Below are 57671 nucleotides of genomic sequence, written 5' to 3' on the forward strand. Positions count from 1 at the left end.
CACGAAGTTGCCGCCCGTCACGCCCATGTCGGCCGACATGAAATGCGGGCGCAGCACCTCGCGCGCCTCGCGCGTCATGTCCGGAATCTCGGTGAGCCGCTCGCGCCGGTGCGTGCGCGCGAACAGGTCGGCGATCTCGTCCTTGTCCTTGTGCACGACGGGCGCAATGATGTGGCTCGGCGGCTCGTTGTCGTTGATCTGCAGGATGTATTCGCCGAGGTCCGTCTCGATCGACTGCACGCCCATCTCGGCGAGCACCGCGTTCAGCCGCATTTCCTCGGACACCATCGACTTGGTCTTGATGACCTTCTTCACGTCGTGCCGGCGCGCGATGTCGGCCACGAGCCGCGCGGCGTCGGCGGTCGTTTCGGCGAACAGCACCGTCGTGCCGCGCCGCGTCGCCTCGCGCTCGAATGCCTCGAGCCACACGTCGAGATTCTCCAGCGCGCGGTTGCGGCGCGCCTTGAGCGCGGCGCGCGTGGCCGGGAAGTCGATCAGGGTCATCGCGTCGGCGCGGGCGGACACGAACTTCGTCGACAGTTTCTTCAGGTTCTGCTGCAGGCGCTGGTCGGCCAGCTTCTGGCCGGCGCGCGCCTTGAAATGCATCGATTGGACTTGCATCGCGGTATCGGGGAAAGTGAGCGGAACCGGGCGTCAGACGTCGCCCGCCAGCACCTGCGCGACGTGCAGCACGCGCGTGTCGCGGTCGCCGGTGCGGCGCAACCGCCCTTCGATGTTCAACATGCAGCCGAGATCGCCGAGCACGACCGTGCCCGCGCCCGACGCGCGCACGTTCGCGCATTTCTCGTCCGCGATGGCCGCCGAGATGTCGCCGTACTTGACCGCGAACGTGCCGCCGAAGCCGCAACAGTGCTCGCAATCCTTCATCTCGGTCACCGCGACGCCGCGCTGCGCGAGCAGCGCGCGCGGCTGCGCCTTCACGCCGAGCTCGCGCAGGCCCGAGCACGAATCGTGATAGGTGACCGGCCCGGCGAACTCGCCCGGCGCGAGCGACACCTTCGCGACGTTCGCGAGGAAGTCGGTCAGTTCGTGGACTTTCTGCTGGAACCGCGTGTAGCGCCCCATCAGTTCGGGATCGTCGCGAAACAGGTCGCCGTAGTGCGCGCGGATCATCCCGCCGCACGAACCCGACGGCGCGACGACGTAATCGAACTGCTCGAACTCGCGCAGGGTCTTTTCCGCGAGGTCGCGCGCCAGCGCGCGGTCGCCCGAGTTGTAGGCCGGCTGGCCGCAGCAGGTCTGCGCGGGCGGCACGATCACCTCGTAGCCGGCGTCGCGAATCAGCTTGAGCGCCGAAAAACCGATTTCGGGGCGCATCAGGTCGACCAGGCAGGTCACGAACAAACCGACTCGCATACGTGCTCCTTCGAGAAAACGGCTCTCATTATCCGACGTTTGACCGGCAAGACCAACGCCGGCCCGCGCGCAAGCCCGCGCCGCACGAAACGAGGACTTCCTCGAACGGCGTTCGCTTTTTTCACGATACGAGATACAATCGGTCCAACACCGCCTGACGCGTCAATCGATTCCTCCCCCCGACATGAGCCAACCCACCCCCGATTCAAAAACGTCGATCCAGGTGATCGAACGCATGATGCGGTTGCTGGACGCGCTCGCCGCGCACAGCGACCCCGTCAGCCTCAAGGAACTCGCGCAGCGTACGGAGCTGCACCCGTCGACCGCGCACCGCATCCTCAACGACATGGTGACCTGCCGCCTCGTCGACCGCTCCGATCCCGGCACCTACCGTCTCGGCATGCGGCTGCTCGAGCTCGGCAATCTCGTGAAGGCGCGCCTGTCGGTGCGCGACGCGGCGCTGATGCCGATGCGCGAGCTGCACCGCCTCACCGGGCAGACCGTGAACCTGTCGGTGCGCCAGGGCGACGAGATCGTCTATATCGAGCGCGCGTACTCCGAGCGCTCGGGAATGCAGGTCGTCCGCGCGATCGGCGGCCGCGCGCCGCTGCATCTCACGTCGGTCGGCAAGCTGTTCCTCGCGGCCGACGAGACGTCGCGCGTGCGTGCCTATGCGACGCGCACGGGGCTGTCCGGCCATACGCAGAACAGCATCACCGATATCGCGAAGCTCGAACGCGAGCTGACGATCGTCCGCCAGCAGTCGTGCGCGCGCGACAACGAGGAGCTCGAACTCGGCGTGCGCTGCATCGCGGCCGGCATCTACGACGATTCCGGGAAGCTCGTTGCCGGCCTGTCGCTGTCGGCGCCGGCCGACCGGCTGCAGGACGCATGGCTCGGCCAGTTGAGCCGGACGGCGCTCACCATCTCGGAATCGCTCGGCTACCGGCCGGCGCCCGAGAAAGACGTGGACGGGCTGCAGCGGCAGGCGTAAGCCTCGCCGTCGGCCCGGCACCGGCCCCGGCTCCCGATTCGTCGGACAAAAAAAGCCCCGCGATTGCGGGGCTTCTTCGTTGCGGCGATCGGCATGGCGGCGAACCGCCGTGGACGATCAGGTGCCGCCGTTCGGCGTATTGGCCGCCGTCAGGCGCTCGCCGCCGCCGGCATCGAGCCAGTTGCGCAGGCGCGAGGCGTCGGCGAAGCGCGAGTACTTGCCGAACGAATCGAGCAGCACCATCACCATCGGCCGGCCGTGGATCGTCGCCTGCATCACCAGGCATTCACCCGCTTCGTTGATGAAGCCCGTCTTCTGCAGGCCGATGTCCCACGAGCCGTTGCCGCGGATCAGCGCGTTGGTGCTGTTGTAGACCAGGTTGCGCTTGCCCGTGTACACCTCGTAGGTGCGATCGGTCGAGAACTGACGGATCATCGGGTACTGGTACGCCGCATTGACCATCTTCACGAGGTCGCGCGCACTCGACACGTTCGAGCTCGACAGGCCGGTGGAATTCTCGAAGTGCGTGTCGGTCATGCCGAGCGACTTCGCCTTCGCGTTCATCGCCGCGATGAACGCCGGACGGCCGCCCGGGTAGTAACGCGACAGCGCTGCCGCCGCGCGGTTTTCCGACGCCATCAGCGCGATGTGCAGCATGTCCTCGCGCGACAGCACCGAGCCGACCGACAGGCGCGAGCCCGTGCCCTTCTCGTAGTCGCGGTCTTCGTCGGTGACTTCGATCTGGTCGGCCATCGGCGCTTTCGAGTCGAGCACGACCATTGCCGTCATCAGCTTCGAGATCGACGCGATCGGCACGACCGCGTGCGAATTCTTGTCGAACAGCGGCTCGCCGGTATTCTGGTCGACGACGTACGCGACGCTCGAGCGCAGCGCGAGCGCGTCGGGCGTGTCGTGCAGGCCGAACGCCTGGCCGACCGTCGGGCGGCGCGGCTGGAACGCGACCTTGCGCACCGCGCCGCGATGGCCGCCGTGCACGCTGTTCGCCGCGAGCGTCACGCGCTTTCGCGACGCCTTCGCGCGCGGCGCATCGGCCGAGGCGACCTTGGCGGATTTGTCGGAGGTCGCCCCGGCCGACTTCTTCTTCGCGGACGAAGCAGGAGCGACGGCCTTTTTCTTGGCGGCTTGGGTCTTCGCAGTGGCGGCGAAGGCGTCAGCAGGCGTGACGGACGCGGTGGTCGCCAGCAACGCGACTGCGACCGACACAGCGGTGCCGAGCGTCATGCTCTGCAACAATCTGCGCGGTGAAAACGATTCGGCTTTCATTGGGGTCTGGACAAAGCGGGCGGGAGGTTTCCGCAAGTGTAGTTAAAGCTGAAAAAAAGAGCAATATTAGGCACTTACCGATCGTCTTTAAACCGGAATGTAAGAGTCGGCCAACCTCTGGCCAATCGACTCTCCCGCTCCCATCGAAAAAATCCATGGGACGCACTGCCCGACAGCGCCCGTCTCCCGATTACCGCACGGTTAATTGAGATAACGTCACTTTGGAGGCGATTTAAAGCGGGGAAACTACGTATCCGGGGCTCGGCGTGCCAAGGGCGCCGGTCTCGACCGTGGCGGCGGCACGTCGCCACGGCACGCGCATCGAAACGGCGCGTTTTTCGACAGGAACAGAAGGATAACGTTCCATGGGCCTGTCAGGTTTACCTGTGCATGATCATGGTGCGACGCGTTTGCCCCGCCGCCGTGCGCACCATGTGGGAACGCGCCTGAAACCGATTCCGAACGGGCGCGATAACTCGTTGTTTTATCGATAATTTGTCGCGATTGTGCAACGCACAAAAAATGCTTGACATCCGCTTTCTCTGCCCTAAAATAGGCCTCATTGCTGCGTTGCACAAAGCGCGCGGCGCCGAAGTTCCCCAGCGTAGTGCCCTTTATCTTGCGATCGACGCGATCGTTTTTCAGGAGCCTGACATGTCCTTGCTGACCCCCGAGCAAATCGCCGCCGCCCAAAAAGCCAACCTCGAAAGCCTGTTCGGTCTGACGACCAAGGCGTTCGAAGGCGTCGAGAAGCTGATCGAACTCAACCTGCAAGTCGTGAAGTCGACGCTGGCCGAAGGCCAGGAAAATGCACAGCGCCTGCTGTCGGTGAAGGACGCGCAGGAACTGATCGCGCTGCAGGCGAGCCTGTCGCAGCCGGTCGCGGAAAAGGTGCTGTCGTACGGCCGTCACCTGTACGAAATCGCATCGTCGACGCAAGCCGAATTCGCGAAGGTTGCCGAAGCGCAATTCGACGAGCAGAACAAGAAGGTCCAGGCGCTCGTCGACAACGTCGCGAAGAACGCCCCGGCCGGTTCGGAAACGGCCGTCGCCGCACTGAAGTCGGCACTGAACGCTGCGAACACCACGTACGAAACGGTTCAGAAGGCCACGAAGCAAGCAGTGGAAATCGCTGAAACGAACTTCAACGCCGCTGCCGCCGTCGCCACGAAGGCTGCCACCGCCGCTGCCGCACGTCGTTCGAGCAAGCCGGCCGCGTAAGCGTCCCCTGCTCCTGAAAGAGCCGCGCGCAGCGCGGCTTTTTCGTTTCCGGCGCCGGAGCGCGCGCGGGCGGCGAACTGCCCGCCACAACGAACCCGTCGCACGCCCCGCAAAAGAAAACGCCGTCGGCCGGATGACCCGGGCGACGGCGTTTTTTCACGGCCGGCGCGTGGCCGGCCGTACCGCTCGCGTTACTTCTTGCGCTGCGGCGGCAGGTCCGTACAGACGCCTTCGTACAGTTCGGCGGCCATGCCGACCGATTCGCCGAGCGTCGGGTGCGGATGGATCGTCTTGCCGATGTCTTCCGCGTCCGCGCCCATCTCGACCGCGAGGCACACTTCGCTGATCAGGTCGCCCGCGTTCAGGCCGACGATGCCGCCGCCGATCACGCGATGGGTTTCCTCGTCGAAGATCAGCTTCGTGAAGCCTTCGTCGCGGCCGTTCGCGATCGCGCGGCCCGACGCGGCCCACGGGAACACGGCCTTGCCGTACTTGATGCCTTCGGCCTTGCACTGGTCTTCCGTCTTGCCGGCCCACGCCACTTCCGGATCGGTGTACGCCACCGACGGGATCTGCAGTGCGTCGAAATACGCCTTCTCGCCGTGCGCGGCTTCCGCGGCGACGTGGCCTTCGTGCACGGCCTTGTGCGCGAGCATCGGCTGGCCGACGATATCGCCGATCGCGAAGATGTGCGGCACGTTCGTGCGCATCTGCTTGTCGACGTCGATGAAGCCGCGATCCGTGACCGCGACGCCGGCCTTGTCGGCGCCGATCTTCTTGCCGTTCGGGCTGCGGCCCACCGCGACGAGCACGAGGTCGTAGCGCTGCGCTTCCGCGGGCGCCTTCTCGCCCTCGAACTTCACGTAGATGCCGTCTTCCTTCGCTTCCGCGCCGACCGTCTTGGTCTTCAGCATCACGTTGCCGAAGCGCTTCGCGTTGTACTTTTCCCAGACCTTCACGAGATCGCGGTCGGCGCCCATCATCAGGCCGTCCATCATTTCGACGACGTCGATCTCCGCGCCGAGCGTCGCGTACACCGTGGCCATTTCGAGGCCGATGATGCCGCCGCCGATCACGAGCATGCGCTTGGGCAACTGGCGCAGTTCGAGCGCGCCCGTCGAATCGACGATGCGCGGGTCTTCCGGCATGAACGGCAGTTTCACCGCTTGCGAGCCGGCGGCGATGATCGCCTGCTTGAACTTGACGACCTTCTTGCCGTTTTCGCCCTGCACTTCCATGTGGAACGGATCGACGAACGCGCCGACGCCGGTGACCACTTCGACCTTGCGCGCCTTCGCCATGCCGGCGAGGCCCGTCGTCAGTTTCTTGACGACGCCGCCCTTGAAGTCGCGCAGTTTGTCGAGATCGACTTGCGGCTTGCCGAACGTGATGCCGTGCGACGCGAGCGCCGCGGCTTCGTCGATGACGAGTGCCGTGTGCAGCAGCGCCTTCGACGGGATGCAGCCGACGTTCAGGCACACGCCGCCGAGCGTCGAATAGCGTTCGACGAGCACGGTCTTCATGCCGAGATCGGCGGCGCGGAACGCGGCCGAGTAGCCGCCGGGGCCGGCGCCGAGCACGAGCATGTCGCACTCGATGTCGGCGGCACCTGCGTAGCTGCCGGCTTGCGGCGCGGGTGCCGGCGCGGCTGCGGCCGGCGCCGGTGCGGCGGCTGCGGGCTTCGGCGCTTCGGGTGCTTTCGCGGGAGCGGCTGCGCCTGCCGAGGCTTCGACGATGGCGATGATGGTGCCTTGCGAGACTTTCTCGCCGGCTTTGACCTTGACTTCCTTGACGGTGCCGGCGACGTCGCTGGGCACTTCCATGGAGGCTTTATCGGATTCGAGCGTGATGAGGGTTTGTTCTTTTTCGATCACGTCGCCGGGTTTGACGTTGACTTCGATGACATCGACGCCGCTGAAATCGCCGATATCCGGAACCTTGACTTCGATGAGACTCATGACTGTCCCCTTCTTGATTGACTGCGGAGAGAGAGGGAGGGGCTGGCGAAAAAGCGGAACCTGACGCCATGCGGCCTGACAAGAGCACGGGACGTTGGGCAGGACCACCTTTGCCGTCCGCCCAAGGACGCGCCTTTCTTTTGGTTACTTTTCTTTGGAAGACAAAGAAAAGTGACCGCCGCCCCGCGCAGGGGCGACGCTAGCAGACCGTTGGCAAAACAGGTTCAACGAAAGGGCGTGGAGCACCAAAAACAAACCCACGCCCTCGCGAGCCCCCTCCCCGCTCATCAAAGAATGATGCGACGGAAATCGGCGAGCAACGCCCCGAGATACGCATTGAACCGCGCGGCCTCGGCGCCATCGATCACGCGATGGTCATACGACAGCGACAGCGGCAGCGTGAGCCGCGGCACGAACTGCTTGCCGTCCCACACCGGCTTCATCTGGCCGCGCGACAACCCGAGGATGGCGACTTCCGGCGCATTGATGATCGGCGTGAAGTTCGTCCCGCCGATGCCGCCGAGCGACGAGATCGAGAAGCAGCCGCCCTGCATCTGGTCCGGCTTCAGCTTGCCGTCGCGCGCGGCCTTCGACAGCTCGGCCATTTCCTTCGCGATATCGACGAGCCCCTTCTTGTCCGCATCGCGGATCACCGGCACGACGAGACCGTTCGGCGTGTCGGCTGCAAACCCGATGTGGTAGTACTGCTTGAACACCAGGTTGTCGCCGTCGAGGCTCGCGTTGAAGGTCGGGAACTTCTTCAGCGCGGCGACGACTGCCTTGATCACGAACGCGAGCATCGTGAACTTCACGCCCGCCTTCTCGTGCTCCTTGTTCAACTGGACGCGCAGCGCTTCGAGCTCGGTGATGTCCGCTTCGTCGTTGTTCGTGACGTGCGGGATCATCACCCAGTTGCGATGCAGGTTCGCGCCCGAGATCTTCTTGATGCGCGACAGCGGCTTCGCCTCGAACGGGCCGAACTTCGAGAAGTCGACCTTCGGCCACGGCAGCAGGTTCAGCTCGCCGCCGCCTGCCGGCGCGGCTGCCGCGGCCGGGGCCGGGGCCGCGCGCTGGCCCGTCATCACGCCCTTCACGAAGCCCGTGATGTCTTCCTTCGTGATGCGGCCCTTCGGACCGCTACCCTGCACGCGCGCGACTTCGACGCCGAGTTCGCGTGCGAACTTGCGCACGGACGGCGACGCGTGGCTCGCGCGGTATTCACCCGACGGCGCAGCGGCCGGCGCGGCAGCAGCCGGTGCGGGCGCGGCCTGCGCGGGCGCCGGTGCGGCAGCAGGTGCGGGCGCCGGAGCAGCCGGAGCCGGCGCGCTGGCCTGCGGCGCGGCGGCAGCCGGTGCACCCGCGGTTTCGAGCAGCACGATCAGCGTGCCTTCCGACACCGAATCGCCCACCTTCACCTTGATGTCCTTCACGACGCCGGCGGCCGGGCTCGGCACGTCCATCGTCGCCTTGTCCGATTCGAGCGTGACGAGCGACTGTTCCTTCTCGACCGTGTCGCCGACCTTCACGCCGATCTCGATCACCGGAACGTCCTTGTAGTCGCCGATGTCGGGCACCTTCACCTCGAGCGTACCGCCGGAGGCTGCCGGGGCGGCGGCGGGCGCCGCGGCGGCCGGTGCCGGCGCTGCTGCCGGAGCCGGAGCCGCGGCCGGCGCGGCCGCGCCGTTCGCCTGGGCGCCTGCGCCGCCTTCGAGCAGCACGATCAGCGAACCTTCCGACACGGAATCGCCGACCTTGACCTTGATTTCCTTCACGACGCCGCCGACCGGGCTCGGCACGTCCATCGTCGCCTTGTCGGACTCGAGCGTGACGAGCGACTGCTCGGGCTCGACCGTATCGCCGACCTTCACGCCGATCTCGATGACCGGCACGTCCTTGTAATCGCCGATATCCGGCACCTTCACTTCGATCGCTTGACTCATCTGTTTCTGTCTCCATGGCCGCGCGCGCTCCTCGCGGGAGCGGCGCGCGGCATTACACGGCGTGTGCGTTTAAACGGTCATCGGGTTGGGCTTGGACGGATCGAGGTTGTACTTGGCGATCGCGTCCGCGACCACCTTGCGCTCGATCGTGCCTTCGTCGGCCAGCGCGTTGAGCGCGGCGACGGTGACCCAGTGACGGTCGACCTCGAAGAAGTGACGCAGCTTCTCGCGGGTGTCCGAACGACCGAAACCGTCGGTGCCCAGCACGACGAAGCGGCGGTCGATCTGGCCGCGGATCTGGTCGACCAGCGCACGGACGTAGTCGGTCGACGCGATGACCGGGCCCTGCGTGTCCTTCAGGCACTTCTGCACATGCGACAGGCGACGCTCCTCGGTCGGATGGAGCAGGTTCCAGCGCTCGACGTCGTGGCCTTCGCGCGCGAGCTCGGTGAAGCTCGGCACGCTCCACAGGTCGGCGGCGACACCCCAGTCGTTCTTCAGCAGGTCGGCGGCGGCGATCACTTCGTTGAAGATCGTGCCCGCGCCGAGCAGCTGGACGCGCGGCGCCTTCTTGTCGGCGTCGGCCTTCCTGAACGCGTACATGCCCTTGATGATGTCGGCCGCCACGTGCTCGCCCTGCGGAATCGCCGGGTGCTCGTAGTTCTCGTTCATCACCGTGATGTAGTAGTACACGTCTTCCTGGTCCTGCACCATGCGGCGCAGGCCGTCCTGGATGATCACCGCGAGTTCGTAGCCGAACGTCGGATCGTAGCTCACGCAGTTCGGCACCGATGCCGCCCACAGCAGCGAGTGGCCGTCTTCGTGCTGCAGGCCTTCGCCGTTCAGCGTCGTGCGGCCCGCGGTGCCGCCGAGCAGGAAGCCGCGCGAGCGCATGTCGCCCGCGGCCCAGGCGAGGTCGCCGATCCGCTGGAAGCCGAACATCGAGTAGAAGATGTAGAACGGCACCATGATCTCGCCGTGCGTCGAATACGACGTCGCCGCCGCGATCCAGTCGCACATGCCGCCCGCTTCGTTGATGCCTTCCTGCAGGATCTGGCCGGTCTGCGATTCCTTGTAGAACATCAGCTGGTCGGAATCTTCCGGCACGTACTTCTGGCCTTCCTGGTTCCAGATACCGATCTGGCGGAACAGGCCTTCCATGCCGAACGTACGCGATTCGTCCGGAACGATCGGCACGACGCGCTTGCCGAGCGCCTTGTCCTTCAGCAGGATGTTCAGGATCCGCACGAACGCCATCGTCGTCGAGATCTCGCGGCCTTCGCCCGTGCCCTTCAGGAGCGGCTCGAACGCGTCGAGCGCCGGCACCGGCAGCGACGTCGCCTTCTCGCGGCGGTGCGGCAGGTAGCCGCCGAGGTCCATGCGCTTCTGGCGCATGTATTCGAGTTCCTTCGAGCCTTCCTCGAACTTCAGGTACGGCACGTCGGCGATCTGCTCGTCGGTGATCGGCAGGCGGAACTGGTCGCGGAACTTCTTCAGTTGCTCGACCGGCAGCTTCTTCTGCTGGTGCGTGATGTTCATCGCCTGGCCCGACTCGCCCATCCCGTAGCCCTTGATGGTCTTCGCGAGGATGACGGTCGGCGCGCCCTTCGTGTTCGTGGCTTCGTGGAACGCCGCGTAGATCTTGTGCGGATCGTGGCCGCCGCGGTTCAGCGCCCAGATGTCGTCGTCCGACCAGTCGGCGACGAGCGCCTTCAGTTCAGGCGTGTTGAAGAAGTGCTCGCGAACGTACGCGCCCGACTCCGACTTGTACGTCTGGTATTCGCCGTCGACGCACTCCATCATGCGGCGCATCAGCGCGCCCGACTTGTCGCGCGCGAACAGCGCATCCCAGCGGCTGCCCCAGATGACCTTGATCACGTTCCAGCCGGCGCCGCGGAATTCCGATTCCAGTTCCTGGATGATCTTGCCGTTGCCGCGCACCGGGCCGTCGAGACGCTGCAGGTTGCAGTTGATCACGAACACGAGGTTGTCGAGCTTCTCGCGGCTCGCCATGCCGATCGCGCCGAGCGATTCCGGCTCGTCCGTCTCGCCGTCGCCGAGGAACGCCCACACCTTGCGGCCTTCCGTCTTCGCGATGCCGCGCGACTCGAGGTACTTCATGAAGCGTGCCTGGTAGATCGCCATGATCGGGCCGAGGCCCATCGACACGGTCGGGAACTGCCAGAAATCCGGCATCAGCCACGGGTGCGGGTACGACGAGATGCCCTTGCCGTCGACTTCCTGGCGGAAGTTGTCGAGCTGCTCTTCCGACAGGCGGCCGAGCAGGAACGCGCGCGAGTACACGCCCGGCGACGAGTGGCCCTGCACGAACACGAGATCGCCGCCGTGCTGGTCGGACGCCGCGTGCCAGAAGTGGTTGTAGCCGACGTCGTAGAGCGTCGCGGCCGATGCGAACGATGCGATGTGGCCGCCGACGTTCGTGTCCTTGCCTGCACGCAGCACCATCGCCAGCGCGTTCCAGCGCGTGTACGAACGGATGCGGTGCTCGATGTCCTGGTCGCCCGGAATCTTCGCCTGGGCTTCGACCGGAATCGTGTTGATATACGGGGTATTGGCGGAGAACGGCAGGTGTTCGCCGTGCATGCGGGCGAATTCGATCTGCTTTTCGATCAGGTAGTGCGCGCGGCCAGTGCCCACGGAGGAGATCACGCCATCGAGCGACTCGAGCCACTCGACGGTTTCTTGCGGGTCGTCGTCACGTTCGGCGGCGACATATTTCATCACTTCGTTCGGTACAGCGGACATTCTCGTCTCCTGGGTCCTGGAATGTGAGGATCGCTCTCGTGCAGACGACGCGACGCGACCGGCTGCGGGCAAGCTCCGACGGATTGTAATGAGCGTGGACGGGCCTGCGCAACAAAATTTTCGAATTGTGAGATCTTTTCTCGCCATGCGGAATATTGCTGCGCTGCACCCTTGTTTCGGGGCTCCCCGGGCCGTCTCGTCGGAACAAAACCGTTTCCGTTCAACATATCCGGTAGCGGTTTTCCATGTATTGCGCTGCGCTACAATCCTGCCATGTTGACCGATCGGCTTTTCGCACGCTCGGCGCGACCGCCGGGCCCGCCGGCGGAGTCGCAGCCGTCCCGTTGGCACCACGGACCGTGGTGGTCCAACTCCTATCTGCTGACGCCGCTGCTGTCGATCCTGGTGTTCCTCGTCGTGATGAGCCTCATCCTGTGGAGCCTCAACCGGCGCGAACAGCAGCAGCAGGAAGACACCCTCTTTCGCAACGTCGCGTGGGCCCAGCAGCAGATCCGCCTGTCGATGACGGGCGCGCAGGAACAGTTGCAGGCGCTGTCGCGCGACCTCGCATCCGGCCGGCTCGACCAGAACGCATTCCAGATGGCCGTCGCGGACGTCATGCAGACGCATCCGGAAATCCTCTACCTGAACTGGTACACCGCGCCCGGCGTGCAGCGCTGGCCGACCGTGCATCCGCCGCTGCTCGGCCAGCGGCTCGCGAAGCCCGGCGACGCGCAGATGCAGGAGGCCGTGCGCGGCGCGTACGACGAGGCGCGCAGCACGCGCCGCCAGGCCTATTCGCCGCTGATCTACGACGACTTCGGCAACGGCTTCATCACGTTGCAGACGCCCGTGATGCGCGGCGACCGCGAATATCTCGGCGCGATCGCCGCGGTGTTCTCGGTCGAAGGGATCCTGAAGCACGACATCCCGCAGGAATTGTCGTCGAAGTACAAGATCTCGATCACCGATTCGAACAACCGCGAGCTGTCGTCCACGTCGACGCGCCCGCGCCTGCCGCGCGACTCGCACTACGACCTGCCGCTCGACCCGCCCGGCCAGGGGCTGACGGTGCGCGTGTATGCGTTCCCGCAGCTCACGAACCTGACCAACAACACGCTCGTGTGGCTCGTCGCCGGCCTGTCGTGCTTCGTGCTGTGGAGCCTCTGGAGCCTGTGGAAGCACACGCGCCAGCGCTTCGAGGCGCAGCAGGCGCTGTACGCGGAGGCGTTCTTCCGCCGCGCGATGGAAAACTCGGTGCTGATCGGCATGCGCGTGCTCGACATGCACGGCCGCATCACGCACGTGAACCCCGCGTTCTGCCGGATGACGGGCTGGGACGAAACCGATCTCGTCGGCAAGGTCGCGCCGTTCCCGTACTGGCCGCGCGACGCGTACCCGGAAATGCAGCGCCAGCTCGACATGACGCTGCGCGGCAAGGCGCCGAGCTCGGGCTTCGAGCTGCGCGTGCGGCGCAAGAACGGCACGCTGTTCCATGCGCGCCTGTACGTATCGCCGCTGATCGACAGCTCGGGCCGCCAGACCGGCTGGATGTCGTCGATGACCGACATCACCGAGCCGAAGCGCGCGCGGGAGGAACTCGCCGCCGCGCACGAGCGCTTCACGACGGTGCTCGAAAGCCTCGACGCCGCGGTGTCGGTGCTCGCCGCCGACGAAGCCGAGCTGCTGTTCGCGAACCGCTACTACCGCCACCTGTTCGGCATTCGCCCGGACGGCCATCTGGAGCTGTCGGGCGGCGGCTTCGACCGCGCGCAGGCGTCGTCCGACTCGATCGACATGGTCGACGCGTTCGCGGGCCTGCCGGCCGCCGCGCTGACGAGCAGCACCGCCGACGCGCAGGAGGTGTACGTCGAGAGCATCCAGAAGTGGTTCGAGGTGCGCCGCCAGTACATCCAGTGGGTGGACGGCCACCTCGCGCAGATGCAGATCGCGACCGACATCACGACCCGCAAGAAGGCGCAGGAGCTCGCGCACCAGCAGGAAGAAAAGCTGCAGTTCACGAGCCGATTGATGACGATGGGTGAAATGGCGTCGTCGATTGCTCACGAATTGAATCAGCCGCTCGCCGCGATCAACAACTACTGCTCGGGCACGCTCGCGCTCGTGAAGAGCGGCCGCGGCACGCCCGAGACGCTGCAGCCCGCGCTGGAAAAGACCGCGCAGCAGGCGCTGCGCGCGGGCATGATCGTCAAGCGGATCCGCGAATTCGTGAAGCGCAGCGAGCCGAAGCGCCAGCCGGCGCGGGTCGCGGACATCGTCGCCGACGCGGTCGGGCTCGCCGAAATCGAGGCCAGAAAGCGCAGGATCCGGATCGTCACGGAAATCCTCGCAAGAATGCCTATTATTTATGTCGACCCCGTGCTGATCGAGCAGGTGCTGGTGAACCTGATGAAAAACGCAGCCGAGGCGATGGCCGACGTGAAGCCGGCGTCGGTGGACGGCGTGATCCGCGTCGTCGCCGACATCGATGCGGGCTTCGTCGACATCCGTGTGATCGACCAGGGCCCGGGCGTCGACGAAGCGACCGCCGAGCGCCTGTTCGAACCGTTTTACAGCACCAAGTCCGACGGCATGGGCATGGGGCTGAACATCTGCCGTTCGATCATCGAATCGCATCGGGGGCGTCTGTGGGTGGTCAACAACGTCGAGCCGGATGGCCGCATTTCCGGCGCGACGTTCCACTGCAGCCTGCCCATTGGGGAACCCGCTGATCTCGGCCAAGGGGGGCGCGAGGCATCGGCATCACATACCGTTACGGGAGAACTATGAATAGCCCTGTCACCACCACTCAGGAAACCGTCTTTGTCGTCGACGACGACGAGGCCGTACGGGACTCGCTGCGCTGGCTGCTGGAGGCGAACGGCTATCGCGTGCAATGCTTCTCGAGCGCCGAGCAGTTCCTCGATGCGTACCAGCCGGCGCAGCAGGCCGGCCAGATCGCGTGCCTGATCCTCGACGTGCGGATGTCGGGCATGAGCGGCCTCGAGCTGCAGGAACGCCTGATCGCCGACAACGCCGCGCTGCCGATCATCTTCGTCACCGGTCACGGCGACGTGCCGATGGCCGTGTCGACGATGAAAAAGGGTGCGATGGACTTTATCGAGAAACCGTTCGACGAAGCCGAGCTGCGCAAGCTCGTCGAGCGGATGCTCGACAAGGCCCGAAGCGAAAGCAAGAGCGTGCAGGAGCAGCGTGCCGCGAGCGAACGCCTGTCGAAGCTGACCGCGCGCGAGCAGCAGGTGCTCGAGCGGATCATCGCGGGCCGCCTGAACAAGCAGATCGCCGACGATCTCGGCATCAGCATCAAGACGGTCGAGGCGCACCGCGCGAACATCATGGAAAAGCTCAACGTCAACACGGTGGCCGACCTGCTGCGCCTCGCGCTGTCGAAGAAACAGGCCTGAGCGTGTTCCCGGGCCGCGGCGGCAGCGCCGCCCGGCCCGCAACCGGCGCTTGCCGCCCCGCGCGATGCGGCCCACTCGCGCGGCGGCGCGCCGTTTCTCCCGGCGCGCGCGCGCCGCGGCCATGACGCTTCCCGTTGATTCGCTGTCGGACGGCAGCAGGCGAACGGTATAATTACGTGCTTTGCTACGGCGCTTTCGGGCGCCGTACGCCCGCATCCCAACTTCCCGGCAGAACCCACCACCATGACAGCCCTCCTCATCGACGGCAACGCCCTTTCGAAGACCCTGCGCGCCCAGGCCGCCGAACGCGCCGCCGCGCTGACCGCACGCGGCCACCAGCCCGGTCTCGCGGTGATCCTCGTCGGCGCCAACCCGGCGAGCGAAGTCTACGTGCGCAACAAGATCAAGGCGTGCGAGGACAACGGCTTCTTCTCGCAGAAGGATGCCTACCCGGACACGCTGTCGGAAGCCGACCTGCTCGCGCGCATCGACGAGCTGAACCGCGATCCGAAGATCCACGGCATCCTCGTCCAGCTGCCGCTGCCCGCGCACATCGACAGCCACAAGGTGATCGAGGCGATCGCGCCGGAAAAGGACGTCGACGGTTTTCACGTCGCGAACGCGGGCGCGCTGATGACCGGCAAGCCGCTGTTCCGCCCGTGCACGCCGTACGGCGTGATGAAGATGTTCGAAGCGCACAGCATCGCGCTGCAAGGCGCGAACGCGGTCGTGATCGGCCGCTCGAACATCGTCGGCAAGCCGATGGCGATGATGCTGCTCGACGCCGGCGCGACCGTGACGATCTGCCACAGCAAGACGCGCGACCTCGCCGCGCATACGCGCCAGGCCGACGTCGTGGTCGCCGCGGTCGGCAAGCGCAACATCCTGACCGCCGACATGGTGAAGCCGGGCGCGACGGTGATCGACGTCGGCATGAACCGTGACGACGCGGGCAAGCTGTGCGGCGACGTCGATTTCGCGGGCGTGAAGGAAGTCGCCGGCTACATCACGCCGGTGCCGGGCGGCGTCGGCCCGATGACCATCACGATGCTGCTGATCAACACGATCGAATCCGCCGAACGCGCGGCTGCCGCCGCGGCCTGACGCACTACCCGCTCAGCCGGCGCGCGCTTGCGCGCGCCGGTGTCCCGCCAGCCGCGCTCGCACCGGCTGCGCCGCCCCGGCCCGCGGCGGCCTACCGTCGGGCCGCCGGCCGCCGAATGCCGTTCCCGGCCACGCCCGTCGCTGCGCATCCGACCCTGCGTCAATCGCGTCATTAGAAACTAACGATTGGAAAGCGCACGATGCGCCCCAATAATGTCGGTATCGGGCGCGCTCGCGCCCAGCCGCCGTTACCCTTTTCATCCCGGTTCATCCGGCAACAGACAGGGAGTCTTATGTCCGCCAGCGCCCATACCAATCCGCTCCTCGACTTCTCCGGCCTGCCCCGTTTCGGCGAGATTCGCCCGGAACACGTGACGCCCGCGCTCGATACGCTGCTCGATGCCGCCAACCGTGCGGTCGAAGCCGCGAGCGCCAGCGAGACGCCGGCGACCTGGGCCGCCGTCGTCGAGACGGTCGAGCAGGCCACGGAGCCGCTCGGCCGCGCATGGGGCATCGTCGGCCACCTGAACGCGGTCGCCGACACGCCCGAACTGCGCGCTGCCTACGGCGAAAACCTGCCGCGCGTGACCGAGTTCTGGTCGAGCGTCGGCCAGAATCTCGCGCTGTACGAAAAGTACAAGGCGATCGCCGCGAGCGCCGAATACGCGACGCTGTCCGCCGAGCGCAAGAAGATTCTCGACAACGCGCTGCGCGACTTCCGCCTGTCGGGCGCCGAGCTGCCCGAGGAGCAGAAGCCGCGCTTCGCGGAGCTGCAGGAACAACAGGCCGCGCTGTCGAAGGCGTTCTCCGATCACGTGCTCGACGCGACCAACGCGTACGCGTACTTCGCGAAGGACGAAGCCGAACTGGCCGGCCTGCCCGGCGACGCGATCGAGGCCGCCCGCGAAGCCGCGCAGAAGGACGGCAAGGAAGGCTGGAAATTCACGCTGCATTTCCCGTCGTATTTCCCGGTGCTGCAGTACGCGAACAACCGCGCGCTGCGCGAGACGCTCTATCGCGCGTATGCGACGCGCGCGTCGGAACTCGGGCCGCAATACGGCGACGGCAAGGCCGAATGGGACAACACGGCGATCGTCGCCGACGCGCTGAAGCTGCGCCGCGAAGAGGCGCAGATGCTCGGCTACCGCAACTTCGCCGAAGTGTCGCTCGCGCCGAAGATGGCCGAATCGCCGCAGCAGGTGATCGCGTTCCTCGAGGATCTCGCGACGCGCGCCCGCCCGCACGCGGAGAAGGACTGGGACGAGCTGCGCACGTTCGCCGCGAAGGAGCTCGGCCTCGCCGAACTCGCACCGTGGGACGTCGCGTACGCGGCCGAAAAGCTCCGCCAGCAACGCTATGCGTTCTCGGAAAACGAGGTCAAGCAGTACTTCCCGGAACCGGCCGCGCTGAAGGGCCTGTTCACCGTCACCGAAACGCTGTTCGGCGTGAAGATCAAGCCGGACGACGCGCCGGTGTGGCACAAGGACGTACGCTTCTTCCGCGTCGAGAACCGCGACGGCTCGCTCGTCGCGCAGTTCTATCTCGACCTGTACGCCCGCGAAGGCAAGCGCGGCGGCGCGTGGATGGACGACGCGCGTTCGCGCGCGAAGCGCGGCAGCGACGTGCAGACGCCCGTCGCGTACCTGACCTGCAACTTCTCCGCGCCGGTCGGCGGCAAGCCCGCGTGCTTCACGCACGACGAAGTCATCACGCTGTTCCATGAATTCGGCCACGGGCTGCACCACATGCTCACGCGCGTCGACGAGCTCGGCGTGTCGGGCATCAACGGCGTCGAATGGGATGCGGTCGAACTGCCGTCGCAGTTCATGGAAAACTTCTGCTGGGAATGGGACGTGCTGTCGTCGATGTCGTCGCACGTCGATACGGGCGCCGCGCTGCCGCGCGAGCTGTTCGACAAGATGATCGCCGCGAAGAACTTCCAGAGCGGGCTCGGCACGCTGCGCCAGATCGTGTTCTCGATGTTCGACATGCTGCTGCACGTCGATTTCGACCCGGCCGGCGCCACCGGCGTGACCGCGTTCGCGCGCGAGATCAACGAGCGCTATCACGTGATCCCGCAGGCGGCGTTCTCGCGCTGGCCGAACACGTTCAGCCATATCTTCGCGGGCGGCTATGCGGCCGGCTACTACAGCTACAAGTGGGCCGAGGTGCTGTCGGCCGATGCGTATGCGGCGTTCGAGGAAGCCGCCGCCGCCAGCGGCAGCGTGCTCGATGCGGCAACCGGCACCCGCTATCGCCGCGAAATCCTCGAGGTCGGCGGCAGCCGCCCCGCGATGGAATCGTTCAAGGCGTTCCGCGGCCGCGAGCCGCAGATCGACGCGCTGCTGCGCCACAACGGGATGGCGGCGTCCGCGCACTGAGCGCGCGCTGCCGGGTTCGTCCGGCTGCATCGACAGGCACCGCTTCGGCGGTGCCTTTTTTCATGGCGCGGGCGTGTCGTCGCCCGTTTCGTCGTCGAACAGCAGGAATTGCCCGTGGCGCTCGGCCGTGTCCTCGTCGATGCGCACGCCGACGCCGAGCAGCCGCACCGGCTGCGCGCGCCGCAACAACCCCTTCGCGAGCAGCGTGACGGCCGTCTCGGCATTCGTCGCGTCGGCCACGCACTCGACCGTCGTGCGCTGGAAATCGGCGAAGCGGATCTTCACGTAGAGCTTGCGGATCGATCGCGCGGCGCCCGCGCGCTCGATCCGCGCGTCGAGCTGCACGACGAGGCGGCGAATTTCGTCCGCGCATTGCTCGAGCGTCGTCAGGTCGGTCACGTAGGTCGTCTCGACACTGACCGACTTGCGCTCCTGGTCGGCCTGCACCGGCCGTTCGTCGATCCCGCGCGACAGTTCGTACAGGCGCCGCCCGAACGCGCCGAATTCGCGGTGCAGGTCGATCAGCGGCCAGTCGCGCAATTGCGCGCAGGTCTGGATGCCGAGCCGCTCGAGCCGCGCGGCCGTCACCTTGCCGACGCCGTGCAGCTTGCGCACCGGCAGCGCCGCGACGAACGCGTCGATCTCGTGCGGCCGCACGACGAACAGCCCGTCGGGCTTGTTCCAGTCGGACGCGATCTTCGCGATGAACTTGTTCGGCGCGACGCCCGCCGACACGGTCACGCCGACCGTGTCGCGCACCCGTTCGCGGATCTCGCGCGCAATCAGCGTCGCACTGCCCTGGCAACGCGACGACCCGCTGACGTCGAGGTACGCCTCGTCGAGCGACAGCGGCTCGACGTCGGGCGTGTAGTCGCGATAGATCGCCATGATCTGTCGCGACGCCGCGCGATACTTGTCCATCGCGGACGGCAGGATCAGAAGGTCCGGACACTTGCGCATCGCCAGCGCCGACGACATCGCCGAATGCACGCCGTAGCGCCGCGCCTCGTAGTTGCAGGTCGCGATCACGCCGCGCTGGTCGGGGCGGCCGCCGACCGCGAGCGGCCGGTTGCGCAGCGACGGGTCGTCGCGCATCTCGACCGACGCGTAGAAGCAGTCGCAGTCGCAATGAATGATCTTGCGCATGCGTAGCGGCGCGTCGCCGGACGGTGCGTGCGGCTCGGCAGGCGGGATGGTGGTCGGGTTCACGGTGCCGATACTGTACAAAAACACAGTGCCGGTTTCAACTGCCGCGTGCGTCCGGGGCCGGCTGCGCGAACCGACCGTCCGGGGCCGCCCCCTCGCCCGTCACCTCAACCGGCCATCCGGCAGCGGCCCTCCGCCAGCAGCCCTCCGCCAGCAGCCCTCCGCCAGCAGCCCTCCGCCACCGGCCCTCCGCCACCGGCTACGCCGTACCGGCCCGGTTTGTGCGGATCGTACCGGCGAGGCACGGGCGGCGGCACCTATACTCGTCTGCCGCGATACACGAAACGCAAAGGTGACGGATGAAGACGATCGGACTGATCGGCGGCATGAGCTGGGAATCGTCGGCCGAGTACTACCGGATGATCAACCGGCACTCGAAGGCATTGCACGGCGGGCATCACAACGCGAAGAGCGTGCTGGTCACGGTCGACTTCGCCGAAATCGAAGCGCTGCAGCGCACGCACGACTGGCCCGCGCTCGGCGAACGGATGGCCGACGCCGCCCGGCAGCTCGAAGCGGCCGGCGCCGATCTCGTGGTCCTGACGACCAATACGATGCATCGCGTGCACGACGCGATCGAAGCCGCGGTGACGCTGCCGTTCCTGCACATCGCCGATCCGACCGGCAGCGCGCTGCGCGACGCGGGCGTCGAGCGCGTCGCGCTGCTCGGCACGCGCTATACGATGGAGTTGCCGTTCTATGCGGCGCGGCTGCGCGAGAAGTTCGGGCTCGACGTGCTCGTGCCGGACGAGCGCGGGCGCGACGACGTGCACCGGATCATCTACGACGAGCTGTGCCACGGCGTCATTTCGGCGGAATCGCGCACGACGTATGTGTCGATCATCGACGCACTGGCGAAGCGCGGCGCGCAAGCCGTGATCCTCGGCTGCACGGAAATCACGCTGCTGATCGGCGCGGACGACTCACCGCTGCCGGTCTTCGATACGACCGCGCTGCACGCAAAGGCGGCCGTCGAGTGGGCGGCGCGCTGAATGACGCGCGCCGGCGCGGATCGACAATCGCCGCCCGAGAGCATCGCCGCATTGTTCCGTGCGGCAGGATTCACGCTCCCGGCGGGCGCGTCGCCGCGCGCCCGGCTCCGTGCTCTCGCCCGTCACACGGGCCTGGCGCGCACGGCCCGCGGATCACCTGGCTCGCTTCACGCGGGCGCGCCGACGTAACGGCTTATCTGTTGGTAATAAAGTGACCGCAAATGGGTACACGAGCAGCGGCGCTGCAAACGACGCTGCTCGTCGCGCGCTCTTTTCCACCAACAGGTAACCGGAACATGAAAAAACTCAGCACCGCGTTCGGCGCGCTACTCGCCGTGTCGGTCACGCTCAACGCGCACGCCGACCCCAACATCACCGCATCGGCGGCCACGACGCCCAAGGACGGGTTCGATCGCATGACGTGGGACGTCACGCCCGAAGTCGTGCCGACCCACGTCAACGCCAGTTACTACTGGGCCAACCAGTTGGCGTCGCAACATGGCGGGCACGCGATCTACACCGGCATCCAGCCGCGCACGCAAGGCAGCAACCTGGTGATCTTCAGCGCGTTCGGTACCGGCACGGCGCCGCTGTCGGCGAATTGCCGCGGCGGCGCCGACGGCGGTTCCGGAACATCGTGCTCGATCGCCTACCCGTGGAAAACCGGCCACGCCTATCGGTTGCAGGTGACCGTGACGCAGGCCAATCGCAGCGACGGGCGCTCGACCGTCGACGGCTTCATCACCGACGTCGCCACCGGCGCGACGACGCCGACCGGCAGCATTGCCGTGCCGGCCGACTGGGGCGGCCTGTCGAACTCGGCGTATCTGTTCGACGAGTACTTTCCGTTCAACGCCGCGTCGAAGGACCCGATGCAGCGACCCTGCGTGCCGTATGCCCGCTACATGACGTCGCTGCCGCATTTCTATCTGAAGGATGTCGACTACCCGACGGCCGAGCGGTCGATCCGGCTGAATGCGGGCAAGGACAAGTGCGCGGTGCTGTCGGGCATGCCGAACGCGCGGGCCACGCTGGTCAACACGACGACCTATCTGCTCGAAAACGGCTTCCTGCCGGGAAGCCCGGGCGCACCAAAATAACGGGCGGGCGCGGAAAACAAAAAACCCGGCATGGAGCCGGGTTTTTCGTAGACGAAGTGCGCATCGGTCAATTGCGCGGCACATCGTCTGGTGTGCTTGGTTGCGGGGACAGGATTTGAACCTGTGACCTTCGGGTTATGAGCCCGACGAGCTGCCAGACTGCTCCACCCCGCGTCAGAGAAATAAATTATAGGGTGAGGAAGTACTCACGTCAATACCTTTGTCACAGTTTCTGCTTCCGCTGCCCGGGCGACGATGCGCGGCCCCAGGCACGCATCGCATGACGCGCGCGTTCGCACCCCATGCTCGCGGTAAGATGGCGGCCTTCGCATTCACGCCGCACGCACTCTCCCGTTCATGAAAATCGCCACCTGGAACGTCAACTCGCTCAACGTCCGCAAACAGCACGTGCTCGACTGGCTCGCGCAAAGCGGAGCCGACGTACTGTGCCTGCAGGAACTGAAGCTGCCGGACGAGAAATTCCCGCGCGCCGATCTCGAGGCGATCGGCTACCGCAGCTGGTTCGCCGGCCAGAAGACCTACAACGGCGTCGCGATCCTCGTGCGCGACACGCTCGCCGTCGACGAATCGGACGTCGTGCGCAACATCCCCGGCTTCGAAGACACGCAGCAGCGCGTGATCGCCGCGACGGTCGACGGCGTGCGGATCGTGTCCGCGTACTTCCCGAACGGCCAGGCGCTCGACTCCGACAAGTTCGTCTACAAGATGCAATGGCTCGACGCGCTGCAGGCGTGGCTGCGCACCGAGCTGCAACGCTATCCGAAGCTCGCGCTGCTCGGCGACTACAACATCGCGCCGGAAGACCGCGACGTGCACGATCCCGCGAAATGGGAAGGCCAGAACCTCGTGTCGCCGCAGGAGCGCGCGCACTTCAAGCAGTTGATCGAACTCGGCTTCGTCGATGCGTTCCGCCGCTTCGAACAGCCGGAGAAAACCTTCACGTGGTGGGACTACCGGATGATGGCGTTCCGCCGCAACGCGGGGCTGCGCATCGACCACATCCTGCTGTCGCCGGCGCTCGCGGCGACCTGCGCGTCGTGCGAAGTCGATCGCACGCCGCGCACGTGGGAACAGCCGTCCGACCATACGCCCGTCGTCGCGATCGTCGCCTGATCGCGCACGCGCCCGCGCGCGATCAGCGCCGCGCGGGCGCCGGCCCGAGATGGGCCCACAGGAAACCGAATTCGGCTGCATCGGCTTGCGCGCGTTCGAGATCGTCCGCAGTGCCGTGGCCGCCGTCGGTGTTCTCCCAGTACCACACCCGTTCGTGACCGAGCGCCTGCATGCGCGCGGCCATCTTGCGCGCATGCGCGGGATGCACGCGGTCGTCGCGCGTCGACGTCGTCAGCAACAACGGCGGATACACGACACCTTCGCGCACGCGGTGATACGGCGAATACGCGGCCAGCGCCGCGCCCTCGCGCAGATCGTCCGGGTCGCCGTATTCGTCGAGCCACGCGGCGCCCGCGTGCAGCTTCGGATAGCGCTGCATGTCGAGCAGCGGCACGCGGCACAGCACCGCACCGAACAGCTCCGGCCGCTGCATCATGCACGCGGCGACCAGCAACCCGCCGTTGCTGCCGCCCTCGATTCCAAGCTGCGCGGCGGTCGTCACGCCCGTCGCGGCCAGATCCTCGGCGACCGCGATGAAATCGTCGAACGAACGCTGCCGGTGTTCGCGCTGCGCGTCGACGTGCCAGCGCGGCCCGAATTCGCCGCCGCCGCGGATGTGCGCGAACGCCATCACGCCGCCGCGTTCGAGCCAGCCGATGCCGAACGCATCGCTGTAACCCGGCAGGTTCGGGATCGCGAAGCCGCCGTAGCCCGACAACAGGCACGGCCGCGCGACCCGCGCCATGCCCTCCGTCGGGTCGAGCGCATCGCGCGGCCCGATCAGCGTGTACGGCACCACCGTGCCGTCCCGCGAACGCGCGCTCGCGCGGCGTACGACGAGCCCGGACGCATCGAACTGCACCGGCGGCCGGTCGAGCAGCACGCGGCGCGCGCCCGCATCGTCCGCGCGGTCGGCCAGATCGGCCAGCCAGCATTCGGGCGGATCGAGATACGTATCGACGTCGACGTACACCTCGTCGTTCAGCGTCGCTTCGACGGGCTCGACATCGATCTGCGCATCGCCCGGCCATTCGAACGGCCGCGCATCCCACGTCCACGACCCGTCGTCGCGCTGCCGCGGCTGCCACAGCATCGTGCGGTTGTGCACGTCGTCGAGCCAGCTCGCGATCAGCGTCGTGCGCGTGTGCGTCCACGTACAGGCGGACGTCGTCGGCTGCGGCGCGAACAGCGTCGTGAAGTCGCGCGCGCCGGCGAGGAACGCCTGCTCGCGGATCGCGAGCAGCGAGCCGCCCGCGTGGCGCGCGCCGTCGCAATCCCAGTCGAGGCGCGGCTCCAGCACGAGCCAGCCTTCCCAGAACCCGACCTCGACGTGCGTCGGCACGTCGTAGCGCGCCCATTCGCCCGCGTCGGTCAGCCGGTACGCATGCGCATCGAAGAAATCGACGCTGCGCCACGCGACGTGGCGGCGGTCGATCGGATCGAACCACGCACCCGCGCTGATGTCGTCCGGCTCGCCCTTGAACACGACCGGCGCGTCGGCGAGCGCGGTGCCGCGCACCCAGCGCCGCGCTTCATACGGATAACCGGCCGCGGTCGCATGCGCTTCGCCGCGATCCCAGCTCACGTAAACGGTGTCGCGATCGATCCAGCCGACCGTGTGATGGCCCGGCTCGTCGATCGTGAAGCCGCCGTCGACGAACCGGCGCTCGACGAGATCGAACTCGCGCACGACGACCGCGTCGGCGCCGCCCGGCGACAGCGACAGCAGCACGCGATCGCCGTCCGGATACAGGATCGCCTCCTGCTCGAACACCCACGACTCGCCCTCTTCGGCGCCGAGGGCGTCGATATCGAGCAGCGTTTCCCAGTCGGGACGGCCGGCACGCCAGTCGTCCCAGCGCGTGCGGCGCCACAGCCCCTTCGGGTGGAGATCGTCCTGCCACAGGTCGTACGCCCAGTCGCGCCAGCGGGTCGGAATCACCGGGCGTTCGCGCGGCAGATACGCTTTCGCGAGACGCGCGGTCAGCGCGCGATAGGCATCGTCGTCGCGCAGCGCGGCGCGCGTGCGCGCATTCTGCTCGTCGACCCACGTGCGGGCGCGCTTGCTGTCGAGCGCTTCGAGGAAACGGAACGGGTCGGCCCCGGCGGGCCAGCGGAAGGAATCGGACATTGAGAGTCGGCGGAATGGCAAACTGCGTGCAAACCGCGATTATGTCCGATCGCGGCATGCGCGGGCCCGCGCATGCCGTGAATCGAGCTCAGGGCTCCAGATGGAGTTCCTGGATCTTGCGCGTGATCGTGTTGCGGCCGATGCCGAGCCGCTCCGCGGCCTCGACCTTGCGGCCGCGCGTGAAGTCGAGCGCCTCGCGGATCACGGCCGCCTCGAAGCGGCGCGCGAGTTCGTCCATCACGTCGGCCGAGTTCTCGCGCAACAGCCGCGCGACTTCGGTGCGCAACCCGTGCTCCCACACCGGGTAGCCGGCAGGCGCACCGCCGTTCGCCGCGCTCGCGACGGGCGCGGACGCCGCCGGCGCGGCACCGATCGCGGCAGGCACGGCCGCGGCATGGCCGCCGCTGCCGAGCGCTTCCGTGCCGTCGCCCGTCGCGGCGGCCGGCGCAGCGGGCGCGCCGGCCGGCACGAGATCGGGCGGCAGGTCCTTGATCTCGACCGTCTGCGCGGGCGCCATCACGGTCAGCCAGTTCGCGAGGTTCTCGAGCTGCCGCACGTTGCCGGGAAACGGCAGCGAGCTCAGGTACGCGAGCGCGTCGTCGGACACGCGCTTCGGCTCGACGCCGAGATCGCGCGCGCTTTTCTGCAGGAAGTGGCGCGTGAGCAGCGCGATGTCCTCGCTGCGTTCGCGCAGCGGCGGCAGGCGCAGCCGGATCACGTTGAGCCGGTGGTAAAGGTCCTCGCGGAACAGCCCCTGCCGCACGCGCGACTCGAGATTCTGGTGCGTCGCGGCGATCACGCGCACGTTCGCGCGCAGCGGGTTGTGGCCGCCCACGCGGTAGAACTGCCCGTCCGACAGCACGCGCAACAGGCGCGTCTGCAGGTCGAACGGCATGTCGCCGATTTCGTCGAGGAACAGCGTGCCGTTCTCGGCCTGCTCGAAGCGGCCCTGCCGCGTCGTCTGCGCGCCGGTGAACGCGCCGCGCTCGTGGCCGAACAGTTCGGATTCAAGCAGATCCTTCGGAATCGCCGCCGTGTTCAGCGCGATGAACGGCCCGTTCGCGCGCGGGCTGTGACGGTGCAGCGCCCGCGCGACGAGCTCCTTGCCGGTGCCCGACTCGCCGGTGATCAGCACGGTCGCGGCCGAATGCGACAGCCGGCCGATCGCGCGGAACATGTCCTGCATCGCGGGCGCCTGCCCGAGCATCTCGGGCGCCTCGGCCACGCGCTCGTCCTGCGGCGCGCCGCCGCGCAGACTTTCTTCCACCGCGCGGCGGATCAGCTCGACGGCCTTGTCGACGTCGAACGGCTTCGCGAGGTATTCGAACGCGCCGCCCTGGAACGCCGCGACGGCGCTGTCGAGATCGGAGAACGCCGTCATGATGATGACGGGCAGGCCCGGCAGCCGCTCGTGCATCGCCTGCAGCAACTCGAGGCCCGAGCCGCCCGGCATCCGGATGTCGGACACGAGCACCTGCGGCGTCTCGTGGTCGAGCGCGGCCAGCGCGTCGCGCACGTTCGCGAAGCTCTTCGTCGCGAAGCTGTCCCGGGCGAGTGCCTTCTCAAGCACCCAGCGGATCGATTGGTCGTCGTCTACTATCCAGATCGGCTTCATAGGTCGGTCAGGTATGGGTGAATCGCATGTCGCCGCTCAATGGTCGAGCGGCAACAGAATCTGAAATTCGGTACGGCCGGGCCGGCTTTCGACCTCGATCATCCCGTCGTGCTGCTGCACGAACGTCTGGGCGAGCGTGAGGCCGAGGCCGCTGCCGTCGTCGCGCCCGGACACGAGCGGATAGAAGATCCGGTCGCGGATCTCTTCCGGAATGCCGGGCCCGTTGTCGATCACGTGCAAGTCCAGTGCCAGCCGGTACAGGCGCTTGGCGATCGTCACCTTGCGCGCGATGCGCGTGCGCAGCTCGATCTTCGCGTCGCCCTGCGCGATTCGTTCGCGCAGCGCCTGCGCGGCGTTGCGCACGATGTTCAGCAGCGCCTGGATCAACTGCTCCTTGTCGCCGCGCAGGTCCGGCACGCTCACGTCGTAGTCGCGCTCGATCGTGAGCCCGCGCGGGAATTCCGCGAGCATCACCGCGCGCACGCGTTCGCACACTTCATGAATGTTCACGTCGCCGACGATATGCGGATGCCGGTGCGGCTCCAGCAACCGGTCGACGAGCGTCTGCAGGCGGTCGGACTCCTTGATGATCACCTGCGTGTATTCGCGCAACTCGCCGCGCTCGCGCTCGCCCAGTTCGAATTCGAGCAGCTGGGCTGCGCCGCGAATGCCGCCGAGCGGGTTCTTGATCTCGTGCGCGAGGTTGCGGATCAGTTGCTTGTTGACCGCGGTCAGGTCGTGGATGCGCTCTTCGCGGTCGGTGCGCGACTGCCGTTCGTTCTCGAACAGCTCGACGAGCACGAAATCGGGCGCGTTCTCGAGGAAGCCGACGATCGCATGCACATGCAGCGGTTCGCGGCCGGGCCGGTCGAGCACGGTATCGAGGTGCGTCGCGTGAAAGCGTTCCTGGCCGATCGCGGTGATCGTCGACGCGAGCTCGTTCGCGTTCGGGAAAATCTCGCCCCACGGCCGCTGCGCGAGCTGCCGCCGCGAGATGTCGAGCATCGCCTCCGCGGACGGGTTCGCGAACGCGACCCGCAGCGTCTTGCGGTCGAGCACGATCACGACCGTCGGCAGTGCTTCGAGCCCCGCCAGCAGACCCGAGCGCGCGAGCCGCTCGTCGTCCGTCAGTCGTTCGGGCTGCCCCGTTTTCGCCTTGATCAGATTCTTCAGAACCATCTGCGTGCTTGTCGCGCCTCACCGGGCCAGAAAATGAAAATCGTCGGAACAAAAAAGGGACGGCCGGACGCCGTCCCCTTTCAGACTCCGCCGTTCCCGCCGCAAGCCGCGCGACGGGAACGAACCGGCATGACGGCGCTGAATCGAAGCGCCATCGCCGATTAGAGCGAGTAGTACATCTCGAACTCGATCGGGTGCGTCGTCATGCGGAACTTCGCCAGCTCCTGCTCCTTCAGCGCGAGGTACGCGTCGATCATGCCGTCCGTGAACACGCCGCCGCGCGTCAGGAACTCGCGATCCTTGTCGAGCGCTTCGAGTGCCTGATCGAGGCCCGCGCACACGGTCGGGATCTTTGCATCCTCTTCCGGCGGCAGGTCGTACAGGTTCTTGTCCGCTGCTTCGCCCGGATGGATCTTGTTCTGGATCCCGTCGAGGCCGGCCATCATCAGCGCCGTGAAGCACAGGTACGGGTTCGCCATCGGATCCGGGAAGCGCGTTTCGATACGGCGGCCCTTCGGGTTCGACACGTGCGGAATGCGGATCGATGCCGAACGGTTGCGCGCCGAGTACGCGAGCTTGACCGGTGCCTCGAAGTGCGGGACCAGACGCTTGTACGAGTTCGTCGTCGGGTTCGTGATCGCGTTCAGCGCGCGAGCGTGCTTGATGATGCCGCCGATGTAGAACAGCGCGAGTTCCGACAGGCCGGCGTAGCCGTTGCCCGCGAACAGGTTCTGGCCGTCCTTCCAGATCGACTGGTGAACGTGCATACCCGAACCGTTGTCGCCGACGACCGGCTTCGGCATGAACGTCGCCGTCTTGCCGTACGAGTGCGCGACGTTGTGGATGATGTACTTCGACCATTGCGTCCAGTCGGCGCGCTGAACCAGCGTCGAGAACTTCGTGCCGATTTCGTTCTGGCCCTGGCCCGCCACTTCGTGGTGGTGCACTTCGACCGGGATGCCGAGCTGTTCGAGCAGCAGGCACATTTCCGAACGCATGTCCTGGAACGTGTCGACCGGCGCGACCGGGAAGTAGCCGCCCTTCGTGCCCGGACGGTGGCCCGTGTTGCCGCCTTCGAATTCCTTGCCTGCCGACCACGGCGCTTCTTCCGAGTTGATCTTCACGAAGCAGCCCGACATGTCCGTGTTCCACTGGACCGAGTCGAAAATGAAGAATTCCGGTTCCGGACCGAAGTAGGCCGTGTCGCCGATGCCCGTGCTCTTCAGGTACGCTTCGCCGCGCTTCGCGAGCGAACGCGGATCGCGCTCGTAGCCCTTGCCGTCGGCCGGCTCGACCACGTCGCAGGTCAGCACGAGGGTCGACTCTTCGTAGAACGGGTCGACGAACGCTGCGTTCGGGTCCGGCATGAGCAGCATGTCCGACGCCTCGATGCCCTTCCAGCCCGCGATCGACGAACCGTCGAATGCATGCCCGCTTTCGAACTTGTCTTCGTCAAACGCCGAAACCGGCACCGACACGTGCTGCTCCTTGCCGCGCGTATCCGTGAAGCGGAAATCGACAAACTTGACGTCCTCGTCCTTCACGAGCTGCATGACGTCGGCGACGGTTTTACTCATAACCTCTTCTCCTGATTGAACAATTCCGGCGGACTGGGAAACCGCCTCGTTTATCGAGCTGACCGGGGTCTTGCTTTGGCGCAGCGCGCCCCGATTCGACCGAATTCTATATAGCAGCTTCCGTGCCAACCATCGCAAAACCGACGCGGATCACGCCAGCCCGCGCCGTGGCGGGGCTCGCCTGCGCGATTGCAGGGCCCTGCGCCGAAGTGGCGCTGGCCGGGACGCACCGGGATGGTGCGCTTGTGCGGATACGGCGGCGCAACCGAATCATCCTGGTGCATTCGCGCCATTTTGCACTTTTTTGGTGAACGCGTGGTCCGTGCCTGCACCTCCGCTCACGCCGGCATCCGCGCGACGCCGCCGCGCTAGAATGCTCGTTTGACCGATACGGAGACCCTCCCATGAGTACGCTCGACCAGCTTTACGCGAAGGCCGACGAACGCCGCGCACAAGGCGCGCTCAACTACGCCGGTGCGCTGCTGCCGGTCGAGGCGTTCGAACTGCTGCAGCTCGACCCGTCGGCGCGCCTCGTCGACGTGCGCACGCGCGCCGAGCTCGACTGGGTCGGCCGCCCGCTCGTCGGCGACGGCCAGTACCTGCACGTCGAATGGACGCGCTACCCGGGCGGCGTGCCGAACGCCGAATTCGTCAACGAACTGAAGGCGGCCCTCCCGGCCGATACGCCCATCCTGTTCCTGTGCCGCAGCGCCGCGCGCTCGAAGCTCGCCGCGGTCGCGTCCGCGCAGGCCGGTTTCACGAAGGCCTTCGACCTGCTGGAAGGCTTCGAGGGCGCCAAGGACGCCGAAGGCCACCGCAAGACGGTCGACGGCTGGTGCTTCCGCAAACTCCCGTGGATCGGCGCCTGACGGCGCGCCGCGCCCGCCGGTTGCGACAGCCTCATCGTCGAGCCGGGCGATGACATGCCGATGACGGGCCGCATTGCGCGGCCCGTTGTTTTTGGTACGACCCCGTTGCAGGCCGCTCAGGCGCGCGGCGTATCGGGCTCGACGACGTCGCCGCCGAGCAGGTGCACGCCTTCGCGCAGCTTCACGAACGCGGCCGCGACTGCTTCCGGCTCGCCCTTCACGCCGAGGTCGATGTGACGGCGCGCGTAGATGCCGCCGCGCTCTGCGTCGCCGACGCTCGGCAGGCTGAATACGCGCACGCCGGGGAAATCGCGCTCGATCTTCTCCATCAGCGGCGTCAGCGTCGATTCCGGCAACTCGAACACGACCAGCGAGCGCTCGGCATGCGGCGTCGCGTGATGCAGATGCGCGTACTTCGTATCGAGCACCCATTCGATCATCGGCCACGCCATCACCGGGAAGCCCGGCACGAAGTGGAGATGGCCGACCGAGAAGCCGGGAATCCGGTTGTAGCCGTTCGGGATGATCGTCGCGCCCGCCGGAAACACGCCCATGTTGAAGCGATGCTGGTTCTCCGGCGATTCGAAATCGACCGGCGTGGCCGGGTCGGCGTGCGTCTCGCGAATGCGTTCCGAAATCAGCGCCTTCGCTTCCGGATGCAACTCGAGCGGCACGCCGAGCGCGGCGGCCGCGCACTGGCGCGTATGGTCGTCGGGGGTCGCGCCGATCCCGCCCGTCGAGAACACGATGTCGCCCGACGCGATCGCACGCGCGAGCGTCGCGGTGATGCGCGCCGGATCGTCGCCGACGTATTCGGCCCAGTCGAGCGCGAGGCCGCGCGCGCCGAGCAGCTCGATGACCTTCGCCAGATGCTTGTCCTGCCGGCGGCCCGAAAGGATTTCGTCGCCGATGATGATGATGCCGATGCTCATGCCTGCCCCATGTCGATTGCGGTGGCGCGCGCGCTGGCGCGCAGGTCCTCCAGCGCGCGCAGGCAGTAGTGCCCGAACCACAGCGCCGAGAAGACGAGGATGAAAGCGTATACCCAGATCATGGCGGCCGCGACGAACGGGAACAGCACCATCATCCAGACCGACGAAACCCACACGAAGGTCGGCACGGTGCCGAGCAGCCCGGTCGCGACGCCGATGCCGATCAGCGGCCAGCGGTGCCGGCGCACGAGCGCGCGGCGCTCGTCGCGGCTCGCGTGCAGCGCGAGCGCGTCGTAGGTCATCACGCGATACGTGAGCCAGCCCCAGATCACCGGCGGCAGCAGCGCGAAGAACGGCGGAATCAGCCACAGCGGGATCGTGACGACGAGCAGCACGACGCCGACGATCGCCGCGCCGAGCGAATTGACCACGCTGCCGAAGAAGGTGCCGCCCCGCTTCGGCTCGAGCGCCGCGAACTGCCGGTTCGACAGGTGCTTGATCACGACCGGCATCGAGATCGTCGCGATCAGCAGCAGCACGGTCAGCACGATCAGCGGAATCGCGAGCGACACGACCACGAACGGCGCGACGACCGCGTGCAGCTGCGACATGCCGATCGCATCGAACGCGCGATACAGCGCGGCCGTCAGCACGAAGCCGTCGAGCGCGCCGCGCGCGACGTCGATCAGCGTCTGCCACGAGAACCACAGCACGGCGCCCCACAGCAGCGCCGAGACGACGAACGGCATCAGCGTGAGCCACAGCATGCGCGGGTGCAGCGCGCTGGCGAACGCCCGGACGAAGGAACGCAGCAAGTCGTTCATGCGAGCCTATGGAGTATGGATTGACGGAGAAAAACGGGGAAAGGATAAACCACGCGGCCCGCCTGCGCCAAAGCGCCTGCGGGCCGCGTGGAAGCGTCGCTCGACGGGAGACAGGCCGGAATCGGGATCAGGCCGACGCCGCGCCGCGTTTCGCGGGAAACAGGCGCCGGAAGATCCGCACGAACGCCAGGCCGTGCTGCGACCAGAAGCCGTCGCCGTAGGACACGCCCTCGACCTGCTCGCGGATGCCGGTCGGCTCGACCGTGCGGTTCCACGACGCGGTGCCGAACATCATGTCCCACCACGGGAACAGCACGCCGAAGTTGCAGCCGTACTTGGTGCCTTCGTGGCCGTAGCCGACCGCATGGTGCCGGCGGTGGAAGATCGGGCTGACGAGCAGGCGCTCGCCGATGCGGCCGTACGACAGCCGCGCATTCGTATGCTGGATGCTCTGCAGGAAGTTCGTGACCGCGGTCAGCACGACGAACTGCGACGGCGTCACGCCGATCACGAGCGCGATCGCCGCGAAGAAACACGACTGGATCACGTCGTCGAGCAGGTGGTTGCGGTCGTCGCACCACAGCGACATCTGACGCTGGCTGTGATGAACCGCGTGCAGCTCCCACCAGATGCCGAACTTGTGCTGCCAGCGGTGATACCAGTAGCCGGCGAAATCGAGCACGACGAGGTAGATCGCGAACGCGACGATCGGCTGCGAGGTCACGCCCGGCCACAGGTAGTCGAGGTTGACGTTCGACACGCCATGCAGGCGCAGCCACGCCTGGAAGTTGTCGAACACCGGCTGCAGCGCGAAGAAGAAGAACAGCGTGTAGATGCCGAGCTTCGAGATCGCCGTGTAGATCACGTCGACCCGCACCGCGCGGCGGTTCTTCCAGCGCTCGACCGGCAGCAGCGCCTCGAGCGGGCGCAGCAGCGCGAACATCAGCACCATCTGCAGCGCGCCGATGATCACCCAGTACAGCGCGTCGTAGGTGTCCTCGTCGTAGTCCATCAGGTTGAACTTGAAGAGGAGCGGCTGCACGACGTCGACGTACAGCCAGGTCTGGATGTCCGACACGAACGCATCGATCAGGTGCAGCATCGTCCGCCTCCGCCCGTCACGCGCCGTTCGCCGCCTTCCACGGCGCGCGGTCGTAGAAGTAGATGCCGTGCGGCGAGCGGCCGACGGCGATCGTCTGCACCAGCTTGCGCGAGGCCAGATCGATGATCCCGACCTTCTTCGCGAAACGGAACGTCACCCACAGCGTCTTCTTGTCGGCGGACAGCTCCATGTCGTCGGGGCCCGGCAGCAGGCCGGTGATGTCGCCGACGTTGGTGAGCGCGTTCTCGTCGATGATGCTGATCGTGTTCGCGACGCGGTTGGTGACCGCGACGTGCGTGCCGTCGGCGAGCGAGCGGAAGTTGTGCGCGCCCTTGCCCGTGTAGATCTGCTTGACGACCTTCTGGTTGCGCCAGTCGACGACCGCGACGTAATCCGCGCCGGTCATCCCGACCAGCAGGAACTTGTCGTCGGGCGTGAGCCACAGGCCGGCCGGCACCTTGCCGACCTTCATCTTCCACTTGACCGTCTGCGTCGGCAGATCGATCGCCGCGATCTCGCCGGACACCTGCAGCGACACGAGCAGCGTCTTGCTGTCCTTCGTGAACGCGAGGTGGCTCGGCATCACCGCGAGCGGCACGCGCTTCACGAGCTTCAGGTCGTGGCCGTCGTAGCCGTAGATGTCGACGCGATCGAGCCGCAAACCGGCCGCCGCGAACCACTTGCGGTCGGGCGAGAAGCCGAGCTGGTAAGGATCGTCGATCCCTTCGACGGTGCGCTGCAGCTTGCCCGTCTTCGGATCGAGGAACATCAGGCTGTTCGAGACCGAATTCGCGACGATCAGCGATGCATTGTCGGGCGTCGCCATCAAATGGTGCGGTTCCTTGCCGGTCGGCATCGTGGAAACGACTTCGCGGGTCTGCTGGTCGATCAGGGAAAGCGTCGCTTCGGCCGAATTGAGGACGATCACGTTATTCGCGTGTGCGGCGGGCGCCAGCACGGCGGCGGCCAGCGCAAGCGTGCGGCCGAAGGAAAGGAAAGTGCGCATGAAGACTCACGTCGTGGAACAGCAGTGATTGTAGAACGTTCGGCGGGCCCCTCCGGTTGACCCATGCCGGGATTGCGCCGCTTTTGCGCCACCTTGCCGCACGCCGGGCGGCCGCACGGGCCGCCGCGGCGCAGGCCCGGGCTGCCCGTGCAGGCCCGGCCGACCGATGTCGCGCTAGCGCTGCATCGACTCCCAGACCTTGTGCAGACGCTTGACAGAGACCGGCATCGGCGTGCGCAGTTCCTGCGCGAACAGCGAAATCCGCAGTTCCTCCAGCAGCCAGCGGAATTCCGCGAGCCGCGCATCGGCGACGCCGCCGCGCTGCGACACCGCGCGCTGGTACTGCTGGACGAGCGGCAGCAGCTCGGCCGACTGCTTCGCGTCGCGCGCCGGATCGGCCTTCAGCTTGTCGATCCGCAGCGCGATGCCCTTCAGATAGCGCGGGAAATGCGCAAGCTGCGCGTAAGGCGTGTCGATCACGAAGCGCTTGCCGACCAGCGCGGCCAGTTGCTGCTGCAGGTCCGCATGGGCCTGCGCGAACGGCTTCGCCTGCGCGAGCTTCTTCACGAGGCCCGCGTATTCGGCCAGGATCTGCCCGACGAGCCGTGCGATTTCCTGCGCGAGCAGGTTCAGCCGGCTCCTGCCCTCGTCGCGGCGCGTGTGGAAACTCGCATCGTCGTCGGGCAGCGGGTCCTGCAGGCACGCGCGGTCGAGCGCCGTGTCGATCAACTGGTCGCGCAGCTCGTCCTGCGTGCCGAGCGACATGTACTGCATCGCCATCTCGCGCAGGCCCGGCAGGTTCTTTTCCAGGAACTTGATCGGCTCCTTCAACTGCAGCGCGAACAGCCGCCGCAAGCCGGCCCGGTGGATGCGCGCGGCCTCCTCCGGCGAATCGAACACCTCGACGTCGCAATGCGTGCCGCGGTCGACGAGCGCCGGATACCCGTACAGCGTCTGGCCACGCCGGCGGATTTCCAGCAGCTCGGGCAGCTTGCCGAAATTCCACGTCGTCAGGTTCTCGTACAACGCCGTCGCGCCGGTTTCCGTCGGGGCGGCCATCCGTGGGGCGGCCGTCTGCGGCGCGGCGCCCTTGCCCGGCTTGCCGCCCTTCGCGGCCGAAGCCGGTGCGGCGGCCGGCGCCGGCGCGCCGGCTGCATCGCCCGCGCCGGCGTCGCCGCCCGGCGCGAGCGTCGACGCCGCCGCGATCTTCTGGAACTGCTGCTGCGCCTGCGCACCGAGCTCCTGGCGAAGCTGCGCGAGATTGCGCCCCATCGCGAGCTGGCGGCCGTGCTCGTCGATCACCTTGAAATTCATGAACAGGTGCGCGGGCAATGTCTCGAGCTTGAAATCGGCCGTCTTCATCGCGACCTGCGTCTCGCCGCGCACGTCGGCGATCAGCGCCTCGACGAGCCCGCCCGCGCCAAAGCGCTCGCGCCCCATCCGCTCGACGAAGCCCGCCGCGTACTCGGGCAGCGGCACGCAGTGCCGGCGCAGCTTCTGCGGCAGCGACTTCAACAGCAACTGCACCTTTTCCTTCAGCATCCCCGGCACGAGCCACTCGCAGCGGCGCGCATCGACCTGGTTCAGCGCGAAGAGCGGCACCGCGAGCGTCACGCCGTCGCGCGGCGTGCCGGGCTCGAAGTGATACGTGAGCGCCATCTCGACGCCGGCCATCGTCGCGCGCTTCGGGAACAGGTCGGTCGTCACGCCGGCCGCCTCGTGGCGCATCAGGTCGTCGCGCGACAGGTACAGCAGCCGCTGCTTGTCCTCCGCCTGGCCGCCCTTCCTCACCTCGTCGCGATACCAGCGCTCGAACGCGGCGCCCGTATGGATGCCTTCCGGAATCGCCTGGTCGTAGTACGCGTAGATCAGCTCGTCGTCGACCAGCACGTCCTGGCGACGCGACTTGTGTTCGAGCTGCTCGATGTCGGCGAGCAGCTTGCGGTTGTGCGCGAAGAACGGCAGCTTCGTGTCGAATTCGCCTTCGACCAGCGCGCCGCGGATGAACAATTCACGTGCGCGCGCCGGGTCCTGCTTGCCGAACGCGACGCGCCGCCGGTGGTAGATCGGCAACCCGTACAGCGTCGCGCGCTCGAACGCGCTCACCTGCGCCGGACGCTTTTCCCAGTGCGGCTCCGACAGCGATTTTTTCAGCAGATGCGCGCCGATCTTCTCGACCCACTCGGGCTCGATCTTCGCGAGGCAGCGCGCGTACAGCCGGCTCGTCTCGACGAGTTCGGCCGCCATCACCCAGCGGCCGGCCTTCTTCGCGAGCGCGGAGCCGGGCCACAGGTAGAACTTGATGCCGCGCGCGCCGAGGTAATGCGGATCGTCGTCCGCTTTCATCCCGATGTTGCCGAGCAGGCCCGTCAACAGGGCCAGATGAATCTGTTCGTAGGTGGCCTCGACTTCGTTGAGTCGCCAGCCGTGCTCGCGCACGACCGTCAGCAGCTGCGAATGAACGTCGCGCCACTCGCGCAGCCGCAGGTGCGACAGGAAATTCTGCCGGCAGGCGTCGACGAGCTGGCGATTCGACTTCTTGTGCGCGACGGCTTCCTCGAACCACGCCCAGATCTTCAGCCACTGCAGGAATTCGGAGCGCTCGTCGGCGAACCGGCGGTGCGCCTGGTCGGCCTGCTCCTGCGCTTCGATCGGGCGATCGCGCGGATCCTGCACGGACAGCGCGCTCGCGATGATCAGCACCTCGCGCAGCGACTGCTGGTCGCGCGCGGCCAGAATCATCCGGCCGACGCGCGGGTCGAGCGGCAGCCGCGCGAGCTCGCGGCCGAGCGGCGTCAGCGCGTTGTCGTCGTCGACCGCGCCGAGCTCGTTGAGCAACTGGTAGCCGTCCGCGATCGCGCGGCCGGGCGGCGGCTCGAGGAACGGGAACGATTCGATCGCAGTCAGGTGCAGCGATTTCATCCGCAGAATCACCGACGCGAGCGACGAGCGCAGGATTTCCGGGTCGGTGAAGCGTGCGCGCGCCTGGTAGTCGCTTTCCTCGTACAAGCGGATGCACACGCCGTCGGCCACGCGGCCGCAACGGCCCGCGCGCTGGTTCGCGGCCGCCTGCGAGATCGACTCGACCTGCAGTTGCTCGACCTTGTTCCGGTACGAATAGCGCTTCACGCGCGCGAGACCGGTGTCGACCACGTAGCGGATGCCCGGCACCGTCAGCGAGGTTTCGGCCACGTTGGTCGCGAGCACGATGCGGCGCGCGTTCGACGCCTTGAACACCTTGTCCTGGTCGGCCGCCGACAGCCGCGCGAACAGCGGCAGGATCTCGGTATGCGGCGGATGGTGCTTGCGCAGCGCCTCGGCCGCCTCGCGGATCTCGCGCTCGCCGGGCAGGAACACCAGCACGTCGCCGGGGCCTTCGCGGCACAGCTCGTCGACCGCGTCGACGATCGCGTCCATCAGGTCGCGCTCGGCCTCGCGCGCGGTCTTCACGCGATCGCGGCCGCCCGTGCCTTCCGCGTTCTTCACCGCCGGACGATCCTCGGCCACAGGGCGGTAACGCATCTCGACCGGATACAGCCGCCCGCTCACCTCGATCACGGGCGCCGGACGTTCGTCGGTGCCGAAATGGCGTGCGAAGCGGTCGGCGTCGATCGTCGCGGACGTGACGATCAGCTTCAGGTCGGGCCGCCGCGGCAGGATCTCCTTCAGATAGCCGAGCAGGAAGTCGATGTTCAGGCTGCGCTCGTGCGCCTCGTCGATGATCAGCGTGTCGTACGCCTGCAGCAACGGGTCGGTCTGCGTCTCGGCGAGCAGGATGCCGTCCGTCATCAGCTTCACGGACGCGCCCGGCGCGAGATTGTCGGTAAAGCGCACCTTGTAGCCGACCACCTCGCCGAACGGCGTGCCGAGTTCCTCGGCGATCCGGCGGCCGGTGGACGATGCGGCCAGGCGCCGCGGCTGCGTATGGCCGATCAGGCCCGTGCCGCCGGCGCCGAGGCCGCGGCCGAGATCGAGACAGATCTTCGGCAACTGCGTGGTCTTACCCGAGCCCGTTTCACCGCAGACGATGACGACCTGGTGGCCGGCGATCGCGCGCGCGATTTCGTCGCGCTTGCCCGACACGGGCAGGCTTTCGGGGTATGTGATCGGCGGGACGGGGTTCGGTGCGACGGCGGCCCGCGGCGCACGCTCGCGGCGCGGGGCACGCTCGCCCGCGGCCTGCGGCGCGCCCTTCGCGGCCGGCTGGCGCGCGTCGCCGCGCCGTTCGTCATTGCGCGGCCCGCGCGGCGCATGTGCCGGCGTGCCCGCCGGCTTGTCCTGCTGCCCGCGCGGCGGCTGGCCCTGCTGCTCGCGCGCGTCGGCCGCACCATCCGGGTGCTTCGCCGACGGCGTATTGGCCCGCGTCGGCGCGGGACTTTTAGAAACATTCGACATGGGGGCGCATTATAATCCCGGCCATGAATTCCCAAACCGACCTCCCTCCCGCCCAGACCGGCGCCGCGACTCCGCCGGCCGCCGACGATTCGGCCGCCAGCCACGCGCAGTTCGTCGACTGGATGCGCTCCGTCGCGCCCTATATCCACAAGTTCCGCAACAGCACGTTCGTCGTGGGGTTCGGCGGCGAGGTGGTGCAGCAGGGGCTGCTGAACGCGCTCGTATCGGACATCGCGCTGTTGCAGGCGATGGGCATCCAGATCGTGCTGGTCCACGGCTCGCGCCCGCAGGTCGAGGAGCAGTTGAGCCTGCACGGTGTCGAATCCGAGTTTTCGCACGGCCTGCGCATCACCGATGCGCGCGCGCTCGAATCCGCGAAGGAAGCGGCCGGCGAAGTGCGTCTCGACATCGAGGCCGCGATCAGCCAGGGGCTGCCGAACTCGCCGATGGCGCACGCGCACATCAGCGTCGTGTCGGGCAACTTCGTGACCGCGCGGCCGGTGGGGATTCTCGATGGAGTCGATTTCGCGCACACGGGCATCGTGCGCAAGATCGACGCCGAATCGATCCGTCATTCGCTCGCGAGCCGCAAGCTCGTGCTGCTGTCGCCGCTCGGGTTCTCGCCGACCGGCGAGGCGTTCAACCTGTCGATGGAGGACGTCGCGTCGGCGGCCGCGATCGCGCTGCGCGCCGACAAGATCATCTTCCTGACCGAAGGGCCCGGCATCGTCGACGACGAAGGCGACCTGGTCCGCGAAATGTCGCTCGACGCGGCCGCCGAGCTGCTCGATTCCGGCAACATCCAGGGCGACGACGCATTCTTCCTCAAGCATTCGATCCGCGCGTGCCGCGGCGGCGTGACCCGCGCGCACCTGATTCCGCAATCGCTCGACGGCAGCATGCTGCTCGAACTGTTCCTGCACGACGGCGTCGGCACGATGATCTCGTACGAGAACCTCGAAAGCCTGCGCGAAGCGACGCCGGACGACGTCGGCGGCATCCTGTCGCTGATCGAGCCGCTCGAATCGGACGGCACGCTGGTGCGGCGCGGCCGCCACCAGATCGAACGCGACATCGACCACTTCTCGGTGATCGAGCACGATGGCGTGCTGTTCGGCTGCGCGGCGCTGTACCCGTACCAGCAGGAGAAGATCGGCGAGATGGCGTGCCTGACGGTCGCGCCGGAAGCGCAGGGCTCGGGCGACGGCGAACGCCTGCTCAAGCGCATCGAGCAGCGCGCCCGCGCGCGCGGCCTCACGCACATCTTCGTGCTCACGACGCGCACCGAGCACTGGTTCCTCAAGCGCGGCTTCGTCAAGGTCAGCGTCGACGACCTGCCAGAAGACCGCCGCAAACTCTATAACTGGCAGCGCAAGTCGCTCGTGCTGATGAAGCAGCTCTGAGCACCGGCACGACTGCCCTTCCCCCCAGACACCGATTACAGGAGAAGTACACGATGGCTCGAATGATCCAATGCGCGAAGCTCGGCAAGGAAGCCGAAGGCCTCGATTTCCCGCCGCTGCCGGGCGAACTCGGCAAGCGCATTTACGAGAGCGTCTCGAAGGAAGCGTGGCAAGGCTGGCTCAAGCAGCAAACGATGCTGATCAACGAAAACCGCCTGAACATGGCCGACCCGCGCGCGCGCCAGTATCTGATGAAGCAGACGGAGAAGTACTTCTTCGGCGACGGCGCGGACCAGGCGTCCGGCTACGTACCGCCGACGGAAGGCTGAGCGACGACGCGACTCGCGACGGCCGGCCATGCCGGCGGCGTCGCGAGGTGAAGCAAAAGCCCCAAGCAAACGGCACCGTGTATCGCACGGTGCCGTTTGCTTTTGGGACGCCTGATCTGGCGCGAGCGAAGGCAAACAAGACGCGCGGCCCGCCCGGCGCCCGATGCCGCGGAATCGCCGCGCCGCCGCCTCGGCGCATCGCGCCGGCCTGCCGGCTCAACCCGCGGGTTTCAACGTGCCGCGATCGTCGGGTGGCGCGGCTTCGCCGCCCGGGTTCCCTGCGCCCGTATGCTCGGTGCCCCACTCGGCCGCATCGCTGCGCTCGGCGCTCGACAGTTCGTCGGCGCGATGTCCGGTGCGATTGAGCAGCGCCACCATGCAGACAAGCGACACGAGCGCATAGAGACCCGACGCGATCGCGACGCCGACGATGCTGCCCGTCGCATTGAGGATCGCCTGCGCGAGCACCGGCGTGCCGCCGCCGACGACGAGCGCGCTCAACTGATACGCGAGCGACAGGCCCGTGTAGCGGATGTTGGCCGGGAACACGCGCGCGAGCACGCCGCCGACCGCGCCATAGAACATCGCCGACGGAATCGTCGAGATGCACATCCCCGCGACGGCGACCCAGTACGAACCCGTCGCGAGCGCATGAAACATCACGGGCATCAGCACGATTTCCGGGATCAGGATCCAGCACATCGCGCGCCGCATGTCGACCTTCGACACGAACCACGCGCCGACCGGCTGCATCAGGAACTGCACGACGAGCGAGATCGACAGGATGCCGAGGAACGTACCCTGCGCATAACCGAGTTCCTTGGTCGCCCACGACAGCGCGAACGTGCTGCGGAAATACGTGACGTTGATCACCGGCAGCGTGCCGGCCGCGAGCAGCACGACGACCCAGTGGTCGCGCACCACGTCGCGCAGCGGCAGCTTCACCGTGCGCTTGCGCGCGAGCACGCGCTGCATGTCGACCGATTCCTCGAGCTTCAGCCGGATCACCATCCCGATGATCACGAGCACGGCCGACAGCAGGAACGGAATGCGCCAGCCCCACATCAGGAACGACGGCGTCGGCAGCGCGCTCAGCGCGAAGAACGCGGCCGTGGCCAGCAGGTTGCCGGTGGGCGAGCCCTGCTGCGCGAACGCCGCATACAGGATGCTGCGATGCTTCGGCGCATTCTCGCTCGCGATCAGCACCGCGCCGCCCCACTCGCCGCCGACCGCGATACCCTGCAGCACGCGCAGCACGACGAGGCCCGCCGGCGCCCACACGCCGATCGACGCATAGCCGGGCAGCAGCCCGATGCCGGTCGTCGCGAGCCCCATCATCACCAGCGTGATCACGAGCGCCGTCTTGCGGCCGACGCGATCGCCGAGATGCCCGAACACGATCCCGCCGAGCGGCCGCGCGGCGAAGCCGGCCCAGAACGTGACGAACGCGAGCAGCGTCGCGACGCCGGGGTCCATCGTGCTGGAAAAGAACACCTTGCCGAACACGAGCGCCGCGGCCGTGCCGTAGATGTAGAAGTCGTACCACTCGATCGTGGTGCCGACGAACGCCGCGAGGGCAGCGCGGCCAGGCCGCGGCTGCGCGGCGCTCGAGAATTGCGGACGGCTCATCGATGTCTCCATGATTGTGATCGGCGGCGCGACGGTCGCGCGCGTTGCCGGAGGGCCAGCCTTGCGCCGCCGGCTGGCGGGGTTGCGCTACGTTGCGTTGCTTGATGTCGGCGTCGGTCCGTTCGGGACGACGTTCGTTTGCGGGCGCCCTCGGCCCGTCACGTCTCGTGCGGCCCGACCTTCAGCACGCCGGCGTCGAGCAGTTGCTGCTGAAGCGCGCGATCGACGCCGAGCCGATCGAGCACCGCGCGCGTGTCGCGGCCGAGCGCGGGCGGCGCCGACCGGTAGGTGGCCGGCGTGCGCGACAGCTTCACCGGCGACGCGGTGCCGCGATACGCGCCGATCTCGACGAACAGCTCGCGATGCAGCGCATGCGGATCGTGCGCGACGTCGGCCACCGTGCGCACCGGCCCGCACGGCACACCGGCCGCCATCAGGTCGCGCGCGAGCGGCTCGCACGCGTGCGCGGCGAGCCGCGCTTCCAGTTCCGCCTTCAGCTCCGGGCGATGCGCGCAACGGCTGCGGTTGTCGACGAAGCGCGGATCGCCGGCGAGCGCCGGTGCGCCGAGATGCGCGACGAGCCGCGCGAACTGCCGGTCGTTGCCGACCGCGAGGAAGATCGGCACGGTCGCCGTGCGGTAGCTGTCGTACGGCGCGATGTTCGGATGCGCGTTGCCGCTGCGTTCCGGCACGCGGCCCGACCCGAAGAAATTCGGCAGGTGCGGATGCAGCAGCGACACGCCGCAGTCGTACAGCGCCACGTCGATCGACTGCCCGCGCCCGCTCTTCTCGCGCTCCGCGAGCGCCAGCAGGATGCCGGCGAGTGCGTTCAGCCCCGTGACCATGTCGACGATCGGCAGGCCGATGCGGGTCGCGTCGCCGTCGCGTTCGCCGTTCACGCTCATCAGCCCGGCCATCGCCTGGATCACCGCGTCGTAGCCCGGCAGCCCGCCGAGCGGACCGTCGTCGCCGAAGCCCGTCACCGCGCAGTGGATCAGGCGCGGAAAGCGCGGCTGCAGGTCGCGTGCGTAGTCCATCCCCCATCGCGCGAGCGTGCCCGGCTTGAAGTTCTCGACGAGCACGTCGGCTTCTTCGAGCAGGCGCCACAGGATCGCGCGCCCTTCTTCGCGCGACAGGTCGAGCGCGAGCCCTTCCTTGTTGCGGTTCACGCCCATGAAGTACCAGGCCGTGTCGCCGAGGAACGGCGGCCCCCAGCCGCGCGTCTCGTCGCCGGCGGGCGGCTCGATCTTGACCACCGTCGCGCCGTGGTCGGCGAGCGCCTGCGTGCAATACGGGCCGCCGAGCACCCGGCTCAGGTCGACGACCTTCAGGCCGTTCAGTGCGCCACGCGTCGCGTTCATCGCTCGACCTCCGGCAGCAGGTCGAGCGCCGTGTCGAGCGCGACCGGCAGGCCGCGCAGCAGCACGTCGGACGCGGCCGATTCGTCGTCGCGCGGCGCCGGCGCGAGCGGATCGACCGGCAGCAGCTTGTGACGCACGATCAGGTGCGCGAGCGCGAGACGCCTGAAATCCGGTGCGAGCCGTGCGCCCTCGCAGGCCATCAGCACGGCCGCGCTCGCGTAATACAGCGCGGACGCGGCCTGCCGCACGCGCGCGTCGTCGCCTTCTCCGGCCACCCTCGCGAGCGCATCGCACGCCCGCGCAAGGATGCGCCGCAGCGCCGTGCGGCTCGCGTCGGGCAGCGGCGCCGCGCCCAGACGATCGCCGAGGAACGTGCGCAGCGCGTCGAGCGCATGCTCGCGCTGCGCGGCGCGGGCGACGTCGAGCGCGACGATGTTGCTCGTGCCTTCCCAGATCGAACCGAGGTGCGCGTCGCGCACGAGCCGCGCGTCGCTCCATTCCTCGATATAGCCGGTGCCGCCGCGCACTTCCATTGCGTCGCCCGTCACGCGGCGCGCGTCGCGACAGGCGCGGAACTTGATCAGCGGCGTCAGGATCCGCACGCAGCGCGCCGCCTGCTCGTCGCCCGCGTCGGCCTGCGGCAACAGCAACGCGATCTGCATGAACATCGCGCGCGCGGCTTCAGCCGGCAGCAGCATCTTCATCAGTTGGCGCTGCATCAGCGGCATCTCGATCAGCTTGCGCCCGAACGCCTCGCGATGCGCGGCGACGTGCAGCGCCTCGTTCAGCGCGCGCCGCATCAGCCCCGCCGCGCGCACGCCGTTCGACAGCCGCGACATGTTGATCATGTCGGCCATCTGGTGAAAACCGCGGCCGATCTCGCCGATCAGCCAAGCCTGCGCGCCTTCGAGCACGATCTCGCCGCTCGCCATCGAACGGCTGCCGAGCTTGTCCTTCAGGCGCACGATCCGGTAGCGGTTGCGCGTGCCGTCCGGCAGCGTCTTCGGCAGCAGGAACAGCGCGAGGCCCTTGATGCCGTCCGGCGCGCCGTCGGGCCGTGCGAGCACCATGGCGAGATCGGCGTCCGCATTCGAGCAGAACCACTTGTCGCCGGTCAGGCGCCAGACGGCCTCGCCGTGCGCGTCGGTTTCGCGGGTCGCGCGCGTCGCGATCCGGCCGACGTCGGAGCCGGCCGCTTGCTCGGTCATGAACATCGCGCCCTGGTACAGCGTGTCGAAGTCGCGCGACGCGAGCCTCGGCAGGTAGCGCGCGACGAGCGCCGGATCGCCGAAGCGGCGCAGCGTGCGCGTCAGCGAATCGGTCATGCTGACCGGGCAGCACAGCCCGAATTCCGCCTGCACGAACAGGAACGTCAGCGCGTACTTGACGAGCGGCGGCACGGTTTCGGATCCGTGGCTGAGCGACGCGAGCCCGAGTTCCGCATACGCGACGCGTTCGAGCGCGACGTAGGCCGGATCCTTGTCGATCCGCTGCACGGCCTCGCCGCGCCGGTTGCGGTGCTCGAGCACGGGCGGATGCTTGTCCGCGCGCGACGCCCATTCGTCGAGTTCGCCCGATACGCGGGCGCCGAGCGCGCGCAGCCGCGGCTCGAGTTCGGCATAGCACGCGTCGCCGAGATGCAGCTTCAGCAACGCGCCGAGATCGGGATCGACGGTGAAGAAATTGAGGCCCCGGCTGTCGGGGATATTGGATGCGCCGGTGTCCGGCGTGCGAGCGGTATCGTTCATGCGTGCGTCTCCTGGGTTGCCCGCGCATTGGCCGGGCCGGATGTCGCGGCACCGGCCGGTCCTGCGTCAAGCCACCCGCAGAGCGTAGGCGCGCGAACGATAAGCGTCCAATACAGGATTTGTCCGGTACGATAGATGTCGCTTATCGATGCCGCCGCTGGGAGGAGACACCATGGAACTGAGGCAGTTGCGCTACTTCGTGGCCGTTGCCGAGGAGCTGCATTTCGGGCGCGCGGCGAAGCGCCTGTTCATCTCGCAGCCGGCGCTGAGTTTCGACATCCGCAAGTTCGAGGACGCGCTCGGCGTGCAGCTCTTCTCGCGCACCAACAAGACGGTCGCGCTGACCAACGCGGGCGAGGTGCTGCTCGGCGAGGCGCGCCGGCTGCTGCTGCAGGCAGCCGAAGCCGAGCGCCTGACGGTGCGCTCCGCGTCGGGTCTCGCGGGCCGGCTGCGGATCGGCTTCGTCCACTCGATGCTGTATCGCGGGCTGCCGGACGCGGTGCGGCGCTTCGAGGCCGACTATCCGGGCGTCGAGGTCGTGTTGAGCGAGATGAACACGCACGCGCAGGTGCAGGCGATCCAGCGCGGCCAGATCGATCTCGGCTATGCGCACTGGGGCCACTTCCCACCCGACGTCGAATCGGCGCCCGTCTATGCGGAGCCGTTCGTGTGCTGCCTGCCGGCCGCGCATCCGCTCGCGCGGCGCAGGCAGGTCGCGCTCGCCACGCTCGCGACGGAACCGTTCATCCTGTTTCCGCGCGACGCCGCGCCGCATTATCACGACCTGATCATCGCGCAGTGCGTGAACGCGGGGTTCAGTCCGTTGATCCGCCACGAGGCGCGGCTGTGGCAGACGATCCTGTCGATGATCGAGTTCGGAATGGGCATCGCGCTGGTGCCGCAGGTGCTGCAGCGGGCGAAAAGCGATCGGCTCGCGTTCGTGCCGCTGAAGGATGCGTCGCTCGAATCGCGCACGCTCGCGCTGAAACGCAGCGGCACCGCCGAACCGGTGGCGCGGCGCTTTGCCGGCTACGTGCGCGCATCGATCGATGCGCTGCCCGCGCTCGCGGGCTGAGCGCGCGGCACGTGCAGTGGCGTTGGCAGCTGTTTGAAAAAAAATTTGCACAAAGGGCTTTACGAACCCCAAAAGCTCTGACATAATTTGATTCTTCTTTGGGCGGTTAGCTCAGCGGTAGAGCACTGCCTTCACACGGCAGGGGTCACTGGTTCGATCCCAGTACCGCCCACCAAAGAATTCAAGGGCCTGCGTCTCACGACGCGGGCCCTTTTCGTTTTGGCGTCGCGCGTGTCCTGCACGACGCGGCGCCACGTCATGCGCCGCCGCGTCCGCTCGCAGGTAACGCCTTACCGCACGTCCCCCACCCGCTGCGCCGTCGCATCGAATGCACGCTTCGCCTTGTCGACGATCTCGTCGACCTCCGCCTCGCGAATCACGAGCGGCGGCGACAGCAGCATCCGGTCGCCGGTCGCGCGCATGATCAGGTTGCCGTTGAAACAGAAGTCGCGGCAGATCGTGCCGATATCGACACTCGCATCGAACCGCTCGCGCCGCTCACGATCGCGCGCAAGCTGAACGCCCGCGACGAGCCCTGCCCCGGCAATCTCCCCGACGATCGGATGATCGCCCAGCGCGTCACGCAGCCGGCGCTGGAAATACGGGCCGATATCGGTCCTCACGCGCTCGACGATTCCCTCGTCGCGCAGCAGCTTCAGGTTCGCGACCGCGACGGCCGCCGCCACCGGGTGGCCCGAATACGTGAGGCCGTGGTTGAATTCGCCGTTGTCGATGATCGGGCGCGCGACGCGCTCGTGTATGCCCACCGCGCCCATCGGTACGTAGCCCGACGTCAGGCCCTTCGCCATCGTGATCAGGTCCGGCTCGAAGCCGAAGTGCTGATGCGCGAACCATTCGCCGGTGCGCCCGAACCCGCCGATCACCTCGTCGGCCACCAGCAGGATGTCGTACTTGCGGCAGATCCGCTGGATTTCCGGCCAGTACGTCGACGGCGGGAAGATCACGCCGCCCGCGCCCTGGAACGGCTCGCCGATGAACGCCGCGACGTTCTCCGCGCCGAGTTCGAGAATCTTCGCCTCGAGTTGCTGCGCGCGCGCGAGGCCGAACGCTTCGGGCGTCTCGCCCGGCTGCGCTTCGCCGAAGAAATACGGTTGGTCGATATGCACGATGTGCTCGACCTTCGACGGCATCTGCTCGTGCATGTAGCCCATCCCGCCGAGCGTGCCGCCCGCGATCGTCGAGCCGTGATAGCCATTCCTGCGCGAGATCACGTATTTCTTCTGCGGCTTGCCCTGCACGCGCCAGTACTGGTGCACGAGGCGCAGCACGGTGTCGTTGCCTTCCGAGCCGCTGTTGCAGTAGAAGAAGTGGTTGAAGCCGGCCGGCGTCACTTCCGCGAGCATCGCGGAAAGCTCGATGATCGGCGGGTGCGTGGTCTTGAAGAACGTGTTGTAGAAGGGCAGTTCCTGGATCTGGCGATACGCGGCGTCGGCCAGTTCCTTGCGGCCGTAGCCGACGTTCACGCACCACAGGCCGGCCATCCCGTCGATGATCTTGTTCCCGTCCGAATCCCACAGGTAGACGCCGTCGGCCTTCACGATCACGCGGCTGCCGGCGCGGTTGAGCGCGCCCATGTCCGAGAACGGGTGGATGTGGTGCGCGGCGTCGAGCGCGCGGTATTCGGCGGTCGAGTACTGCGAAAGTGCTTCGTTTCGATCGGTCATGTTTTCTCCGTCAAACAGCGCCGCACGCTTACACGTGCAGCAGCAGGTGCCTGCGTTCCCACGAGCTGATCACGCGGAAGAACGCTTCGTATTCGGTTTCCTTCAACGCCAGATAGGCCTTCACGAACTTGTCGCCGAGGATGCCGGCAAGCGGCTCGCACGCGGCCATCAGCGAGATGCCTTCCTCGAGGTTGCGCGGCAGTTGGTACGGCAGGTCGTAGCCGTCGGATGCGATCGGCTCGGTCGGCGCGAGCTGTTGCGTGATGCCGAGATAGCCGGCGGCGAGCGTCGCCGCGAACGCGAGGTACGGGTTGCAGTCGACACCTGGAATCCGGTTTTCGATGCGTCGCGCGACGGGGCTCGACTGCGGAATGCGAAAGCCCACCGTGCGGTTGTCGTACCCCCACTGCACGTTGATCGGTGCGGCCATGAAGCGCGACAGGCGGCGATACGAGTTGATGTACGGCGCGAAGATCGGCATCAGCGCCGGCGTGTACTTCTGCAGCCCCGCGAGATAGCTGTGAAACAGCGGCGACACGACCCCGCCTTCGTCAGCGAACAGGTTGCGGCCGGTGCGCGCATCGGCGAGACTCTGATGGATGTGCATCGCGGAGCCCGGCTCGCCCTCCATCGGCTTGGCCATGAACGTCGCATACATGTTGTGGCGCAGCGCGGCCTCGCGCACGGTGCGCTTGAACAGGAACACCTGGTCGGCCAGCGACAGCGCATCGCCATGCACGAAGTTGATCTCCATCTGCGCGGCGCCGACTTCGTGAATCAGCGTCTCGATATCGAGGCCCTGCATTTCGCAGTACTCGTAGATGTCCTCGAACAGCGGATCGAACTCGTTGACGGCCTCGATCGAATACGACTGGCGGCCCGTTTCCGCCCGTCCCGTGCGGCCGACGGGCGGACGCAGCGGCAAGTCGGGATCGGCGTTCATGTCGACCAGATAGAACTCCAGCTCGGGTGCGACGACGGGCGTCCAGCCCTTTGCCTTGTACAAGTCGAGCACGCGGCGCAGCACGTAGCGCGGCGAGATCTCGACCGGCGAGCCGTCGAAGTGCACGCAGTCGTGGATCACCTGCGCGGTCGGGTCGACGGCCCACGGGATCAGGCAGATCGTCGACGAATCGGGCACGCACACCATGTCGGGGTCGGTCACGCCGGTGAGCGACCCGTCTTCCGGATAGTCGCCGGTGACGGTCTGCACCATGACGGCCTGCGGCAGGCGCATCGACTCGCCGGATTCGAACTTGTTGCGCGGAATGATCTTGCCGCGCGCGATGCCGGCCATGTCGGGAATGATCGCCTCGACTTCGGTAATGCGGTGCTGACGCAGGAATTCGCTCAGTTCGGGTTGCATGATCGGTCTCGTTAGTCGATATCGATGTCGGATGCGGCCGGCGACGGTGTCGCGCCGCCGGCCGCATGAAGGCGGTGCGTCATCCGCGCGCGGCACGCCGCGCCGAATGCCGCGAAGATGTCGCGCGACAGCGGCTGCTCCGCGTAGCGCCATTCGGGATGCCACTGCACGCCCAGCGCGAACGCACGCGCGCCGCGCACGCTGACGGCCTCGACCAGCCCGTCGGGCGCACTCGCTTCGACGGCAAGCCCTGCGCCCAGGCGCGCGATGCCCTGGTCGTGCAGCGAATTGACCGTCGCCTCGCGCGCGCCGCGCGCGATCCGCTGCAGCAGGCCGTCCGGCGCGAGCCGCACGACGTGCGCGGGACCGTACTGCCGTTCGAGCGGATCGGCCGGCCGTTCGCGATGGTCGTCGAAGCCGGTCGTCGCATGCAGCCGCTGATGCAGCGTGCCGCCATACGCGACGTTCAGCTCCTGCATGCCGCGGCAGATCGCGAGCACCGGTACGCCCGCGTCGATCGCCGCACGGATCAGCGGCAACGCGGTCGCATCGCGCGCCGGATCGTGCAGCGTGTCGGGCGCGCTCGCGGCGCCGCCGTAATGATGCGGCTCGACGTTCGAATAGCTGCCGGTCAACAGCAGCCCGTCGACCGCCGCGACGATCGCCTCGGCCGGCTGCCGCGCGCCGAGCGCGGGCAGCACGAACGCCAGCGCGCCGGCGCCGTCGACGAGCGCGGTGAGGTACTTCTCGCCCGCCGCGTGGTTCGGATGGGCGCCGCGCAGGATGCGGTCGGCGGTGACGGCTACGATCGGTCGCGCACGCATCGGCATCTCTCCGGTAATCGTGCACGACACGCTCGGGCGCGCAACGACGCAGGTCCATGGGTACGCCGCACGCGCGTGCAATCGCGCCGCGCCAGCGCAGGCGCAGACGCGATCCCGCCGCGCGGACGGTGCGGCAACAGGCGGTACGGCCCGGGACGGAAGCGGAAAGGGACGCTAGGGCAACAACGACGCGCTGCCGTCGCACTGCACCGCGCTGAACAGGTGCGCGGTCACGAGATTGAAGCGGCGCGGGCCGCGATGGGAAATGGCGAAGAAACGAGGCTCGCGTAACGGGGCGGCGCGCGTGCCGCGATCAGCATGCCGGTTCGGCCCGGCCTGAGGCGGCGCGCCCGCCGACGGACTTCGCGTCCGGCGTATCGAAGGGCTGGCGGCTTTCACGATCGTACTCGACTGACTGATGGAGGCAGGACACGTGTCGCAATGCCGCGTGGCGACACGTCAGCAAGATGTCTCGCGCGCATTCCGGCGCAGGCCGGCCATCGTCGATGGCCTCGCCGCCGGTGCGCGCATGACGACTTCCTGACATTCAGCTTATATCACCTAAAAATTGCGTCAACTTTTCAGGGGCCGATGACGACACCGATCAGATGAAAAAAACGGCATCGATCCGCACGATCGATGCCGTTTTGTGCATTGCATCGGCTTGCCGGCTACCGGCCGGCGGGGCAGGACGCGCCCTCGCGCCGCGCCGCCGCATCGTGGCGGCTCGTGCTCAGCGATGCGCGAGCGCGGTTTCGACGAGCGTCCGCAGCAGCGGCACGATCCGCGCGGCACGCGCTTCGTCGTACGCGTACGGACGCGTCTCTTCCATGTAGGTGATCTGCGACAGTTCGAGCTGCACGGCCTCGACGCCGGTCTCGGGCATGCCATAGTGACGCGTGATGTAGCCGCCCTTGAAGCGCCCGTTCGCGACGGCCGTGTAGCCGCCGTGCGCGAGCACACGCGCAGCCAGCGCCTCCGCGAGACCGGGCGCCGCGCTTGCGCCGCTCGACGTGCCGAAGTTGAAGTCCGGCAGGCGGCCGTCGAAGAAACGCGGCACATGCGAGCGGATCGAATGCGCTTCCCACACGAGCACGCGGCCGTGTTCGCCCTTCAGGCGCGAGATCTCGCGTTGCAGCGCGTCGTGATACGGCAGCCAGTAGCGGTCGCGGCGACGCATGATCTCGTCGTTGCCGGGCAGCGCGTTCGCCGGATACAGCGGCGCCTTGTCGAACGTATCGACCGGCACGAGCCCCGTCGTGTCCTGCCCCGGATACAGGTTCTCGTTGTCGGGCGGACGGTTCAGGTCGACGACGTAACGCGCGTGCGACGGCACGAGGATCGATGCGCCGAGTTCGGCCGCGAAGCCGTACAGTCGCTCGAGATGCCAGTCGCAATCGTCGACGAAGCGCGCGTCGGGCGTCATCGTCGCGGCGATGTCGTCGGGAATGTGCGTGCCCGCGTGCGGAATCGAGATCAGCAGCGGCAACGTGCCCTGCTTCAGCGTGAATACAGCCGGTTGTTCAGTCATGTCGCCTCACCGTAAGAGTCTGCCGGCGCACGCATGCGGCGCGCCGGTTGCCGCGCGTCAGCGCAGCAATTGCGCCAGCGCGGCGCGGTAGTCGGCATACGCGGCGGCTTCGTCGCGATGGCGGCGGCCGCTCACGACGCGCTCGCCGCCCGTGTAGACGTCGAGCACCGGCGTCTCGCCGTGTTCGGCGAACACGATGCCCGACAGCCATGCCGCGCTGTCGTGTTCGGCAATCGCCGGATGATCGGGATCGAGCACGAGCCAGTCGGCGCGACAGCCTGCACGCAGCGCGCCGATGCGCCGCCCGCTCGCCTGCGCGCCGCCCGCGAGCGACGCGTCGAACAGGCGATCGGCGACGTGCGCCTGCGATTCGCTCGCCAGCACGTTGCGCGCACGATGCACGAGCCGCTGCCCGTATTCGAGCAGGCGCAGCTCCGAGCGCCACTCGACCGATGCGTGGCTGTCCGAGCCGACGCCGATCACGCCGCCTTGCGCGAGATAGTCGACGGCCGGGAACACGCCGTCGCCGAGGTTCGCTTCGGTCGTCAGGCACAGCCCGGCGACCGCGCGACGCTTCGCGAGCGCCGCCGTCTCGGCCGCATCGACGTGGGTCGCGTGCACGAGGCACCAGCGCGCATCGACGTCGAAGCGATCGAGCAGCCATTGCACGGGGCGTGCGCCGTAGGCGCGCACGCAGTCGTCGACCTCGGCCGTCTGCTCGGCGATGTGGATATGCACCGGCGCATCGTCGGGCAACCCGTCGAGCAGCGCACGCAGCCCGTTCTCGGACACCGCGCGCAGCGAATGCGGCGCGACGCCGTAGCGCAGCCCGCCATGCTCGGGCGCCGCGCGACGCATCGCGTCGAGCAGTTCGAGCACGCCGTCGGGCGTGTTGATGAAACGGCGCTGGTCGTCGCGCGGCGGCTTGTTGCCGAAGCCGGCGAACTGGTACGACACGGGCAGCATCGTGATGCCGATGCCGGCCGCGCGCGCGGCGTCGATCACGCGCGAGCCGAGCTCGGCGATCCGCGGATAGCGCGAGCCGTCCTGCGCGTGATGCACGTAGTGGAATTCGCACACCGACGTGTAGCCGCACTTGAGCATCTCGACGTACAGCCAGCGTGCAATCGCCGCGAGCGCGTCGGGTGTGATCTTCAGCGCGAAGCGGTACATCAGGTCGCGCCAGCTCCAGAAGCTGTCGGCGGGATTCGCGCGGTATTCGGTGAGCCCCGCCATCGCGCGCTGGAATGCGTGCGAATGCAGGTTCGGCATGCCGGGCAGCACCGGCCCGGCCGCGCGCGCGACGCCCGCCGGGGCGTCGGTGTCGGGCGTCACGTCGGTCAGCGTGCCGGCCGCGTCCCAGCGCAGCAGCACGTTGCGGCGCCAGCCATCGGGCAGGTAGGCATGGTCCGCGAACAACATCGTGTCGGTCATTGCGAGTCCTCATCGACCGGATCCAGCACGCAAGCGTGTCGTCCGGCCCGGTACCGCGGCCGGCAGGCGCGAGCGCATCGCGCCCGCCCCTGCGTCGCGGCGATCGACCGGAGGGCGCGCTGGCGCGCCGGGCCCGGTCCCATGCAAGGCGTCGGCCGGGCCCGGTCCGTCACGACCCGGCCCGGCCGACGTGAAACTTATCCGTTCATCCGGCGAAACACGGTCGTGCCGCCGCGGACGACCTGCTCGCACAGCGGCCGGCCGATCCAGTACGCGAGCTCGGCCAGCGAGCCGACCGACCACGCGGCGAAGTCGGCCTGACGACCGACTTCGAGCGCGCCGTGACGATCCGCGCGGCCGAGCGCCGCGGCCGCATGGCGCGTGACGCCCTGCAGCACCTCGGGCACCGTCATGCGGAACAGCGTGCAGCCCATGTTCAGCGTCAGCAGCAGCGATTCGAGCGGCGACGTGCCGGGGTTGTGATCGGTCGCGAGCGCGATCGGCACGCCGTGCTTGCGCAGCAGCTCGATCGGCGGCAGTTGCGTTTCGCGGATGAAGTAGTACGCGCCGGGCAGCAGCACCGCGACCGTACCGGCCGCCTTCATCGCGTCGATGCCGGCTTCGTCGAGAAATTCGAGGTGATCGGCGGACAGCGCACGGTAACGCGCGGCGAGCGCCGTGCCGCCCGCATTCGACAGTTGCTCCGCATGCAGCTTCACCGGCAGCCCGCGCCGCGTCGCGGCCTCGAACACGCGCTCGGTCTGCGCGAGCGAAAAGCCGATGCGTTCGCAGAACACGTCGACCGCGTCGACGAGCCCTTCGTCGGCCAGCGTCGGCAGCATCCGGTCGCACACTTCGTCGATGTACGCATCCGCGCGGCCCGCATATTCGGGCGGCAGCGCATGCGCGCCGAGGAAGGTCGTGTAGACGCTGACCGGGAAGCGCTCGCCGAGCTGGCGCGCGACGCGCAGCATCTTGCGCTCGCTCGCGAGGTCCAGCCCGTAGCCGGATTTGATCTCGATCGCGGTCACGCCTTCGGCGAGCAGCGGCTGCAGGCGCGCGGCAGCCTGCACGAACAGCGTCGTCTCGTCGGCCGCGCGCGTCGCACGCACCGTCGACACGATTCCGCCGCCCTGCCGCGCGATTTCCTCGTAGCTGACGCCCGCGAGGCGCTGCGCGAATTCGTCGGCACGCGTGCCGCCGTACACGAGGTGCGTATGGCAGTCGACGAGGCCCGGCGTCACCCACGCGCCGTGCAGGTCCTCGCGCCGCCAGTGCGCGTAACCGTGCGGCAGCGCGGACAGCGCGCCGAGCCACGCGATCGTGCCGGTTTCGTCGACGGCGATCGCCGCGTCGTCGATCGTCTCGTCGGGATGGCCGTGCGGACACAGCCTCAGGTGATGCCAGACAGTCGGTTTCATGCGTTCAGTCTCGTTCGCCGACGGCAAGCGTGACGGCGAGCAGCGCGCCGCTTCCGCTCACGACGACGTCAAACGCACGCCGCGGCCCGTCGAGCCGCAACGTGTCCATGTCTTCCAGCGCGTAGTGCATGCCGTCGACGTCGACGCCGACCGCACCGGCCGCGCAGAACAGCAGCACGGTATCGGCCGGCGCAAGACGGTGCGCGCCCGCGCGCCACACGTCGAGCGCGCCACGCGCGGCGCAACGGCGCGTCATCAGGTTGAAGTCGCGCGTCGCGCCGTCGTGCAGCGTCGCATCGATCGCCGTCTCGCCCGCGAAATCCGCGCGGGCCAGCGGCGCATCGAGCACGTGCCGCGCGCCGCCCGCTTCGGCGAGCGTCATGCCCGCGCCGGACAGCAGCACGAGCGTGCGGTCGACGCCGTCGAAACGCGAGAACGGCCCGGCCGTGCCGACGTCCGCGACGCTCACGCGCCACGCGAACGTATCGAGCGCCGCGCCGGGCGGGAACGCGCCGATCTCGCGCGTCACGCCACCGCCGTTCTTCCACGGCGACGCAACGAGATCAGCCGCGCGGATCACCGCGACGGCCGGTGTTGCGTTCACCGGCGCCTGATCGAGCGCCGTCATGCTCAGCGGCCGAGCATCGGCAGCTTGAGGCCGGCTTCGCGAGCCGTCTGCTGCGCGAGTTCGTAGCCGGCATCCGCATGGCGCATCACGCCCGTGGCCGGATCGTTCAGCAGCACGCGACCGAGACGCTCGTGCGCGTCGGCCGTGCCATCGGCGACGATCACGACGCCCGAGTGCTGCGAGAAGCCCATGCCGACGCCGCCGCCATGGTGCAGCGACACCCACGATGCGCCGCCTGCCGTGTTCAGCAGCGCGTTCAGCAGCGGCCAGTCGCTGACGGCGTCCGAGCCGTCCTTCATCGATTCCGTCTCGCGGTTCGGGCTCGCGACCGAACCGGTGTCGAGGTGGTCGCGGCCGATCACGATCGGCGCCTTCAGCTCGCCATTCTTCACCATCTCGTTGAACGCCTGGCCGAGGCGATAGCGATCCTTCACGCCGACCCAGCAGATCCGTGCAGGCAGGCCCTGGAACGCGATGCGCTCACGCGCCATGTCGAGCCAGTTGTGCAGGTGCGGATCGTCGGGGATCAGCTCCTTCACCTTCTGGTCGGTCTTGTAGATGTCTTCCGGATCGCCGGACAGCGCGACCCAGCGGAACGGGCCCTTGCCTTCGCAGAACAGCGGCCGGATGTACGCCGGCACGAAGCCGGGGAAGTCGAATGCGTTTTCGACGCCCATTTCCAGCGCCATCTGGCGGATGTTGTTGCCGTAGTCGAGCGTCGCCGCGCCGCGTTCCTGCAGCGCGAGCATCGCGCGCACCTGGACGGCCATCGACTGCTTCGCGACCTTCACGATGCTCTGCGGATCGACCTTCTGCGCTTCGCGCCATTGCGCGACGGTCCAGCCTTGCGGCAGGTAGCCGTTGATCGGGTCGTGCGCGCTCGTCTGGTCGGTCACGCAGTCCGGCGTGATGCCGCGCGCGACGAGTTCCGCGAACACGTCGGCCGCGTTGCCGAGCAGGCCGACCGACACCGGCTTGCCGTTGCGCTTCGCTTCGTCGATCATGCCGAGCGCCTCGTCGAGCGTCGTCGCCTTCTTGTCGACGTAGCGCGTCTTCAGGCGGAAGTCGATGCGCGTCTCGTCGCATTCGACCGCGATCATCGAGAAGCCGGCCATCGTCGCGGCGAGCGGCTGCGCGCCGCCCATCCCGCCCAGGCCGCCCGTAAGGATCCAGCGGCCCGACGGATCGCCGTTGAAGTGCTGGTTCGCGACCGAGAAGAAGGTTTCATAGGTGCCCTGCACGATGCCCTGGCTGCCGATGTAGATCCAGCTGCCGGCCGTCATCTGGCCGTACATCATCAGGCCCTTGCGGTCGAGCTCGTGGAAGTGATCCCAGTTCGCCCAGTGCGGCACGAGGTTCGAGTTCGCGAGCAGCACGCGCGGCGCATCCTTGTGCGTGCGGAACACGCCGACCGGCTTGCCCGACTGGATCAGCAGCGTTTCGTTTTCCTCGAGATCCTTCAGCGACGCGAGGATCTGGTCGTAGCATTCCCAGTTGCGCGCCGCGCGACCGATGCCGCCGTACACGACGAGCGCGTGCGGATGTTCGGCGACTTCCGGGTCGAGGTTGTTCTGGATCATCCGGTAGGCCGCTTCGGCCAGCCAGGTCTTGCACGTCTTCTCGCTGCCGCGCGGCGCGCGGATCGTGCGCGTCGGATCGAGACGGGGATCGATGTGTTTCGGATGGTTCATGACGACTGCTCCCGAGGGAAATTGAGATCAATAAGGAATCAGAAATGCCCGGTGAAGCGATAACGGCTGCCGGGATGCCACAGATTCGCCACCGAGGCGACGACGCCCTGCGACCAGGTGCGCCGATGTAAAACCAGACACGGCTCGACGTCGTCCATCCGCAGCTGCTCGCGCCGCTCCGGCGCCGGGGCCGCCGCTTCGATCCGGTACTCGACGCGCTGCAGCGGCGCCGCGCGCATCAGGTACAGGTTCGGCGTCGTGTTCGTGAAATCCTGCTCGGCGTAATCCGGCGCGACCGCCGGATTCACCCATCGTTCTTCGAGCTGCACGGGCTCGTCGTTTTCGAAGTGCAGCACCTGCGAATGAAACAGCTTCGTGCGCACGGCCACCTGCATCTCGTCGGCGAGGGCCTCGTCGGCGCGGATCGTGTCGAGGCCGAGCACACTGGCGCGGTATGCATGCCCGCGCGCGCCGACTTCCTCGGAGATGCTGCGGATCGCCACCAGCGTCGACTCGTACTTCGGCCGCGCGACGTAGGTGCCCGCGCCCTTCATGCGCGTGAGCACCTGCTCGGCCGTCAACTCGCGCAATGCGCGGTTGACGGTCATGCGCGCCACCTTGAACTCGCGCGCCAGTTCGTTCTCGGACGGCACCTGGTCGCCCTCCTCCCACTCGCCGGCGTGAATGCGGGCCAGGATGAAATCCTTGATCTCCTGGTAGACCGGCGCGCTCATCGGCTTACTGTTCCGATGCGAACGAGAACGGCGCGACCTTCGCGAACGCACGCTCGCCGACGAGCTTCGCGATCGCCGCGATGTCCGGCGCGAAGTAGTGGTCGAGTTCGTAGTGCGCGACCTGGCTGCGAATCGTCTCCATCACCGGCGCGAGCTTCGGGCTCGTGTGGTACGGCGCACGCAGGTCGACGCCCTGGGCGGCGGCCAGCAGCTCGATCGCGAGGATGTGCTTCGTGTTGTCCGCGATGTCGGCGAGCTTGCGCGCGGCGAACGTCGCCATCGACACGTGGTCTTCCTGGT

The 57671-nt window shown here is 67.5% G+C and carries 42 protein-coding genes and 2 tRNA genes (2 of these 44 only partly in view); 14 read left to right on the forward strand and 30 right to left on the reverse strand.

The genetic code is table 11. The features are described 5' to 3' along the window. Both QZM15_RS14165 and QZM15_RS14170 read right to left on the reverse strand, forming a co-directional pair. Positions 1 to 621, reverse strand: the beginning of a protein-coding gene (locus tag QZM15_RS14165; protein ID WP_302106594.1) for a lactate utilization protein B. Its footprint begins 792 nt before the window's first position; only the first 621 of its 1413 coding nucleotides appear in the window; its start codon is at positions 619 to 621; its stop codon lies beyond the left edge, outside the window. Between the two features lie 33 nt (positions 622 to 654). Next, positions 655 to 1377 (reverse strand): (Fe-S)-binding protein, encoded by a 723-nt coding sequence (locus QZM15_RS14170; RefSeq protein WP_006481974.1) that lies wholly within the window; start codon positions 1375 to 1377, stop codon positions 655 to 657. A gap of 184 nt (positions 1378 to 1561) precedes the next feature. On the opposite strand from QZM15_RS14170, the gene QZM15_RS14175 reads away from it, so the two are divergent. Further along, positions 1562 to 2371: an IclR family transcriptional regulator gene (locus QZM15_RS14175; RefSeq protein WP_006478384.1), complete on the forward strand. Its 810-nt coding sequence runs from the start codon at positions 1562 to 1564 to the stop codon at positions 2369 to 2371. Positions 2372 to 2488: 117 nt separating this feature from the next. On the opposite strand, the gene pbpG is transcribed toward QZM15_RS14175, so the two are convergent. After that, on the reverse strand, positions 2489 to 3655 hold the full coding sequence (pbpG, locus tag QZM15_RS14180; RefSeq protein WP_059583315.1) for a D-alanyl-D-alanine endopeptidase: 1167 nt from the start codon (positions 3653 to 3655) through the stop codon (positions 2489 to 2491). Positions 3656 to 4309: 654 nt separating this feature from the next. Between pbpG and QZM15_RS14185 the strand changes: the two genes are divergently transcribed. Beyond that, positions 4310 to 4876 (forward strand): phasin family protein, encoded by a 567-nt coding sequence (locus QZM15_RS14185; RefSeq protein WP_034188948.1) that lies wholly within the window; start codon positions 4310 to 4312, stop codon positions 4874 to 4876. A gap of 191 nt (positions 4877 to 5067) precedes the next feature. Here the strand turns inward: QZM15_RS14185 and lpdA are convergent, their stop codons facing one another. The 3 genes from lpdA to aceE form a co-directional block, all read right to left on the reverse strand. Further along, positions 5068 to 6834 carry a dihydrolipoyl dehydrogenase gene (gene lpdA / locus QZM15_RS14190; protein ID WP_059583314.1) on the reverse strand — a complete coding sequence of 589 codons (1767 nt, stop codon included), beginning with the start codon at positions 6832 to 6834 and terminating at the stop codon, positions 5068 to 5070. A gap of 287 nt (positions 6835 to 7121) precedes the next feature. Continuing rightward, complete coding sequence (aceF, locus tag QZM15_RS14195) at positions 7122 to 8774, reverse strand: dihydrolipoyllysine-residue acetyltransferase (RefSeq protein WP_302106595.1); 1653 nt, start codon at positions 8772 to 8774, stop codon at positions 7122 to 7124. A gap of 69 nt (positions 8775 to 8843) precedes the next feature. Next, positions 8844 to 11540 carry a pyruvate dehydrogenase (acetyl-transferring), homodimeric type gene (gene aceE / locus QZM15_RS14200; RefSeq protein ID WP_059583310.1) on the reverse strand — a complete coding sequence of 899 codons (2697 nt, stop codon included), beginning with the start codon at positions 11538 to 11540 and terminating at the stop codon, positions 8844 to 8846. 273 nt (positions 11541 to 11813) lie between these two features. Here aceE and fixL point away from each other — a divergent pair, with 273 nt between their 5' ends. The 4 genes from fixL to QZM15_RS14220 all read left to right on the forward strand — a co-directional run bounded on the left by fixL (position 11814) and on the right by QZM15_RS14220 (position 18450). Continuing rightward, on the forward strand, positions 11814 to 14330 hold the full coding sequence (fixL, locus tag QZM15_RS14205) for an oxygen sensor histidine kinase FixL (RefSeq protein ID WP_059583309.1): 2517 nt from the start codon (positions 11814 to 11816) through the stop codon (positions 14328 to 14330). After that, a complete protein-coding gene (gene fixJ, locus QZM15_RS14210; RefSeq protein WP_006493245.1) occupies positions 14327 to 14965 on the forward strand; it encodes an oxygen response regulator transcription factor FixJ in 639 nt (212 codons plus the stop codon). The genes fixL and fixJ overlap by 4 nt, the downstream gene beginning before the upstream one ends. A gap of 243 nt (positions 14966 to 15208) precedes the next feature. After that, positions 15209 to 16069 (forward strand): bifunctional methylenetetrahydrofolate dehydrogenase/methenyltetrahydrofolate cyclohydrolase FolD, encoded by an 861-nt coding sequence (gene folD, locus QZM15_RS14215; RefSeq protein WP_302106596.1) that lies wholly within the window; start codon positions 15209 to 15211, stop codon positions 16067 to 16069. A gap of 293 nt (positions 16070 to 16362) precedes the next feature. Then, the gene (locus QZM15_RS14220; protein ID WP_059583305.1) at positions 16363 to 18450 is read left to right on the forward strand and encodes a M3 family metallopeptidase; all 2088 of its coding nucleotides are present in this window, start codon (positions 16363 to 16365) and stop codon (positions 18448 to 18450) included. 60 nt (positions 18451 to 18510) lie between these two features. On the opposite strand, the gene dinB is transcribed toward QZM15_RS14220, so the two are convergent. Beyond that, a complete protein-coding gene (gene dinB, locus QZM15_RS14225; protein ID WP_302106597.1) occupies positions 18511 to 19683 on the reverse strand; it encodes a DNA polymerase IV in 1173 nt (390 codons plus the stop codon). 272 nt (positions 19684 to 19955) lie between these two features. Here dinB and QZM15_RS14230 point away from each other — a divergent pair, with 272 nt between their 5' ends. Both QZM15_RS14230 and QZM15_RS14235 read left to right on the forward strand, forming a co-directional pair. Further along, positions 19956 to 20648, forward strand: a complete 693-nt coding sequence (locus QZM15_RS14230; protein WP_302106598.1) for an aspartate/glutamate racemase family protein — start codon at positions 19956 to 19958, stop codon at positions 20646 to 20648. A gap of 296 nt (positions 20649 to 20944) precedes the next feature. Continuing rightward, positions 20945 to 21748, forward strand: a complete 804-nt coding sequence (locus QZM15_RS14235) for a DUF3472 domain-containing protein (RefSeq protein WP_367033344.1) — start codon at positions 20945 to 20947, stop codon at positions 21746 to 21748. Positions 21749 to 21845: 97 nt separating this feature from the next. On the opposite strand, the gene QZM15_RS14240 is transcribed toward QZM15_RS14235, so the two are convergent. Next, positions 21846 to 21922, reverse strand: a tRNA-Met gene (locus QZM15_RS14240). 183 nt (positions 21923 to 22105) lie between these two features. On the opposite strand from QZM15_RS14240, the gene xth reads away from it, so the two are divergent. After that, positions 22106 to 22882 (forward strand): exodeoxyribonuclease III, encoded by a 777-nt coding sequence (xth, locus tag QZM15_RS14245; RefSeq protein WP_226225009.1) that lies wholly within the window; start codon positions 22106 to 22108, stop codon positions 22880 to 22882. Positions 22883 to 22904: 22 nt separating this feature from the next. Here the strand turns inward: xth and QZM15_RS14250 are convergent, their stop codons facing one another. From QZM15_RS14250 to glnA, 4 genes are all read right to left on the reverse strand, one after another. Beyond that, complete coding sequence (locus tag QZM15_RS14250) at positions 22905 to 25013, reverse strand: prolyl oligopeptidase family protein (protein ID WP_302106600.1); 2109 nt, start codon at positions 25011 to 25013, stop codon at positions 22905 to 22907. 88 nt (positions 25014 to 25101) lie between these two features. Continuing rightward, the gene (gene ntrC / locus QZM15_RS14255) at positions 25102 to 26628 is read right to left on the reverse strand and encodes a nitrogen regulation protein NR(I) (protein ID WP_302106601.1); all 1527 of its coding nucleotides are present in this window, start codon (positions 26626 to 26628) and stop codon (positions 25102 to 25104) included. Between the two features lie 36 nt (positions 26629 to 26664). Next, positions 26665 to 27807 (reverse strand): nitrogen regulation protein NR(II), encoded by a 1143-nt coding sequence (gene glnL, locus QZM15_RS14260; protein WP_059583294.1) that lies wholly within the window; start codon positions 27805 to 27807, stop codon positions 26665 to 26667. A 161-nt stretch (positions 27808 to 27968) separates the two neighbouring features. Next, positions 27969 to 29384: a type I glutamate--ammonia ligase gene (gene glnA / locus QZM15_RS14265; protein WP_059583292.1), complete on the reverse strand. Its 1416-nt coding sequence runs from the start codon at positions 29382 to 29384 to the stop codon at positions 27969 to 27971. A gap of 404 nt (positions 29385 to 29788) precedes the next feature. Here glnA and QZM15_RS14270 point away from each other — a divergent pair, with 404 nt between their 5' ends. Continuing rightward, positions 29789 to 30253 (forward strand): rhodanese-like domain-containing protein, encoded by a 465-nt coding sequence (locus QZM15_RS14270; protein WP_059583291.1) that lies wholly within the window; start codon positions 29789 to 29791, stop codon positions 30251 to 30253. A 116-nt stretch (positions 30254 to 30369) separates the two neighbouring features. Here QZM15_RS14270 and QZM15_RS14275 read toward each other — a convergent pair whose 3' ends face one another. The 5 genes from QZM15_RS14275 to hrpA form a co-directional block, all read right to left on the reverse strand. Further along, the gene (locus QZM15_RS14275) at positions 30370 to 31185 is read right to left on the reverse strand and encodes a molybdopterin-binding protein (RefSeq protein WP_059583289.1); all 816 of its coding nucleotides are present in this window, start codon (positions 31183 to 31185) and stop codon (positions 30370 to 30372) included. Continuing rightward, on the reverse strand, positions 31182 to 32009 hold the full coding sequence (locus tag QZM15_RS14280) for an EI24 domain-containing protein (RefSeq protein WP_099316571.1): 828 nt from the start codon (positions 32007 to 32009) through the stop codon (positions 31182 to 31184). Before QZM15_RS14280 ends, QZM15_RS14275 begins: the two co-directional genes overlap by 4 nt. A gap of 127 nt (positions 32010 to 32136) precedes the next feature. After that, positions 32137 to 33111, reverse strand: coding sequence for a sterol desaturase family protein (locus tag QZM15_RS14285; RefSeq protein WP_059583286.1), 975 nt, complete (start codon positions 33109 to 33111; stop codon positions 32137 to 32139). Positions 33112 to 33127: 16 nt separating this feature from the next. Beyond that, positions 33128 to 34117: a beta-propeller fold lactonase family protein gene (locus QZM15_RS14290; protein WP_060966343.1), complete on the reverse strand. Its 990-nt coding sequence runs from the start codon at positions 34115 to 34117 to the stop codon at positions 33128 to 33130. 174 nt (positions 34118 to 34291) lie between these two features. After that, a complete protein-coding gene (gene hrpA, locus QZM15_RS14295; RefSeq protein ID WP_302106602.1) occupies positions 34292 to 38512 on the reverse strand; it encodes an ATP-dependent RNA helicase HrpA in 4221 nt (1406 codons plus the stop codon). 23 nt (positions 38513 to 38535) lie between these two features. On the opposite strand from hrpA, the gene argA reads away from it, so the two are divergent. Next, positions 38536 to 39915: an amino-acid N-acetyltransferase gene (gene argA / locus QZM15_RS14300; RefSeq protein WP_059583282.1), complete on the forward strand. Its 1380-nt coding sequence runs from the start codon at positions 38536 to 38538 to the stop codon at positions 39913 to 39915. 53 nt (positions 39916 to 39968) lie between these two features. Next, positions 39969 to 40244, forward strand: a complete 276-nt coding sequence (locus QZM15_RS14305) for an oxidative damage protection protein (RefSeq protein WP_006478357.1) — start codon at positions 39969 to 39971, stop codon at positions 40242 to 40244. A gap of 216 nt (positions 40245 to 40460) precedes the next feature. On the opposite strand, the gene QZM15_RS14310 is transcribed toward QZM15_RS14305, so the two are convergent. The 3 genes from QZM15_RS14310 to QZM15_RS14320 form a co-directional block, all read right to left on the reverse strand. Further along, the gene (locus QZM15_RS14310; protein ID WP_060310163.1) at positions 40461 to 41873 is read right to left on the reverse strand and encodes an MFS transporter; all 1413 of its coding nucleotides are present in this window, start codon (positions 41871 to 41873) and stop codon (positions 40461 to 40463) included. 158 nt (positions 41874 to 42031) lie between these two features. Further along, on the reverse strand, positions 42032 to 43234 hold the full coding sequence (locus QZM15_RS14315; RefSeq protein ID WP_302106603.1) for a CaiB/BaiF CoA-transferase family protein: 1203 nt from the start codon (positions 43232 to 43234) through the stop codon (positions 42032 to 42034). Beyond that, positions 43231 to 44982 carry an acyl-CoA dehydrogenase family protein gene (locus QZM15_RS14320; protein ID WP_302106604.1) on the reverse strand — a complete coding sequence of 584 codons (1752 nt, stop codon included), beginning with the start codon at positions 44980 to 44982 and terminating at the stop codon, positions 43231 to 43233. Before QZM15_RS14320 ends, QZM15_RS14315 begins: the two co-directional genes overlap by 4 nt. 172 nt (positions 44983 to 45154) lie before the next feature. Between QZM15_RS14320 and QZM15_RS14325 the strand changes: the two genes are divergently transcribed. Together QZM15_RS14325 and QZM15_RS14330 are read left to right on the forward strand one after the other, a co-directional pair. After that, a complete protein-coding gene (locus QZM15_RS14325) occupies positions 45155 to 46057 on the forward strand; it encodes a LysR family transcriptional regulator (RefSeq protein WP_060310156.1) in 903 nt (300 codons plus the stop codon). Between the two features lie 100 nt (positions 46058 to 46157). Continuing rightward, positions 46158 to 46232, forward strand: a tRNA-Val gene (locus tag QZM15_RS14330). A gap of 115 nt (positions 46233 to 46347) precedes the next feature. On the opposite strand, the gene QZM15_RS14335 is transcribed toward QZM15_RS14330, so the two are convergent. The 10 genes from QZM15_RS14335 to hutH form a co-directional block, all read right to left on the reverse strand. Further along, complete coding sequence (locus QZM15_RS14335) at positions 46348 to 47742, reverse strand: aspartate aminotransferase family protein (RefSeq protein ID WP_302106605.1); 1395 nt, start codon at positions 47740 to 47742, stop codon at positions 46348 to 46350. 28 nt (positions 47743 to 47770) lie between these two features. Then, positions 47771 to 49108, reverse strand: coding sequence for a glutamine synthetase family protein (locus QZM15_RS14340; RefSeq protein ID WP_302106606.1), 1338 nt, complete (start codon positions 49106 to 49108; stop codon positions 47771 to 47773). 11 nt (positions 49109 to 49119) lie between these two features. Beyond that, positions 49120 to 49932, reverse strand: coding sequence for a gamma-glutamyl-gamma-aminobutyrate hydrolase family protein (locus QZM15_RS14345; protein WP_089465005.1), 813 nt, complete (start codon positions 49930 to 49932; stop codon positions 49120 to 49122). Between the two features lie 733 nt (positions 49933 to 50665). Continuing rightward, on the reverse strand, positions 50666 to 51463 hold the full coding sequence (gene hutG, locus QZM15_RS14350; RefSeq protein WP_302106607.1) for an N-formylglutamate deformylase: 798 nt from the start codon (positions 51461 to 51463) through the stop codon (positions 50666 to 50668). A 57-nt stretch (positions 51464 to 51520) separates the two neighbouring features. Continuing rightward, complete coding sequence (locus tag QZM15_RS14355) at positions 51521 to 52897, reverse strand: formimidoylglutamate deiminase (protein ID WP_302106608.1); 1377 nt, start codon at positions 52895 to 52897, stop codon at positions 51521 to 51523. Between the two features lie 197 nt (positions 52898 to 53094). Further along, the gene (hutI, locus tag QZM15_RS14360) at positions 53095 to 54318 is read right to left on the reverse strand and encodes an imidazolonepropionase (RefSeq protein ID WP_226093861.1); all 1224 of its coding nucleotides are present in this window, start codon (positions 54316 to 54318) and stop codon (positions 53095 to 53097) included. Positions 54319 to 54322: 4 nt separating this feature from the next. Then, positions 54323 to 54946: a HutD family protein gene (locus QZM15_RS14365; RefSeq protein ID WP_302106609.1), complete on the reverse strand. Its 624-nt coding sequence runs from the start codon at positions 54944 to 54946 to the stop codon at positions 54323 to 54325. A 2-nt stretch (positions 54947 to 54948) separates the two neighbouring features. Then, positions 54949 to 56637: a urocanate hydratase gene (gene hutU / locus QZM15_RS14370; protein WP_124659487.1), complete on the reverse strand. Its 1689-nt coding sequence runs from the start codon at positions 56635 to 56637 to the stop codon at positions 54949 to 54951. Between the two features lie 38 nt (positions 56638 to 56675). Further along, positions 56676 to 57371 (reverse strand): histidine utilization repressor, encoded by a 696-nt coding sequence (gene hutC, locus QZM15_RS14375; RefSeq protein WP_059578316.1) that lies wholly within the window; start codon positions 57369 to 57371, stop codon positions 56676 to 56678. A 4-nt stretch (positions 57372 to 57375) separates the two neighbouring features. Then, positions 57376 to 57671 carry the 3' portion of a histidine ammonia-lyase gene (gene hutH, locus QZM15_RS14380; protein WP_302106610.1) on the reverse strand. It continues 1228 nt past the right edge of the window, so 296 of the gene's 1524 nt are visible here — the last part of the coding sequence; the start codon falls outside the window, past its right edge — the gene reads right to left on this strand; its stop codon occupies positions 57376 to 57378.

Source organism: Burkholderia sp. AU44665, assembly GCF_030504405.1.
GTDB lineage: Bacteria > Pseudomonadota > Gammaproteobacteria > Burkholderiales > Burkholderiaceae > Burkholderia > Burkholderia semiarida.

Bases quoted from the DNA above. Each gene is read 5' to 3' on its own strand.
- QZM15_RS14170 (WP_006481974.1), bottom strand. From the start codon at position 1,377: ATGCGAGTCGGTTTGTTCGTGACCTGCCTGGTCGACCTGATGCGCCCC.
- QZM15_RS14175 (WP_006478384.1), top strand. From the start codon at position 1,562: ATGAGCCAACCCACCCCCGATTCAAAAACGTCGATCCAGGTGATCGAA.
- pbpG (WP_059583315.1), bottom strand. From the start codon at position 3,655: ATGAAAGCCGAATCGTTTTCACCGCGCAGATTGTTGCAGAGCATGACG.
- QZM15_RS14185 (WP_034188948.1), top strand. From the start codon at position 4,310: ATGTCCTTGCTGACCCCCGAGCAAATCGCCGCCGCCCAAAAAGCCAAC.
- lpdA (WP_059583314.1), bottom strand. From the start codon at position 6,834: ATGAGTCTCATCGAAGTCAAGGTTCCGGATATCGGCGATTTCAGCGGC.
- aceF (WP_302106595.1), bottom strand. From the start codon at position 8,774: ATGAGTCAAGCGATCGAAGTGAAGGTGCCGGATATCGGCGATTACAAG.
- aceE (WP_059583310.1), bottom strand. From the start codon at position 11,540: ATGTCCGCTGTACCGAACGAAGTGATGAAATATGTCGCCGCCGAACGT.
- fixL (WP_059583309.1), top strand. From the start codon at position 11,814: ATGTTGACCGATCGGCTTTTCGCACGCTCGGCGCGACCGCCGGGCCCG.
- fixJ (WP_006493245.1), top strand. From the start codon at position 14,327: ATGAATAGCCCTGTCACCACCACTCAGGAAACCGTCTTTGTCGTCGAC.
- folD (WP_302106596.1), top strand. From the start codon at position 15,209: ATGACAGCCCTCCTCATCGACGGCAACGCCCTTTCGAAGACCCTGCGC.
- QZM15_RS14220 (WP_059583305.1), top strand. From the start codon at position 16,363: ATGTCCGCCAGCGCCCATACCAATCCGCTCCTCGACTTCTCCGGCCTG.
- QZM15_RS14230 (WP_302106598.1), top strand. From the start codon at position 19,956: ATGAAGACGATCGGACTGATCGGCGGCATGAGCTGGGAATCGTCGGCC.
- QZM15_RS14235 (WP_367033344.1), top strand. From the start codon at position 20,945: ATGAAAAAACTCAGCACCGCGTTCGGCGCGCTACTCGCCGTGTCGGTC.
- xth (WP_226225009.1), top strand. From the start codon at position 22,106: ATGAAAATCGCCACCTGGAACGTCAACTCGCTCAACGTCCGCAAACAG.
- QZM15_RS14250 (WP_302106600.1), bottom strand. From the start codon at position 25,013: ATGTCCGATTCCTTCCGCTGGCCCGCCGGGGCCGACCCGTTCCGTTTC.
- ntrC (WP_302106601.1), bottom strand. From the start codon at position 26,628: ATGAAGCCGATCTGGATAGTAGACGACGACCAATCGATCCGCTGGGTG.
- glnL (WP_059583294.1), bottom strand. From the start codon at position 27,807: ATGGTTCTGAAGAATCTGATCAAGGCGAAAACGGGGCAGCCCGAACGA.
- glnA (WP_059583292.1), bottom strand. From the start codon at position 29,384: ATGAGTAAAACCGTCGCCGACGTCATGCAGCTCGTGAAGGACGAGGAC.
- QZM15_RS14270 (WP_059583291.1), top strand. From the start codon at position 29,789: ATGAGTACGCTCGACCAGCTTTACGCGAAGGCCGACGAACGCCGCGCA.
- QZM15_RS14275 (WP_059583289.1), bottom strand. From the start codon at position 31,185: ATGAGCATCGGCATCATCATCATCGGCGACGAAATCCTTTCGGGCCGC.
- QZM15_RS14280 (WP_099316571.1), bottom strand. From the start codon at position 32,009: ATGAACGACTTGCTGCGTTCCTTCGTCCGGGCGTTCGCCAGCGCGCTG.
- QZM15_RS14285 (WP_059583286.1), bottom strand. From the start codon at position 33,111: ATGCTGCACCTGATCGATGCGTTCGTGTCGGACATCCAGACCTGGCTG.
- QZM15_RS14290 (WP_060966343.1), bottom strand. From the start codon at position 34,117: ATGCGCACTTTCCTTTCCTTCGGCCGCACGCTTGCGCTGGCCGCCGCC.
- hrpA (WP_302106602.1), bottom strand. From the start codon at position 38,512: ATGTCGAATGTTTCTAAAAGTCCCGCGCCGACGCGGGCCAATACGCCG.
- argA (WP_059583282.1), top strand. From the start codon at position 38,536: ATGAATTCCCAAACCGACCTCCCTCCCGCCCAGACCGGCGCCGCGACT.
- QZM15_RS14305 (WP_006478357.1), top strand. From the start codon at position 39,969: ATGGCTCGAATGATCCAATGCGCGAAGCTCGGCAAGGAAGCCGAAGGC.
- QZM15_RS14310 (WP_060310163.1), bottom strand. From the start codon at position 41,873: ATGAGCCGTCCGCAATTCTCGAGCGCCGCGCAGCCGCGGCCTGGCCGC.
- QZM15_RS14315 (WP_302106603.1), bottom strand. From the start codon at position 43,234: ATGAACGCGACGCGTGGCGCACTGAACGGCCTGAAGGTCGTCGACCTG.
- QZM15_RS14320 (WP_302106604.1), bottom strand. From the start codon at position 44,982: ATGAACGATACCGCTCGCACGCCGGACACCGGCGCATCCAATATCCCC.
- QZM15_RS14325 (WP_060310156.1), top strand. From the start codon at position 45,155: ATGGAACTGAGGCAGTTGCGCTACTTCGTGGCCGTTGCCGAGGAGCTG.
- QZM15_RS14335 (WP_302106605.1), bottom strand. From the start codon at position 47,742: ATGACCGATCGAAACGAAGCACTTTCGCAGTACTCGACCGCCGAATAC.
- QZM15_RS14340 (WP_302106606.1), bottom strand. From the start codon at position 49,108: ATGCAACCCGAACTGAGCGAATTCCTGCGTCAGCACCGCATTACCGAA.
- QZM15_RS14345 (WP_089465005.1), bottom strand. From the start codon at position 49,932: ATGCGTGCGCGACCGATCGTAGCCGTCACCGCCGACCGCATCCTGCGC.
- hutG (WP_302106607.1), bottom strand. From the start codon at position 51,463: ATGACTGAACAACCGGCTGTATTCACGCTGAAGCAGGGCACGTTGCCG.
- QZM15_RS14355 (WP_302106608.1), bottom strand. From the start codon at position 52,897: ATGACCGACACGATGTTGTTCGCGGACCATGCCTACCTGCCCGATGGC.
- hutI (WP_226093861.1), bottom strand. From the start codon at position 54,318: ATGAAACCGACTGTCTGGCATCACCTGAGGCTGTGTCCGCACGGCCAT.
- QZM15_RS14365 (WP_302106609.1), bottom strand. From the start codon at position 54,946: ATGACGGCGCTCGATCAGGCGCCGGTGAACGCAACACCGGCCGTCGCG.
- hutU (WP_124659487.1), bottom strand. From the start codon at position 56,637: ATGAACCATCCGAAACACATCGATCCCCGTCTCGATCCGACGCGCACG.
- hutC (WP_059578316.1), bottom strand. From the start codon at position 57,371: ATGAGCGCGCCGGTCTACCAGGAGATCAAGGATTTCATCCTGGCCCGC.